Below are 56,702 nucleotides of genomic sequence, written 5' to 3' on the forward strand. Positions count from 1 at the left end.
TGCTCGTTCCAGATCGCCGTGGTGTTGAGTACCGCGTCGTTGTAGATGTCGCAGATCGCTGGCAGGTCGGCATGCACGGCATCGCGGATGTGGTAAGTCATGGCGCGGCCTCAGGCGATGGGTTGGTGGACGGTGACCAGTTTGGTGCCGTCGGGGAAGGTGGCCTCGACCTGGACTTCCGGGATCATTTCCGGGATTCCTTCCATCACTTGTTCGCGGGTCAGCAGGGTGGTTCCCAAGTGCATCAGCTCGGCCACCGTCTGCCCGTCGCGTGCGCCTTCAAGCAGCGCGGCGCAGATGTAGGCCATGGCTTCCGGGTAATTGAGTTTCACGCCGCGAGCCAAACGCCGCTCGGCCACCAGGCCGGCGGTGAAGATCAGCAGCTTGTCTTTTTCGCGTGGGGTCAGGTCCATCGTAGACATCCATCAGGGCAGATTAAAAAAGTGTTGGATCTGCTTGCACAGAAAAGCATGATTCAGGTGTTCCATATTCTGGGTGGCAAGGCTTCACGGCCAAGCAAGGCTGGGCGTAACAACTTCCAGAGTTCAATCAACCACCCCCGCGCCAACAGCGCCTCACTGGCCAGGCATCGGGCAACCAGCAACCCCGGCAATTGGGTCAAATCCCCGCGCACATCGTTGGGCAGCGAACGGCAGGTCTCCAGAAGTTCGCTGTCGATCTCACCCGTCACCAACAAGGTCGCAAACACCGGTTGTCCGTCCAGCCCGATGGGCGAATCCAGCAAATCGTCCGCCCCGACAATGCGCTGGCGTTCATGCCAGAGCAACCGGCCGTCGCGGCGGATATCCAGATGTGCCTGGAAGTGCCCAAGGTCGAAGCGCTCGCCACTGGCCGGCCGGCCCAGGGCCACGACGTCCCAATAGAACAGTCGTGCATCGCCTTCAAGGTCGATGCAGGTGCTGAGTTCAGCCTGGGCCGCGCTGAAAATGATCGTCTCCTGGGGCAGCCATTCCAGTGTCGCACCGGCTGCCACCTTCAACTTCAGCTGCTGATAGGCGGGGCCGGCGGCGCGATACCACTTGGCCGCGCCGGGGCTGGTGATCTGCGCCCAGGCATCGCGCTCGATGCGGGCTGAAATATCCAGCCGATCACCGCCGGCAATCCCGCCCGGCGGGTGGACGATGATGTGTTGGCAGACTTCAGGCCCTTCGGCATACAGATGCTTCTGTACCCGCAGCGGACCCAAGTGGCGGCGCTGGACCGGACGTGTGCTATCGCCGAAGCGGGCGTAACCCAGCTCCAGTTCGGCGTGCCAGCTCGGGGTGAACAGCGTTGTTTGGGCAGGTAAATTCATGATCTTTAATTATCGTTAGGACGCTACAGATTAGATCGTAACCAGACCGCGCACACCCTCGGCTTCCATATTTTCTCCGCGCCCCTGTTGCACGATCTCGCCTCGGGACATCACCAGGTACTGGTCAGCCAGTTCGGCGGCGAAATCGTAGAACTGCTCCACCAGCAGAATGGCCATGTCGCCCCGGGCTGCGAGTTTTTTGATCACGGCACCGATCTCCTTGATTACCGACGGCTGGATGCCTTCGGTAGGCTCGTCGAGGATCAGCAGACGAGGGCGGCTGGCCAGCGCCCGGCCAATGGCCAGTTGCTGTTGTTGTCCACCGGACAGGTCGCCGCCGCGCCGTTGTTTCATTTGCAGCAGCACCGGGAACAGTTCGTAGATGAAGGCAGGGACTTCCCTGGCTTCGCTGCCGGGAAAGCGCGACAGCCCCATCAGCAGGTTTTCTTCCACGGTCAGGCGGCCGAAGATTTCCCGGCCCTGTGGTACGTAAGCGATGCCGGCATGCACACGCTGGTGCGGCTTGAACGCAGTGATCGGTTTACCTTCCCAGTTCACCGCGCCTTCCTTGGCCGGCAGCAAACCCATCAGGCATTTGAGCAGGGTGGTCTTGCCTACGCCGTTACGCCCGAGCAGGCAGGTGACTTCGCCGACCTTCACGTCAAATGTCAGGCCGCGCAGGATGTGGCTTCCGCCGTAGTACTGGTGCAGTTTTTCGACTTGCAGCATTTCCAGATTCTCCTCAAATCCCCTGTAGGAGCTGCCGAAGGCTGCGATCTTTTGATCTTGATCTTCAAAAGCAAGATCAAAGATCGCAGCCTCGTTTCACTCGTCAGCTCCTACAGGTTTTGTCTTCGCAGGTCAGCGACCGAGATAAACCTCGATCACCCGCTCGTTGTCCTGCACCTGCTCCAGCGACCCTTCGGCCAGCACGCTGCCCTGATGCAGCACAGTAACGTGGTCGGCAATCGAACCGACGAAGCCCATATCGTGTTCGACTACCATCAGCGAGTGCTTGCCGGCCAGGCTCTTGAACAGCTCTGCGGTGAATTCGGTTTCGGCGTCGGTCATGCCCGCGACCGGTTCGTCGAGCAGCAGCAGTTGCGGGTCCTGCATCAACAACATGCCGATCTCCAGGAACTGCTTCTGGCCGTGGGACAACAGGCCCGCCGGGCGATTGACCGAGGAGGTCAGGCGAATGGTCTCCAGCACTTCGGCGATGCGGTCTTTCTGCTCGCCGTTCAAGCGCGCCCCCAGGCTGGCCCAAACGGATTTGTCGGTTTTCTGCGCCAGTTCCAGGTTCTCGAACACCGTCAGGGCTTCGAACACCGTCGGCTTCTGGAACTTGCGGCCGATACCAGCCTGGGCGATCTGCACTTCGCTCATTTGCGTCAGGTCCAGGGTTTCGCCGAACCAGGCCTTGCCCTGGCTGGGACGGGTCTTGCCGGTGATCACGTCCATCAGGGTGGTCTTACCCGCACCGTTGGGGCCGATGATGCAACGCAGTTCGCCGACGCCGATGTACAGGTTCAGGCTGTTCAATGCACGGAAGCCGTCGAAGCTGACGCTGATGTCTTCCAGGGTCAGGATGGTGCCGTGACGCGTGTTCAGGCCTGGCCCAATCCGTTGGCCGAGGCCGATGGCATCGCGGCTGCTGCCGGCGTCCTTGTTGGGCTCCACAGGAAAAAACGCCGGTTCGAGCATGAATTCAGCGGTTGCAGTGATTCTCATTGCTCACCTCTTTTCTTCAACAGACCGATCACGCCCTTGGGCAGGTACAGGGTCACGACGATGAACAACGCGCCAAGGAAGAACAGCCAGTACTCGGGGAACGCCACGGTGAACCAGCTCTTCATGCCGTTGACTACACCGGCGCCGAGCAACGGACCGATCAACGTGCCGCGCCCGCCGAGGGCTACCCAGACTGCCGCTTCGATGGAGTTGGTCGGCGACATCTCACTCGGGTTGATGATCCCCACTTGCGGCACGTACAACGCACCGGCCAGACCACACAACACCGCGCTCAACACCCACACGAACAACTTGAATCCGCGTGGGTCGTAGCCGCAGAACATCAGGCGGTTTTCCGCATCGCGCAGCGCGGTCAGCACCCGTCCGAACTTGCTTTGCGCCAGGCGCCAGCCGATGTACAGGCTCGCCACCAGCAACAGCACCGTGGCGAAAAACAGTACGGCGCGGGTACCTGGTTCGGTGATGCCAAAGCCAAGAATGGTGCGGAAGTTGGTGAAGCCGTTGTTACCGCCGAAGCCGGTTTCGTTGCGGAAAAACAGCAGCATCCCGGCGAAGGTCAGGGCCTGGGTCATGATCGAGAAATACACGCCCTTGATCCGTGAGCGGAAGGCGAAGAAACCGAACACCAACGCCAGAAACCCCGGCGCCAATACCACCAGGCACAGGGTCCAGAGGAAACTGCTGGTGCCGGTCCAGAACCACGGCATTTCGGTCCACGACAGGAACGTCATGAACGCCGGCAAGCCATCACCCGAGGCCTGGCGCATCAGGTACATGCCCATGGCATAACCACCGAGGGCGAAGAACAGGCCGTGGCCGAGGGACAGCAGGCCGGCGTAGCCCCAGACCAGATCGAGCGCCAGTGCGACGATGGCGTAGCAAAGAATCTTGCCCACCAGCGTCAGCGTATAGGCTGAAACATGCAGTGTGCTGTCGACCGGTAACAACGACAGTAGCGGTAGCGCCAACAGCAGAACGAGGATCACTGCACCGACGGCAATCGAGACTTTAGGGCCGGCTTTTTTGGTCGCGGTAACGAGCAGGGGCTGGTTCATCAGTCGATCACCCGTCCTTTGAGTGCGAAGAGACCTTGCGGACGTTTCTGGATGAACAGAATGATCAACGCGAGGATGAGAATCTTGCCGAGCACGGCACCGATCTGCGGTTCGAGAATCTTGTTGGCGATCCCCAGGCCGAACGCCGCCAGCACGCTACCGGCCAACTGACCGACACCGCCGAGCACCACCACCAGGAACGAGTCGATGATGTAGCTCTGGCCGAGGTCCGGGCCGACGTTGCCGATCTGGCTCAGGGCCACGCCACCGAGGCCGGCGATGCCCGAGCCGAGGCCGAAGGCGAGCATGTCCACGCGCCCGGTGGGTACGCCGCAGCAGGCGGCCATGTTGCGGTTCTGGGTGACTGCCCGCACGTTGAGACCCAGGCGCGTCTTGTTCAGCAGCAACCACGTCAGCACCACCACAAACAGCGCAAAGGCAATGATGACAATGCGGTTGTACGGCAGCACCAGGTTCGGCAGCACTTGAATGCCGCCCGACAGCCAGGCCGGGTTGGCCACTTCGACGTTCTGCGCACCGAACACCAGGCGAACCAGTTGAATCAGCATGAGGCTGATGCCCCAGGTGGCGAGGAGGGTTTCCAGCGGACGGCCGTAGAGGTGGCGAATCACCGTGCGCTCCAGTGCCATGCCGATGGCCGCGGTGACGAAAAACGCCACGGGCAGCGCGATCAGCGGATAGAACTCGATGGCCTGCGGGGCGAAGCGCTGGAACATCAGTTGCACCACATAGGTCGAGTAGGCGCCGAGCATCAGCATCTCGCCGTGGGCCATGTTGATCACGCCGAGCAGGCCGAAAGTGATCGCAAGTCCCAGGGCGGCGAGCAGCAGAATCGAGCCAAGCGACATACCGCTGAATGCCTGGCCGAGCATCTCGCCGACCAGCAGTTTGCGTTTGACTTGAGCGAGGCTGGTTTCAGCGGCGGTATGCACATTCGCGTCGGTTTCAACGCCCGGCTCCAGCAGGTTTTCGAGGCGTGTGCGGGCCAGCGGGTCGCCGGTTTCGCCGAGCAGACGCACAGCGGCGAGGCGCACGGCCGGGTCGGCATCCACCAGTTGCAGGTTGGCCAGGGCGAGGCCCAATGCTGCGTAAACGCCTTCGTCTTGTTCGCCAGCGAGTTGCTGATCAAGGAATTTCAACTGCGCCGGTTTGGCGCTTTTCTGCAATTGCTGCGCGGCGGCCAGACGGAGTTTGGCGTCGGCGGCGAGCAACTGGTGACTGGCCAGGGCCGTATCGATCAGACCCCGCAGGCGGTTGTTCAGGCGCAGGGTTTTCGGTTGGCCGTCGAGGGTCAACTCGCCTTGTTGCAGGGCGTTGATCAACTCGCTACGGGCAGGATCGGGCTGCGCGGCCCAGGTTTCCAGCAACTTGGCCTGCTGCACGGGATTGGCGGCGACGAACTCTTCGGCATCACCGGCGTGGGTGGCCATCGGCAACAGCATTGCAATGGTCAAGATGAAGCGATAAAGGGCGGTGGGCATAAATAGTCGCCTTGACGCGGACATTGTGGGAGCGAGCTTGCTCGCGATAGTGGTCGTACAGTCACAGTGATGTTGAATGTACCGCCGTCATCGCGAGCAAGCTCGCTCCCACAGGGATTTGTGTCGGCCTCAGGCTTCGTGCCTGGCGCCGACACCCAGTGGCTCAGTTGCTCTTCACCGCATACTCCGGCTTCTTGTCGTTGCCCGGGATGAATGGGCTCCACGGCTGGGCGCGGATCGGCCCTTCGGTCTGCCACACCACGTTGAACTGACCGTCAGACTGGATCTCGCCGATCATCACCGGCTTGTGCAGGTGGTGGTTGGTCTTGTCCATGGTCAGGGTGTAACCGGACGGCGCGGCAAAGGTCTGGCCGGCCAAGGCTTCGCGGACTTTGTCGACGTCGGTGGACTTGGCTTTTTCCGCCGCTTGCGCCCACATGTGGATGCCGACATAAGTGGCCTCCATCGGGTCGTTGGTCACCGCCTTGTCGGCGCCCGGCAGGTTGTGTTTCTTCGCGTAGGCTTTCCAGTCATCGACGAACTTCTTGTTCACCGGGTTCTCGACCGATTCGAAGTAGTTCCACGCCGCCAGGTTACCCACCAGTGGCTTGGTGTCGATGCCGCGCAGTTCTTCTTCGCCGACCGAAAACGCCACGACCGGAACGTCGGTGGCTTTCAGGCCCTGGTTGGCCAGTTCTTTATAGAACGGCACGTTGGAGTCGCCGTTGACGGTGGAGATAACCGCTGTCTTGCCGCCCGCCGAGAATTTTTTGATGTTGGCGACGATGGTCTGGTAATCGCTATGACCGAACGGGGTGTAGACCTCTTCGATGTCTTTGTCGGCCACGCCCTTGGAGTGCAGGAACGAACGCAGGATCTTGTTGGTGGTGCGCGGGTAGACGTAGTCGGTGCCGAGCAGGAAGTAGCGCTTGGCGCTACCGCCTTCCTCGCTCATCAGGTATTCAACGGCAGGGATCGCTTGCTGGTTCGGCGCGGCGCCGGTGTAGAACACGTTCGGCGACATTTCTTCGCCTTCATATTGCACCGGGTAGAACAGCAAGCCGTTGAGTTCTTCGAACACTGGCAGTACCGATTTGCGCGACACGGAAGTCCAGCAACCGAACACCACCGCTACCTTGTCCTGAGTCAGCAACTGCCGGCCCTTTTCGGCAAATAGCGGCCAGTTCGATGCTGGGTCGACGACTACCGGTTCCAGCATCTTGCCGTTCACGCCGCCCTTGGCGTTGATTTCATCGATGGTCATCAACGCCATGTCTTTAAGCGAGGTTTCGGAGATCGCCATGGTGCCGGACAACGAATGCAGAATACCGACCTTGATGGTCTCGGCGGCCTGGACAGTCCAGGTCATGCCCATCGCGGCGATGCTTGCCGAGAGTGTGAAAGCCTTGATCAAACTGCGACGCTTCATTGTGCGATCTCCATGAACTTATGAGTTTTCTTGGTTGGCAGATGCGGACTACTGAAGGTGTGTTTTGCAAGGGCTGTGCCCGGTCGGCAAAAGGCAGGGAAATGTCGTTTTAGAGCGATTGAAGGGTTTGGTGGCGCACCATGAAGGATCGTGTCTGGCGCGTTGGTGCGAAGAGGTGCGCCAGATTGGGGCGGGTAGCATCGATCAATTGTGGGAGCGAGCCTGCTCGCGATAGCGCTGGGTCAGACAACATCGGCATTAACTGAAATACCGCCATCGCGAGCAGGCTCGCTCCCACAGGATTCAACAATGGGTATCAGCTTTGTGAACGACGAATGTCAGCTTTTAATGCAGGTTTCAAAACCATGTCCGCCACCTTCGTACTCCGGGCCGTAGTAGTACTTGGTGAATGAAGTTTTCCCGTCAGGGGTTGTAGCAATTTTCGCAATCCCGACGCCGTAATCCTTGAGTGACGGATCCGTATGGGCAAAGTAAATCGCCAGAGAACTCAAATTGGCGGCAGCAAATCCGTCATGCCGGGAGTTGTCGAGCAACGTTAGCGTAAAGCCGTAGGCACCGTGTTCGCCGGTACTTTGTTCGATATTGAGCTTCATGTCGACAACACCTTCAAATGCACCGATATGGCTGTCCATTCCGGTACATTGATACCGGCCACTGTAGTCAACGCCAGTAAAGGGGGGCTGCACTGCCCATGCGGGGGCTGAAACAAGTGCGATGGATGCGATGAGCTTCTTGAACATGTTTACCTCTTTTCGCTCTTGTAGGAGTTGTGGCGATTGATTTGTAGGAATAATCGTCGTTGAAGTACGCGAGCGTTTTACAGTTGAACTCGCGAGAGCGGAGTATGAACATGATGGTGAACTTGTTAAGCGTTAACTCAATACGAGGTTTTTCCAGGCGTAAATGCAATTTTGAAACTTTTTAATTAAAGATGACGTTAACGACGTCGCATCAAGCCGATGAAGAACAACCCGCCAATCGCCGCAGTGGCAACGCCGATGGGCAAGTCTTCGGGGGCGATCAGTGTCCGGGCGGCGACGTCGACCCAGACCAGAAACACGCTGCCGAGCAATACGCACACCGGCAGCAATCTTCGGTGTTCAGCGCCGACCAGACGCCGCGCAATGTGCGGCACCATCAGCCCGACAAAACCGATCGAGCCGCTGATCGACACCAGCACCCCGGTCATCAATGAGGCAATCAAAAACACCCGCAGGCGCACGGTGCGAGCATTCAGGCCCAGGGTCACCGCCGTCTGTTCGCCGGCCATCAGCGCATTCAGCGGTCGCGCCATGCCCAGCAGCAAAATCAGCCCGAGCAACACACAGGCTGTCGGCACCGCCAGCAGCTCCCAGCGTGCCAACCCGAGCCCGCCGAGCATCCAGAACATCACCGCCGAACTGGCACGATGGTCGCCCAGGAACAGCAGCAAATTGGCAATCGCCATCATCACGAACGACACCGCCACACCGCATAACAACAAACGATCACTGTCGAGGCGACCGTGGCGGCTGGCGATCATCAGCACCACCAGCATGCTCAGCAATGCACCAATGAACGCGGCGATGGGCAAGGTCAACAGGCCAACGATCTCACCGACATGCAGCACCACGATCACCGCGCCCAAGGTCGCGCCGGACGTGACGCCGAGTAAATGCGGGTCAGCCAACGGGTTGCGCGTGACCGCTTGCAGCACCGCGCCGATCAATGCCAGCCCGGCGCCCACTAGCGCGCCGAGCAGCATGCGCGGGACGCGGATCAGCCAGACGATATGTTCCTGTCCGGGGCTCCAGTCCGGCACACCGAAACCGAACAGCTTGTGCAACAGGATGCGCCACACCACATCCTGCGGCACCCGCGCCGGGCCGAAACCCAGGGACACCACGCACGACACCAGCAACAGCGCACCAAGGGCGATCAGCAACAGAGCGTAGCGACGGTTGATCATTCGCCGTGGAAACCCTTGGCCAGGGTGGCGACCGCCAGCACGTTATCGATCCCCGGCGTGGCCTGCACGTAAGGGATGACGATGAAGCGCTGGTGCTTGATCGCATCCACCGATTGCAGGGCCTTGTTGCCCAGCAGGAATTGAATCTTCTGTTCGGCGGTGATTTCGCTGTAGTCGACGATCACGATCACCTGTGGATTGTGATCGACCACGCTCTCCCAGTTGACCCGGGTCCAGCTCGCGTCGACATCTTCCAGAATATTGCGTCCGCCAGCGGCGTCGATCAGCGCTTGCGGCATGCCCAGTCGCCCTGAGGTCATGGCCCGGTCTTCGCCGCTGTCGTACAGGAAAACCCGCGGTTTCTCTGCGGGCAGGTCTTTGCGTATATCCACCACTTGCGCCTGCATGCTGGCGATCAGGGCATTGGCGCGGTCCTGCACGTCGAAGATTCTGCCGAGGTTGCGCAGGTCGTTGTAGGTGTCTTCGAGGCTGGCCGGTGGGCGCTTCATTACGAAGGCGCAGGATTCGCTCAGCTCATACACATTGATGCCCAGCGGTTGCAGGGTTTGTGGCGTGAGGTCGCCGCCGATACGCATGCCGTAGTCCCAGCCGGCGAAGAAGAAATCGACGTTGGCATTGAGCAGGGTTTCCACCGACGGGTACTTGGCCGCCAGCTCCGGCAGGCCTTCGAGAGTGCCCTGCATCTCCGGCGTCACGGCCTTCCAGCCACTGATACCGCTGTAACCGGCCATCCGTGGCTTGAGGCCGAGGGCGAGCATCATCTGGGTCATGTTGATGTCGTGGCTGAGGGCGTGTTTTGGTGCCTGCGTGAAGGTCACCTCGCGGTTGCAGCTTTTGATTGTCAGCGGGTAACGGGTGGCTTCGGCCAACGCCTGGACGCTGCCCAGCAGCATCACGAGAGAGAGGCCGCAGCGCAGCAGGGAACGCAAAGTCATGGTTGGGTTATCCAGGTGATTCGTGGGTAGCCGTGCAGTGGATGCTCATCGATCAGGGCTTCGACGCCGAACACATTGCGCAGCAGCGCAGCCGTCAGGACTTCTTTCGGTGTGCCGCTGGCGACGATACGACCATGGTTGATCACGTACAGCCGATCACAAAAAGCCGCCGCCAGATTGAGGTCGTGGATGCTCGCCAGGGTGCCGATGTTCAAGCGCTTGACCAACCTTAAAAGCTCAAGCTGATAACGCGGGTCGAGGTGGTTGGTCGGCTCGTCGAGGATCAGCAACTGTGGTTGCTGGGCCAGGGCGCGGGCGAGGATGACCCGCTGTTTTTCACCTCCGGAGAGGGTGGCGAACCCATGGTCTTCGAAGCCCTTGAGGCCGACGGATTCCAGAGCCTGATTGATCAGGTCGCGGTCTTCGAGGGTGTCGCCATCGAACAAGCTTTTGTGCGGCGTGCGCGCCATGGCGACCACTTCCTCGACGGTCAGGCCGAAGGCATCAGGGAACTCCTGCAGCACCACGGCGATGCGTTGCGCGCACCAGCGCGAGGATTGCTTCCAGATATTCTGATGATCGAGTCTGACTTCACCGCTTTCCGGTTTGCTGAAGCGCCAGGCACACTGCAACAGGCTGGTCTTGCCGCTGCCGTTGGGGCCGATCAGCCCGACGAACTCACCGGCGGCCACGTGTAGCGAGGCGTCACGCAGCTGGAACTGGTGGTGGCAATGGCCGTGACCCAGTGGGGACCAGGTGAGGTTTGTGAGGTTCAGCGAGGTCATGCAGTGGCTCTTGAGGTGATGCCAAGGGCCCCATCGCGAGCAAGCYCGCTCCCACAGGTTTTACGCAATCCCTGTGGGAGCGAGCTTGCTCGCGATGGGGCTGAGATGATTCGCGGGGAGTTTACAGTGCCTTTCGCCCCGCGCATCTCGCCTGTTTCAAGATGAAGATGAGGCCGATTCAGTTTGCCGGGTGAAACGCGACAGCAGCACACGATCCAGCACCCACACCACCACCAGCGACGCGCCCACCAACGGGAAGGCCACCGCCAGGGCGAACATGATCACCGTCGCAGTTTTCCATTTCGGCAGGTCGTGACGAAGTGGCGGCACGCCGAGTTTTCCTTGGGGGCGACGCTTCCACCAGATCACCACGCCACTGACCGCGCTGAGCAAAATCATCAGGCAGATCAGCAACACGATGATCTGGTTGAACGTGCCGAACATCTTGCCTTCGTGCAGCATCACGCCGATTTCCGTGGCGCGGGCGACGGTACCGTACTGCTCGAAACGTACATCGGCCAGGACCTTGCCGGTGTACTGATCGATGTGCAGGGTGGCGTCATTGCGTGGGTCGTCGGCGAACACGGCGATGGTGAACACGCCAGTCGCGGTGGTCGGCAGGGTGATGCTGTAACCCGCTTCGACCTTGCGCTCTCTGGCGATGTTTTGTACGTCCTGCAGGCGTATGGTCGGCGATGCCGGACCGGCCGCTGCGCCGTCGTGGGCCATGTGCTCGGCATGATCGCCGGACATTGGCATCGGCGTATTTTCCATGGCCCACGGCACGGTCTGGCGGGTGGTGGTGTTGAGGCTGCGCGCCTCGACATCGGACTTCGGTACGTCATCCCACATGGCCGCCGGGAACACGTTCCACACTTCAGCGTACTGCTTGCCCCAGAAGCCGGTCCAGGTCATGCCGCTGAGCAGCATCACCAGCAGCAGGGACGCGCCCCAGAACCCGGTGACCGCGTGCAGGTCACGCCACAAGATTCGACCGCGACTGTTCAGGCGCGGCCACAAGATGCCTGCTGCCTGACCGCGCGGCCACCACAGGAAAATCCCGGACACCACCAGCACCACGCCCCAACCGGCGGCCAGTTCGATCAGCCGATCGCCAACGGTGCCGATCATCAGCTCGCCGTGAATCGACCGGGCAATGGCTTGCAGGTTCTTCTTGGCGTCTTGCTCGCCGAGGATGTCGCCGTGGTATGGATCGACAAAAACGTTCAGTTCGTTGCCGCCATTGAGGACGACAAACTGGGCGCTGCGCTCGGCATTGACCGGTGGCAGGTATTGCTTGACGGTCCCTTGCGGGTACGCCGCTTTCACCCGGTTGAGCAGGTCGTCGGCCGGGACGGTGTGATGACCGGCCGGGACGTTGAGCAGGCTGCTGTACATCAGTGAATCGAGTTGCGGTTTGAACAGGTAAATAGTACCGGTCAAGGCCAGCATCACCATGAACGGCGCAACGAACAATCCGGCATAGAAATGCCAGCGCCACGCCAGGTTGTAGAAATTCACTTTGGGCTGTTTCATCACGTGTGCTCCGCTTGGCTGGATCTTTTAGTTGTTTGTTTTTGCGGTTGCTGCGCAACCGATCGCGAGCAGGCTCGCTCCCACAAAAGAGCGGCCTGCCTGGGCTGTTCTCAGAAGCTCATGTCCACCTTGGTCCAGAGCGTGCGCCCCGGTTCCTTGATGGCTTGCGGGTCATTGGCCGGGTAGCCGAAACCGGCATTACCGGCCAGGTTCAAGTGCTCGGCGTAAGCCTTGCCGAACAGGTTGTCGACGCCGCTGCTGACCTTCCAGTTGCTGTTGATCCGATAGGCACCGTTGAGAGAGAACACGCCGAACCCCGGCGTCTTGCCGAAGTCCTTGCCGACCACGTTGCCCTTGTTCTGGTCGATACGGTTTTGCGCGGCGACCACTCTCCACAGTGCGCCGGCGCTCCAGTTATCTTCGCTGTAGGTCAGGCCGAAACGGGCATCCAGCGGCGGCATCTGCGGCAATGCACTGCCATTGCTGCTGTTCTTGCCCCAGGCATAGGCCAGGGTCGCGTCGGCGTTCCAGTTCTCGGTGAAGTTGTAGGCGGCGCCCAGTTCACCGCCCATGATTCGCGCGTCGATGTTTTCGGCTTGCGAGGTCGTACCCATCATTGTCGGGGTGTAGTTGAACAGGATGTAATCGCGCACCTGCCCGACGTAAGCCGAGGCCCATGCTTCGAGGTCTTCGGTCTTGTATTGCAGGCCGAAATCGAGCTGGGTGGTTTTTTCCGGTTTGATCGAATCGAAAGCATTGACCGAACCGGCGGGGCCGGACTTGGGTGAAAACAGCTCCCAGTAATCCGGGAATCGCTGGATGTGACCGAGGCCGGCATACAAGGTGGTCGGGCTGTCGGCCAGGTCGTGCTCGTAGCGGATGAAACCGCTGGGCAGGGTGTCGGCGCGGGTATCGTCGGCGGTCGGATTCGGGCGGGTCATCGTGCCCGAGCCGATGGTCTTCCGATAATCCTTGGCCGAGGCGCGGTCCAGGCGTGCGCCGCTGATCAGGCGGTCACGGTCGGCGGCGTACCAGGTCATTTCACCGAACACACCGTAGTTATGGAAGTCGGCATCCTTGGTGTACGGCAGGTCCTTGTAGGCGTCGACACCCATGGCGCTGCGCTGGCGATGTTCGTTGGTCTGCGCGTCGATGCCGCTGATCAGTTGCACATCGGCCCAGCGCCAGGTGGCCTTGACCCGGGCGCCGAGGGTGCGGCGGTCGACGTTGGAGGCCATGGGCCCGGCCATCATCCCGCTGCCGGACGGCGTGCGCAGGGTGTAGTTGTCCATCACGTGGTCGGCGTAGTTGTAGTAGACCTGCGCCTCGATATTATCCAGTACGTCGCCGATGTTGGACTGCTCGAAGCGCAGGCCGAGGCTCTCGCGCAGGAACTGCGAACCGTCCATGCCGCGCCCGGCGTACCGGGCTTCACCATCGCCACGGCCGGCGGTCAGCTCCAGCAAGGTGTCGGCATTCGGCGTCCAGCCGACGGCCACGTCGCCGTTCCATTTTTCATAGCGCGACGGCACGGTGTCGTTGTTGCCATCCTGGTAGTCGTCGGAGTGCGCGGTGTTGCCGATGACCCGCACGTAACCCGACTGGCCACCGGCGGCAGCGTCCACCAGTTTGTCGAAGCGACCGTAGGAGCCAGCCAGTACGCTGGCGTTGACCCGTGTGCCGAGTTCGCCGAAGTGCTCCGGCTCGCGGTCGAACAGGATGGTCCCGGCCGAAGAACCCGGTCCCCACAGCACGGTTTGCGGGCCTTTGATCACGGTGAGCTTGTCGTAGGTTTCCGGCGAAATGTAGGAAGTTGGAGCGTCCATCCGGCCAGGGCAGGCGCCGAGCATCATGCCGCCGTTGGTGAGAATGTTCAGCCGCGAGCCGAACATGCCGCGCAGCACCGGATCACCATTGGTGCCGCCATTGCGCACCATGGCGAAGCCGGGGATGGTTTTCAGGTAATCGGCACCGTCGCTGGCCGGCACCGGTTGGCGCGGGTCCTTGGGGTTGGTGACGATGGTCAAAGGTGAACTGGGGGCAACGGCGGTAATCACTGTCGGGCTCAGTTCTTCACTGTGACCGGCATGCTCATCGGCAAGCGCAGAAGGCGCCAGCAAGGCACCGCACAGGATCGCGGTGGCGTGCCTGAAACGAACGGCGGATTCGTTCAGGGCATAAGAGGTTTGGGCAGGACTCAAGCACGGGACAGCAGAAAACCTGGACATGACAATTTCCATCGAACAGTCGTAAACGACACGGCCGGCAGCCTGCACAATCCCTGTGGGAATGAGCGTGGCTGTCTTGCGGACCGTGTGAAATCAGAAGTGAGTGATTACGCGACGACGGGCGGGGCGCGGGGGCGGGCGCCGGGGAAGAAGGTTTGCCGGGCATGGCCCAGGCGTGGGGAGGGGGGGGTGAAGGTGTTGACGGGCGGGATGACGAAGTTGGCGAAAGACACGCCACCGGTCAGCGCCGGGCAATTGAACAGCAGGCTGCAATAGCCGCACTTTTCCCACAGCACATGGTGCCCCGGGGCAGGCGGGCAATGCTCGGCGGTGGCTTGCGTGGCATGGTCGGCATGCTCCATCGCCGACATGTCCATGCTCATACCTACAGGCATGGTCATCGACATGGCGCGCGAATCCATCGGCATCGACTGAGAGATCAGCGGGCCGATAAAGATCATCAGCATGGCGAACAGGCTGATCCAGCTGCCGCGTGTCAGGCTCAATGCCTGATCGCGTGACCTGGATGACCTGGCGCTAAGCGGGCGCATGGGCGTTTTCAGTTCAGGTGATTACGGCTTGTGCACGTGCGCTTGCATGGCGTCCGGCGCCTGCTTCTGCACCGCAACTTCGACCGTCACGTCACCGGACTTCTCGAAGTGCAACGTCATGGGGAAACGCTTGCCGTCAACCAGCAGGCTGCGGTCCTTGAGGTCCAGCAACATCACGTGATAGGCCATCGGCGCGAAAGTAACCTCGCCTCCGGCGGGCACTTCCACGCTCGGTACGTGCTGCATTTTCATCATGTTGCCTTGCATCACGTGCTCATGCAATTGCGCTTCGCCGGCAATGGGGGTGTCGACGCTGAGCAGGCGGTCGGCGGTCTTGCCTTCGTTGTTGATCACGAAATACGCCGCAACGGTCGGCGCATTGGGTGGCAACTCCTGGGACCACGGATGCGCGATTTCCAGTTCGCCGACTTTGTATTCGTGGGCATTGGCAAAGCAGGCAGGCAGCAGCAACGCGGCCAGAACGATGAGTTTGTTCAACATGACAGTTCTCCGGAACGATTTAAAACGCAGTCAATTGCGAGAAAAAATCACACCAGAGGGGACGCGCGGGGGTTGAGGCTCGGCCATTGCTGGCGCGGTGACGGGCTTTCGAGGGAGGTGGCAGGCACGCTTCGGTTGGACTCGAAGCGGGCGAAATTCAGCTGTGGCGAATGCCCCGGCAACGCCACCAATGGCGCAGAACCGGAGCAGCACCAGCAATGCTGCATGTTGGAATGATCGTCGCTTTGCGGGGCTTTCTGTTCAAGGTCCCCGATGGAAATCGCCACCATCCTGGTGCCGCTGGAACTGCAGAAACTGCCCCACAACAACTGTTCGGCAGGTGACTTCGTCGTTTGCGCCATCGCTCCGGACATCGGCATGGCGAGCATGTTGAACAGCACTGCGAAGCAGGCTATCCAGGCAATTGCGAGCCGTTGTCGGGACATGGGACAAATCCGTTTGGGTAGGTGATCAGGCGCGGGCTATTTAGCCTGATCAGGGCCGATAAGTAAAAAGGCGGCGTGCGGTTTGGTGTCGCAGCGTAATCAGACAGCGATGGCATGCAAGCGCAGACCCAAGGCTTTCATAACTTTCATGATAGTCGCGAATTCCGGATTGCCACTACTGCTCAGCGCTTTGTAAAGACTCTCGCGCCCCAGACCGGCATCACGGGCGATTTGTGTCATGCCCTTTGCTCGGGCGATATCGTTGAGCGCTGCACGTATCAGCACGCCGTCTCCGGCATCTTCTTCAAAGCAGGCATCCAGATAAGCCGCCATTTCCTCCGGAGTTTTGAGAAACTCGACGGCATCAAAACGGGTAAATTGTTCGGCCATGATTTACTCCTCATTACCGATATTGTGTGCCATTTGAATAGCACGTTTGATATCTCGTTTTTGAGTCGACTTGTCACCCCCGATCAACAGCAAGTAAATCACCTCATCTCTGCGAGTGAAGTACATCCTGTAGCCCGGGCCGTAGTGAACGCGCATCTCATAAACCGCAGCACCTACAGATTCACAATCACCAAAATTTCCATACTCGGCTGCCCGGAGTCTGGCAATTATTCGAGCTTTGCCGATGGTGTCCCTCAGCGAGTTGAGCCAGTCAGCAAATACTTGGGATCGCTCAAATTCGATCATGTTGAATCGTATTCCTTGGGATACAGAGTGGCAAGCGGCACTTTCTTTTGGGCGAGACCATTCATCCCTGTGGATGTTGGGTGCGCTTGATTGGTTCAGGGGGAGGCGAACTATAGGATTGAGGCCGTAGAGTCGATAGCCAGTTTCGTCTGAGAATACTGCCAGCGGAATCGCAAGGTTCAGCAGGTCTAAGGAATAGTCCTACACTGGTAGGGCATCCAGCATATCTGCCACCGAGCCAAATTCCCGTTCCACACTTGGCAATTCGGGGCGCTTCAAGACAATCACCGGCACCCCACACTCACGTGCGACTTCCAGCTTCGGCTCGGTGGCCGTGCTGCCGCTGTTCTTGCTGATCAGCACGTCGATGTTTCGCCGTTCGAACAACTCACGTTCATCGTCGATCAGGAATGGCCCACGTGCGCCGATCACTTCACAGCGCTCGTTGCCCGGATACAGGTCCAGTGCGCGCAGGGTCCAGAATTGCTCCGCAGGAATTTCATCCAGGTGTTGCAGAGGTTCGCGACCGAGGGTGAACAGCGGTCGGCGGAAGGGCTTCAGGGCTTCGATCAGTTCGGCCCAATCGCTGACTTCCCGCCAGTCATCCCCCGCCTGGGCTTCCCAGGCCGGACGCCGTAGCGCCCAGCAGGGAATGCCGCTCAAGCGCGCGGCGGTCGCGGCGTTCTGGCTGATTTGGGCCGCGTAGGGGTGAGTGGCATCGAGCAGCAGATCGATGCCTTCATCGCTAATGAATTGCGCCAGGCCCTCGGCACCGCCAAAGCCACCGACACGAACCTGGCATTGCAGGTCCGTCGGCACCCGACCGACACCGGCCAGGCTGTAGATGTGCAGCGGTCCCAGCGTGCGGGCAATGGCCATGGCTTCAGTCACGCCGCCGAGCAACAGGATGCGCTTCATTGAAAGGCCCCTGCATGGCCAACAATCCCGCCCTGGCGATCGATGGCAAAGACTTCCACCTGAACCTGCGCCGGCACCACGCTGCGGGCAAAGTCCAAGGCGTGCCGGCAGACTGCATCACCCAGGGCGACCCCGGCTGCGGCGGCCATGGCCAGTGCCTGCTGGCTGGTGTTGGCTTCGCGGATGCTCTGCTGCAACGCCGCATCGGCGCCGACCTGTGCCGCCCATAGCGCCAGTTGCGGCAGGTCGATGCTCGAATGGCGACTGTGCAAATCCATGTGCCCGGCCGCCAGCTTGCTGATCTTGCCGAATCCACCGCACAGGCTGAGTTTTTCCACCGGTACTTTGCGCAGGTGCTTGAGCACGGCGCCAACGAAGTCGCCCATTTCGATCAGGGCGATTTCCGGCAGGTTGTAGACCCGGCGCATGGTGTCTTCGCTGGCGTTGCCGGTGCAGGCGGCGATGTGCAGGTAACCGTTGGTTTTCGCCACGTCGATGCCCTGGTGGATCGAGGCGATGTAGGCCGCACAGGAAAACGGTCGGACGATGCCGCTGGTTCCGAGTATCGACAAGCCGCCAAGAATGCCCAGGCGCGGGTTCATGGTTTTCAATGCCAGCGCCTCGCCGTTCTCGACATTGACCGTGACCTCGAAGCCGCCGCTGTAGCCGAGTTCGTCGGCCAGCCGGGCCAGGTGTTCGCTGATCATTTTGCGCGGCACCGGGTTGATCGCGGGCTCGCCGACACCCAGCACCAGCCCGGGTCGGGTCACTGTGCCGACGCCGCGACCGGCCTTGAAGCGAGTCCCGGGTTCGCTATTCAGGCGCACCTGGGAGTAGAGCAGGGCACCATGGGTCACGTCCGGATCATCACCGGCGTCCTTGAGGGTTCCCGCTTCGGCGCCGTCCTCGGTGAGGCGGCAGAACTCCAGGCGCATCTGCACCTGTTTGCCCTTGGGCAACACGATTTCCACCGCATCGGCCGATGTGCCATCCAGCAGCAGACGCGCGGCGGCGAGGCTGGTGGCCGTGGCGCAACTGCCGGTGGTCAGGCCGCTGCGCAGTGGTGCGGGTTGTTCGGCGGTTTCGTCACGCATCGAAGGGTTTCGTCACGTCCAGCAAAGTAATCGGCAAGGCCTGGCGCCAGGTGTCAAAGTCGCCCAGCGGTTGTGCTTGTGCGATATGAATGCGTGTCAGCTCCCCACCGTGTTGCTCGCGCCAGGCCATCAGGGTCATTTCACTTTGCAGGGTGACAGCGTTGGCGACCAACCGGCCCCCGGGTTTGAGTTCGGCCCAGCACGTATCGAGTACGCCTTCGCGGGTGACTCCGCCGCCGATGAAAATCGCATCCGGTCGCTCCAGCCCGGCCAAGGCCAGCGGCGCACTGCCGCGAACCAGATGCAGGCCGGGAACGCCGAGGGCATCGCGGTTGTGTTCGATCAACGTTTGTCGGCCCGCATCCGCCTCGATGGCCAGTGCGCGGCAACTGGGGTGAGCGCGCATCCATTCGATGCCGATCGAGCCACTGCCGGCGCCGACGTCCCACAACAGTTCGCCAGGGACCGGGCTCAGGCGCGCGAGGGTGATGGCGCGCACATCGCGTTTGGTCAATTGGCCGTCGTGCCGGAAGGCCGAGTCGGGCAGGCCGGCCAGTCGCGACAGGCGCAGCGTGTTCGGCTCGGCGACGCACTCGATGGCGATCAGGTTCAGGTCGGCGATCCGCGGATCGTTCCAGTCGCTGGCGATACCGTCGATACGCCGCTCGGTTTCACCGCCCAGGTGTTCCAGCACGGTGAGACGGCTAGGGCCGAAGCCACGTTCGCGCAACAGGGCCGCGATGGCTGCGGGGCTGCGGCCGTCGTTGCTCAATACCAGCAAGCGCACGCCGCTGGACAGGTGGGCGTTGAGTGCGGCGACAGGCCGGGCCACCACCGAAAGGGTGACCACTTCCTGCAAGGGCCAACCCATTCGTGCTGCGGCCAGTGAGCAGGAGGACGGCGCGGGAAGCGTCAGCATCTCGGCTGCGGGGAGTTGCCGGGCGAGGCTGGCGCCGACGCCGAAGAACATCGGGTCGCCACTGGCCAGGACGCAGACGGGTTCGCCACGGCGCGACAGTAGCGACTCCAGGCAGAAGGGGGTCGGCCACGGCTGGCGCTCGCCGCGTATGCACGGCGGGAGCAAATCCAGATGCCGCTGGCCGCCGAAGATTTTCGAGGCGCGCAACAGCGCATGCCGGGCATTCTTGCCCAGGCCCTTGAAACCGTCTTCGCCGATGCCTACTACCGTCAGCCAGGGTGTCATGCCATTCCTCAATCACGCGTTAAACGTTGTTGGGCGGCATGATAGCGCGGGTTCCTTGAGCTGACTGCCTTCTCTTCCCGACCGGAGTCTTTTCATGCAGCGAAGTAAAGCAGGCATAATACCGCGCACTTTCGCCGTGAATCGCCTCGCCACCTGAACGGGTCCGCCTTGAACCAACGTCCGCTGTCCACTGCCTTACGCCCCTCGGCTTGCCCGGGGTTGCTGCGTATCGTGCCGGCACTGGATGGCGGCATCTGCCGGATCAAGTTGAACGGTGGTTCGATCAGCAGCGACCAGGCCGAGGCCGTAGCGTCTGCGGCCGAGCGTTACGCCAGCGGGGCGATCGAGGCGACCAACCGGGCCAATCTGCAGATCCGCGGCATCGGCAACGAGCAATCGGCGTTGATCGACAGCCTGTTGGCCGCCGATCTGGGGCCGCGCACGGCGGCTGGCGACGATGTACGCAACCTGATGCTCAGCCCCGGCGCCGGGATCGATCGGCGCATGCTGTTCGACACTCGCCCGCTGGCCGGGCAGATCCTTGCCACACTGCAAAGCCAGGAAGCGTTCCACGACCTCAGTGCCAAGTTCGCCGTGCAACTCGATGGTGGCGAAGACCTGACGATGCTCGAACATCCCCATGACCTGTGGCTCTCGGCGTTTGAGCAATACGGTGAGCGACGGTTCGCGTTCGGTCTGGCGGGATGCCCGACGGACAGCCCCGCCGGTTCGGTTGCACTCGATGACGGGCACGCGCTGGTGGTCGCGGTCCTTGAGTTGTTCCTGGAACTGGCGCGCCCCGAGCAGACGCGTATGCGTCATTTGCTGGCCGAATACTCGGTCGAGTTCGTACTGCTTCGGCTGGCTGAGCGAGTATCGATGCAAGCGGTTGTCGGTTGGCAGCGGGTTTCGGGCTCCAGTGATGTGCACATCGGCGCACATCCCCAGGCCGAGCCCGGTGTTGTCTATGTGGGGGCTGTCCCGCCGCTGGGTCGGCTCGATCCGACGATGCTGCGAGGTGTGGCGCAACTGGCACGCGAGTTCGGTGATTCCAGTCTGCGCTTCACACCTTGGCAAAGCCTGCTGCTGCCCAATGTCCGCGTGAACAACGCCGCCGAGGTCATTCGGCAATTGCAATGTCTGGGCTTGCAGTGCGAAGCCGATCAGCCATTGTCCCGGTTGATCGCCTGCACCGGTTCCATCGGTTGCGCCAAGGGGTTGGCCGAGACCAAGGGTGATGCCCTGAAATTGGCCGAAGTGCTGCAGCGTCACGGACAAGCACCGAACGTACATTTGAGCGGTTGCCCGCGTTCCTGCGCCGCCGCGCATACGGCGCCCGTCACTTTGCTGGCCGTGGCCCCCGGTCACTACGATCTCTATTTACGCGATGCAGCGCAGCCGGGTTTCGGCGCGCTGCACGCACGCAACCTTACTATTGAAGCGGTCGCGGCCTTGCTCGACGCCCGCTCACGGAGCCCCCTTGATGCTTGATTACATCCGCGACGGTCAGGAGATCTATCGCAACTCCTTCGCGATCATTCGCGCCGAGGCCAACCTCGACCGCATCCCGGCCGATCTGGAGAAACTCGCGGTGCGTGTGATCCACGCCTGCGGCATGGTCGAGGCCATCGACGGTTTGCAGTTTTCCGAAGGTGCGGGCAAGGCGGGGCGCGATGCGCTGGCGGCCGGTGCGCCGATCCTGTGCGATGCGCGGATGGTCTCCGAGGGCGTGACCCGCGCACGCTTGCCGGCGAACAACCAGGTGATCTGCACCCTGCGCGATGACAGTGTTCCAGCACTGGCTCGCGAGCTGGGCAACACCCGCTCCGCCGCCGCGCTGGAACTGTGGCGCCCGCATCTGGAAGGCAGTGTGGTGGTCATCGGCAATGCGCCGACGGCGCTGTTTTACTTGCTGGAAATGCTCGACGCCGGTGCGCCGAAACCGGCGTTGATCCTCGGTTTTCCGGTGGGTTTCGTCGGCGCAGCCGAATCCAAGGCAGCACTGGCGGCTGACAGCCGTGGCGTGCCTTTTGTCATCATGCAGGGTCGCCTGGGCGGTAGCGCCATGGCCGCCGCCGCTGTCAATGCCCTCGCCACGGAGATCGAATGATGCAGCAACCTGGACGTTTGATCGGCCTCGGCGTCGGCCCCGGTGATCCGGAACTGATCACCATCAAGGCCCTGCGTTTGCTGCGCGAATCCCCGGTGGTGGCGTACTTCGTCGCCAAGGGCAAGAAGGGCAATGCCTTCGGCATCATCGAAGCACACCTGCAAGACGCACAGAATTTGTTGCCACTGGTGTACCCGGTGACCACCGAAGCCTTGCCGGCACCGTTGTCCTATGAACAAGTGATCAGCGACTTCTACGATGACGCTGCGCAAGAACTGGCCGAGCATCTCGACGCGGGCCGTGATGTGGCGGTGATCTGCGAAGGCGATCCGTTTTTCTACGGCTCCTACATGTACCTGCACGACCGGCTCGCCGAGCGCTATCAGGCTGAGGTCGTGCCCGGTGTGTGTTCGATGCTTGGTGGCGCCTCGGTGCTCGGTGCACCGCTGGTATATCGCAATCAGAGTCTGTCGGTGTTGTCCGGTGTGCTGCCGCACGACGAACTCAAGCGTCGCCTGGCCGATGCCGATGCGGCGGTGATCATGAAACTGGGGCGCAACTTTCCCAAGGTCCGCCAGGTGCTGGAAGAGCTCGGCCTGGCCGAACGTGCGCTGTACGTCGAACGCGCGACCATGGCCAATCAGAAGATCGTGCCGCTGGATCAGGTCGAGCCGATGTCCTCGCCGTATTTCTCGTTGATCATCGTTCCCGGCGAAAGGTGGCAAGGCTGATGACCCGTCCAGTTCCGGCGATTGTCATTCTCGGCAATGGCAGCCTCGCTACCGCGCGCAGCATTCAACAGGTGTACCCCGAAGCCCTGATCCATGGTCTGGCCGAACGGGTCGAAGGCGCGGACCGGGTCTATCACGAATTCGGTGCGACCCTGCGCGAGCTCTATCAACAGGGCACGCCGATCATTGCCCTGTGCGCGGCCGGGATCGTGATCCGCACGCTGGCGCCCTTGTTGCTGGAAAAGGGCGCCGAGCCACCAGTATTGGCGGTGGCTGAAGACGGCAGCGCCGTAGTGCCGCTGCTGGGCGGTCTCGGCGGGGTGAATGTGATGGCGCGGGAGATTGCCACCGCACTTGAAGTCGCTGCGGCGATCACTACCAGCGGCGAGTTGCGTTTCGGCACCTGCCTGCTCAACCCGCCCAGCGGTTATGCCCTTGGTGATCTGGAACTGGGCAAGCGTTTTGTCTCCGATCTGCTGGCCGGCGAAACGGTGCGCATTGAGGGTGAAGCCCCATGGCTGGCGCAGGCGCAGTTGCCCGAAGATGCTCAGGCCCGACTGGCGGTGCATGTCGGTCATGCCGAACGGGCACCCGCGGCCAACGAATTGTTGATCTACCCGCGCAATGTGATGGTCGCTGTGGATGCTGGTCTGGTGAACGTCGCAGTGGCGGTTCGCGAGGCATTGCATCAGGCAAAAATCGCTGTGCAGTCGCTGGCCTGCCTGTTAGCCGCCGACACCGAAATGGCCAGTCCCGGGCTGCGGGAAGCGGCGCTTGAATTGGGCGTGCCGCTGCGTTTTGCCAGCGTCGAGGGTGATCTCGGTGAGCGCCTGCGCTTGGCTATCGGCGAGCCCGTCACCCTCCATGGCGACGATACGCTGGCTATTGCGGTGACCGGTCAGCCGCTGGATCCGTTGCAGATTGGCCGGCCTCGCGGACGCCTGGCTGTGATCGGTCTGGGGCCAGGTGCCGCGGAACTGATGGTACCGGCAGTGAAGGCTGAACTGGCCCGTGCCAACGATGTATTGGGCTACGAAACTTACGTGCGCATGGCCGGGCCGTTTCGCGCCGATCAGGTGCTGCATTGCACTGACAACCGCGAAGAGATGCAACGCGCCCGTCACGCCTTTGAACTGGCGGCCCAGGGGCGTTCGGTGGTGGTGGTTTCTTCAGGGGATCCGGGGGTTTTCGCCATGGCTGCGGCTGTGCTGGAGGCGCTGCACGAATCCACCGACGTCCATTGGCACAATGTCGAACTCGAGATTTTGCCGGGGGTTTCCGCCTCGCTGGCGACAGCCGCCCAGGCCGGTGCACCGCTGGGGCATGATTTCTGTGTGCTGTCGCTGTCGGATAACCTCAAGCCCTGGGCAATCATCGAAAAACGCCTGGACCTGGCCGCTCAAGCCGATCTGGCCCTGGCCTTCTACAACCCGATCTCACGTTCACGGCCGTGGCAATTGGGCCAGGCGCTGGACATCGTCGCTCGGCACCGCGTGCCTGAGACTCCTGTGGTGTTGGGCCGGGACATCGGGCGTCCGGGGCAAGCGCTGCGCGTCACTACTCTTGGCCAATTGACTCCCGACCAGGTCGATATGCGCACGATGGTCTTGATCGGCTCATCCCTGACCTGTGTTTTTCCGCGGGTCGGCGGCGGTGATTGGGTTTACACGCCACGCTGGTACCCAAGCAAGCCAGTCACCTGAGTGAAAGCGGCTTTGCTCAAAGGTCGCTGATGTTCAAGGCAACAACTAACGATAGGGCCTGCGATTGACGAAAGTTGTCGCGGGCCTTTTTATTTTCTAATAGTTCCTGAAATAAGTTCTGAGTGTTTTTACTTTGACCGATTCAACTCCGCGCTTTAGTTTTCAGCTGGTCGCATGAGGCGGCTTATTGATTAAATGGAGATTTAAATGGTCGATATAAATGATTACTCAGTGGCTCAAGTCGCATTTGATGATGCCATGCAGGATAAGTATTTCGAAGGCATTGCGGCAGAACTGAAAAACGTCGCGCCACGGGCGCGGACCAAGCGTTCCACCTCGATCCTGGGCGCAGCACCGAGTGATTCGTCGGCGCAAGGTGTGGGGGATTCGGTAGTAGGGCCCTCGCTGGTGGTGTTCGACCAGGCACTTTCTGAGGACGACCGGCAGGATGCGCTGGACTGCCAGCAGTTTGCCGAAGCGCAGGTCCGGAGCCTGCCCAAGGAAGCCAGCAACGAAGAACGCTACCTGAAGTACAACGAGGCATTGTTGGCGGTGGGCTGGGTGACGGGAGGCTTCACCTACAAGAAATACGTCAGCAAACAGCTCACCATCACGATGAATGAAGCGATTTTGCAAGTGCTTGAGACCGTTATCTCCGGTGGAGCAAGCAGCGTCCTGAACCTGGTGGCGTCGGGTTTCAGCAAATTGAGGGGCGATAAGGACGCGTTGAAAATTGTCGATGTCGGCAGCAGGAAAAACGATGTCGTCAGCTTCAAGGCTGTTCCTTGCATTGCGACGCCAGGCGGCGGCATGTCCATGTTGTTGGGCGGTCTTGACTTGGTGGACAAGGAATACAACGGCGACTTTTTATTCGTGACCTACAAGACTCAGGGGTTGCAAATTTTCCAGGGGGCCGGTGTGCGCAAGTTTAATCGACGTGCATTCGAGCGAAAGAAAAACATGGTGTATGCCTATAACGACCAATTTGCCGATGGCCTTTTCAAACAATTGACAGATCAATAAGGCGGGCGGGCTTTGATCGATGTAATCGATTAAAGCACTGGCTGTATGGGGTAAATATGCTTGAGTCTGTTAATGCTGTCGTAGTGGGTGGTTGTCTGCTGTCCTTTACCCCGCGGGTAAATTTGCAAGACCAGGAGGATATACAGGACTGCCTGTTGTACGCGGAACTGGCGGCCAACGAGAAATACCCGGGCCAAGTGTCGAGGAAGGCCTGGTTCGATTATTTTCAAGGGCGATTGCTCAAGGCGGGATACAGGCTCAAGGCCATCATTCCGGCTGATCCGATCCGGGTCACCAGTGTCCATCAATTGCTCAGCGTCAGTTACAGCGTGATGGGCCGCTTGGGCGTGGAGCGCTTGGGCCAGCTCCTCGAGAGCACCTATAAGGCTTTGCGGCTGGATGAGTTTGCCTGGGATTTCTTTCGCGGCAATGTTGCCAATGGCGGCTCGGGTATCCTCAAGTGCGCGCCTTGTGAGCGGCTCGCCTCGGGTGAAGTGGTCGTCTGCCTGCTTGGCTTGCGCTACAGCGCGGCCGTGATTGAAAGCGACTTTTTCCTGTGGAGCGAGTTCGATCGAGAGCTGGCGATCATTCCCGGTGGCGGGGTGTTTGTGTTCGACCGACGGGTCTTTGAAAACTACCGTAGACGGGTCCACGAGAAAATCGAAGCTTATTCAAACAAGGTGTTCGTGCGCAAACTCCAGCCCTGACTCAAAGGCTTCGCACGCAATCAAAGACAAGGCCCTGTGATTAATGCACAGGGCTTTGTTTTCAGGTTTTGGACAAGCTGTCGCTTCAAGGCACCAGGTAGCCCTTGACCCCGGTGAAGATGATCTGTGCCGCCAGTGCACACACGAACAACCCCATCAACCGGCTGACAATCTGCAAGCCCTGATCGCCGAGTATGCGTTCGATGCGGCTGGACAGATAAAGCACTACCCCCACGGTGAAGCTGGCCAAGGCAATACTGACAATCGCGGTGAGCTTGTCGTCCCAGTGCGGCTGGCTCACACCCATCACCAGCAAGGCACCGATGGTGCCGGGGCCGACGGTCAGCGGAATGGTCAGCGGGACAATGGTCACATCCTGCTGCACGTTGTCGGTCTGTACCGCCGATTTGCCTTGCGCCATGCCCAGCGCCGAGATGAACAGGACGCTGCCTGCGCCGATGCGGAATGCGTCCACGGTAATGCCAAACACACTGAAAATCACTCGGCCGAACAAGTACAGCAGAACACTGGAGACCAGGGTAGCGACCGCTACTTTCCAGGCCAGCCGACGCTGTTCCTTGCGCGAATAACCACGGGTCAGGCTGATGAAGCAGGACAACACGAAGAATGGGCTGTAGAGCACCAGCATCTTCAGGTAAACGCTGAACAACACATGGAGCATGGTGCCGGGCTCACTGGCGAGGGAAGTCGAGGGGGAGTCTATCAGGGGTTGCGCCGTCTGTCGGCTCAGGACGGTTGGGTCGTTGCGCGATTGTGCTGGTCACGCTGGGCGACCCAGTGTTCGATCAGCTCGCGCAACTGTGACAGTTCGACCGGTTTGGCCATGTGTCCGTCCATGCCGGCCTGTCGCGCACGCTCTTTGTGTTCGGCAAGGATATGGGCGGTCAACGCCACCACAGGGGTACGGACCCGCTGGTTGCCGACTTCCCAGGCACGCAACTGCTGGGTGGCCGAGAAGCCGTCGAGGATTGGCATTTCGCAGTCCATCAGCACCAGGTCGTAACGCTGGGCTTTCATCGCTTGCAAGGCTTCTTCGCCGTTGCAGGCTGTATCCGGTTGCAGGTTGAGCTTGCTCAGCATGCCGCGGATCACCTTGGTCGAGATGCTGTTGTCTTCGGCCACCAGAATGCGGAAGTCGCAGGGGACCTTGACCGGCAGGACCTGGCCGCTTGGCACGGGCTGCGTAGCGACGAGACCTTTGTTGCGTTGGGTCAGTTCGTCGGCCAGGGTGGTCTTGAGGGTGTAGCCGGCTACCGGTTTGGCGAGGATGCGCTTGATCCCGGAGTTGCGCGCGATGATCTTGCTCGGTGCGTTGCTGATGCCGGTGAGCATGATCAGCAGGATGTCATGGTTCAGGCTCGGGTCTTCCTTGATCTTGGCCGCCAGTTGCATGCCGGTCATGCCGGGCATGTTCTGGTCCAGCAGGACCACATCGAAGTAATCACGCAAATGAGCCTTGGTGCGCAGCAGTGCAAGCGCTTCCTTGCCGGAAGGCGCGGCGCTGACGTTCAGGCCCCAGGCACTGCATTGCTGCACCAGCACCTTGCGACAGGTGTCATTGTCGTCCACCACCAATACCCGCGCACCTTGCAGCGGACCGTCGAGGTCGGAGGTCGGGTGTTCGAGGTGATCCGGGTCCAGCGGCAGGGTCAGCCACAGGGTGCTGCCCTGGTTGCTGCCTATCTTGATCCCGAACTCCCCTTGCATCAAGCGGATCAACTGACGAGCAATCACCAGCCCCAGGTTGCCGCCCAGGTGGGTGGCCGAAAGGAAATGCCGGCTGTGCAGTTCGGCGTGCATCAGGGCGTCGCGTTCTTCGGCGTCCATGGGCTCGCCGCTGTCCTGCACGGCAATACGCAGGCGCGGTTTGTTGTTGCGCTCGTCGAGCGCCACGACGATCAGGATTTCGCCTTCATCGGTTTTTTTCAGGGCGTTTTCCAGCAGGCTCAACAGGGTCTGGCGCAAGCGTGTCGGGTCGCCGCTGATCACCCGCGGCACTTGCGGCTGGATGAAGCTGATCAACTCGACGTTTTGCTGCTCGGCCTTGGCGCGGAAGATGCTCAGGCAGTCTTCGATCAGCGCGTTGAGGTCGAACTGCACATCGTCCAGCTCGATCTGCCCGGACTCGAGTTTTGAGATGTCGAGAATTTCGTTGATCAGTGTCAGCAGCTCGTTGCCGGCGCTGTGGATCGTCTGCACATAGTCGCGTTGCTTGACCGAAAGCGGCGTGCCCAGCAGCAGCTCGGTCATGCCGAGGACGCCGTTCATCGGGGTGCGGATATCATGGCTGATCTTCGCCAGGAACTCGGTCTTGGCGTTGATCTCGGCGTTGCTGGCCGCCAGGTCGCGGCTGATGCTGAAACGGTCTTCGGTGATGCGGCGCTGGCGCTCGCTCAATGCAATGCTCATCAGCAGGCCGCTGATGCAGATGAACACCAGCAAGGTGGTGAGCAGGCCATGGGGTTCGATCAGGGTCAGCCCCAACAGGGCAGGCAGGATGATCAGTGTCCCGAGGTTGAACACCACCATGGCCACCACGAAGAGGCGAGCCGGGCGATAACCTTTTTGCCAGTGATGGGCGCTGATGAACAGCATGGTCAGGCCTGCCAGGGCTACCAGGCCGTAGGTAATGAAGTTCAGCGGCAAGGTATTGACGAACAGCAGCACCAAGCCGCAGGCGGTGATGAGCAGGATCTCGCCGAGCAGCAACCGGTTCAGCGGGTGCGGCCCGAGCGGGGAGAAGAAGCGATAGGCAAGCATCAGGCCGCAGGGCGCAGTCATTAACAATGCCAGGTAAGCCCCCGGCGTTTGCAGTGCATGCCAGTCCGGCAGCCAGGGACCGGCGAGGTTCAGCAACAGCAGCAGGCTGAGCATCAACAACCCTTCGCACGTCGCCAACCAGAGGGCGCTGTGCGAGCGGGTGTAGGCGTAGCGGATGAGATTGTGCAGGATCAGCATGGCGATGCAACCGAACAGCAGGCCATAGATCAGCGTCTGGTTCTGGTTGGCAGCCGCGAGGATCGCCGATTGCAGGGTGATATAGGGGCGTAACTGGTGGTCGGAGGCCAGTCGCAGGTAAACGTCGAGGGGGGTGTCGCTTTGCGGCAGGGCCAGCATGAAGTCGCTGCTGGGCAGTGGTCGCTCGGATTGCGGCTGTTCGTTGCCCGTGCTGGATTGATCGATCAGCTTGTCGCCGTCCAGCACGTACATGTTGAACTGGCGCAGGTCAGGCGCGAACACTCGCAGCAATTGCTCGTGGTTACCCGGCGCAAGCCTGAATCGCAACCATAACGCGCCATCGGGCTCGGCCGCGGTAATGCGGTCGAGTTCGATAGGGCTGAATTGATTGGTATAGCGTGCGGAACGGATGTCGCTCAGTTGCAGGGCGCCCTGTTCGTCGAGCAATACCGCCCAGCCACTGCCTTGCGCGGCCTGGGCCGGTAGCATGCAGAGCAAGGTCAGCAAAGTGACGGTCAAGCTTATGGCAATCCTGAGCCAGCGCACGGCGAAATCCCTTCGTTAGGTTGATGCCAGAATATAACGATGCGCGGTGCCGGAATAGCCAGGCAATGAACCGTGTTCATTGCCTGGCGCGGTGTTTACCTTATTCCTGATTCTCGCCGCGCTCGCGGGCAATGGCGCGGTAGCCAATGTCCTTGCGATAGAAACAGCCTTCCCAGTCAATCGTAGCCGCCAACTTGTAGGCCTGCTGCTGCGCAGCGTCGACGCTGGCCCCCATGGCTGTGGCGCACAACACACGACCACCGGCCGTCACCACCTGACTATCCATGAGTGCAGTACCGGCGTGGAAAATCTTGCCTTCCAGTGCGGCGGCTGCATCCAGCCCCTTGATGGCTGCGCCTTTGGCGTAGTCACCAGGATAGCCGCCAGCGGCCAGGACGATGCCGACGCTCGGACGTGGATCCCATTGCGCTTCTACTTTATCCAGCGCCTGCGCCAGGGCGGCTTCGACCAGCAGCACCAGGCTCGACTGCAGACGCAGCATCACCGGTTGGGTCTCAGGGTCGCCGAAACGGCAGTTGAATTCGATGACTTTTGGGTTACCAGCCTTGTCGATCATCAGGCCGGCGTACAGGAAGCCAGTGTAGACATTGCCTTCTTCGGCCATGCCGCGCACGGTCGGCCAGATCACCAGGTCCATGACGCGCTTGTGCACGTCGGCGGTGACCACGGGTGCCGGGGAGTAAGCACCCATGCCGCCGGTGTTTGGACCGGTGTCGCCGTCACCGACGCGTTTGTGGTCCTGGCTGGTGGCCATCGGCAGCACGTTCTTGCCGTCGACCATGACGATGAAGCTGGCTTCTTCGCCGTCCAGGAATTCTTCGATGACCACGCGCGAACCCGCATCGCCAAAGGCATTGCCCGCCAGCATGTCGCGCACGGCGTCTTCGGCTTCAGGCAGGGTCATGGCGACGATCACGCCTTTGCCGGCGGCCAGGCCGTCGGCCTTGATCACGATCGGAGCGCCTTTTTCACGCAGGTAGGCCAGGGCTGGCTCGATTTCGGTGAAGTTCTGGTAGTCGGCAGTCGGGATCTTGTGGCGAGCCAGGAAGTCCTTGGTGAAGGCTTTCGAACCTTCCAGCTGTGCAGCGCCGGCGGTCGGACCGAAGCAATCGAGGCCGCGGCTGCGGAACAGATCCACAACACCGGCAACCAGCGGCACTTCAGGGCCAACGATGGTCAGCGAAACGTTTTTCTCGGCAAAGTCTGCCAGTTGCTCAAGCGCCAGTACGTCAATGGCGACGTTCTCGCACTTGGCTTCGATGGCGGTACCGGCGTTGCCCGGAGCCACGAACACCTTCTGCACGCGCGGATCCTGAGCCACTTTCCAGGCCAGGGCGTGTTCACGGCCACCGCTGCCAATGATCAAAACATTCATTTCAAAAACCTCGGATGACGCAAATTCTGTTGAGCACCGCAAAGATGCTTTACCTGTGGGAGCGAGCTTGCTCGCGATGACGGCGGCAAATCCAGCATCAATGTGTCTGAACGGACGCTATCGCGAGCAAGCTCGCTCCCACAGTTGATCGGTGTATCAGTGACGGAAGTGGCGCATGCCGGTGAAAACCATCGCGATGCCGGCTTCGTCGGCAGCAGCAATCACTTCGGCATCACGCATCGAGCCGCCTGGTTGGATCACGGCAGTCACGCCCGCCTTGGCCGCATTGTCCAGACCGTCGCGGAACGGGAAGAATGCGTCGGAAGCCATCACCGAACCGGCTACCTGCAAGCCAGCATGTTCCGCCTTGATGGCAGCAATGCGCGCGGAGTTTACGCGGCTCATCTGGCCGGCGCCGACACCGATGGTCTGTCGGTTCTTGGCGTAGACGATGGCGTTGGACTTCACGTACTTGGCGACTTTCCAGGCAAAGATCAGGTCATGGATTTCCTGCTCGCTCGGTGCGCGTTTGGTGACCACTTTCAGGTCGTTGGCGCCGATCATGCCGATGTCGCGGCTCTGTACCAGCAGGCCACCATTGACGCGCTTGTAGTCCCATGCGGCGGCGCGGTCAGTCGACCACTCGCCGCAGGCCAGCAGGCGTACGTTGGCTTTGGCGGCAACGATGGCGCGGGCTTCTTCGCTGACGCTTGGGGCAATGATCACTTCGACGAACTGACGCTCGACGATCGCCTTGGCGGTTTCGGCATCCAGTTCGCGGTTGAAGGCGATGATGCCGCCGAACGCGGATTCGGTGTCGGTGGCGTAGGCCAGGTCGTAGGCCTTGCGGATGCCGCCTTCGGCATCAGGACTGACAGCCACGCCGCACGGGTTGGCGTGCTTGACGATCACGCAAGCCGGCTTGACGAAGCTCTTCACGCATTCCAGCGCGGCGTCGGTGTCGGCCACGTTGTTGTACGACAGTTCCTTGCCTTGCAGTTGGGTCGCGGTGGCGATACCGACTTCGGCAGGCTTGGCCTCCACGTAGAACGCCGCGCTCTGGTGCGGGTTCTCGCCGTAGCGCATTTCCTGGGCCTTGATGAACTGGCTGTTGAAGGTGCGCGGGAATTCGCTGCGACCTTCGGTGCTCAGGGTCTCGGCAGCCTGGTTTACGGTGCCCATGTAGTTGGCGATCATGCCGTCATAGGCCGCGGTGTGTTCGAAGGCCTTGAGCATCAGGTCGAAACGCTGAGCGTAGGTCAGGCCACCGGCCTTGAGGTTTTCCAGGACACTGGCGTAATCGCTGGCGTTGACCACGATGGCCACGTCTTTGTGGTTCTTGGCTGCCGAGCGGACCATGGTCGGGCCGCCGATGTCGATATTCTCGATGGCGGTCGGCAGGTCGCAGCCAGGCTTGTTGATGGTGGCTTCGAACGGGTACAGGTTGACCGCTACCAGGTCGATCGGCTTGATGCCGTGCTCGTTCATGATGGCGTCGTCGATGCCGCGACGACCGAGGATCCCGCCGTGGATTTTCGGGTGCAGGGTCTTCACCCGGCCGTMCATCATTTCCGCAAAACCTGTGTAATCCGCGACTTCCACTGCGGCAACGCCGTTGTCCTGCAGCAGCTTGAACGTCCCGCCGGTGGAGAGGATCTCGACGCCCAGGGCTTCAAGCTCCTTGGCGAATTCGAGGATCCCGGTCTTGTCGGAAACGCTGATCAAGGCGCGGCGGATCGGCAGGCGGGTGGTCTGGTCGGTCATCTCAATTTCCATCAAAAGCAAAGGAAGTCAGCAAAAAAGGCGACCGGTTTACGCGGGCGCCTTTCTGGTTTGATTGAATGCTTACAGCAAGTCGTACTGCTTGAGTTTCTTGCGCAGCGTGCCCCGGTTCAGTCCGAGCATCTCGCTGGCCTTGGTCTGGTTGCCCTTGACGTAATTCATCACGCACTCGAGCAGGGGAGCCTCGACTTCGGAGAGCACCAGGTTGTACACATCCGTGACGGCAGCGCCCTCAAGGTGGGCGAAATAATTGTGCAGCGCCTTCTCGACACTCCCGCGAAGGGTCTGGCCTTCTTCGCTCGGCGTATTGAGGTGCTGTTTCAAATTTACGTTGTCGCTCACGGGTGTTGTTCCACTCACTAAAGTCTCGGTCATCATCGTCATGCGGCCACCCACTCTCCGTCCCCTGTCAGGCTCTTGTAACGCTCGGCGAAAAACGCCCGAACGTTGGCGCATTGTGTATCCGTACCATCCAAACGATTGAAGTGGGCGCGAAACTCCCTGGCGCCCGGCAGGGTTGCGAGATACCAGCCCACATGCTTTCGAGCAATGCGCACACCCATGACATCGCCATAGAAGGCGTGCAGGGCGGCCAGATGCTCTAGCAGAATGCGTTCCACCTCGATCAGTTCCAGCGCCGGGAGCTTCTCGCCGGTACGCAGGAAATGGTCGATCTCGCGAAAAATCCATGGCCGCCCCTGGGCAGCCCGACCAATCAACAAACCATCGGCACCGGTCGCGTCGAGCACGTACCGGGCTTTTTCCGGCGAATCGATATCGCCATTGGCGAAGACCGGAATCGACACCGCCTGCTTGATCGCGGCAATGGTGTCGTACTCGGCTTCACCGGTGTACAGGTCGGCACGGGTGCGGCCATGCACCGCCAGCGCCGTAATGCCTGCCTGTTCGGCGATCTTCGCCACCGTCAGGCCGTTCTTGTTGTCCCGGTCCCAACCGGTCCGGATCTTCAGGGTAACCGGCACATCGACCGCAGCCACGACGGCCTGCAGGATCTCGGTTACCAGGGATTCATCCTTCAACAGTGCGGAACCGGCAGCCTTGTTGCAGACTTTTTTTGCCGGACAGCCCATGTTGATATCAATAATCTGCGCGCCCATTTCAACGTTGGCACGGGCGGCGTCCGCCAGCATCTGCGCGTCCCCACCGGCGATCTGTACCGAGCGTGGCTCGGGATCACCTTCGTGGATCATGCGCATGCGCGACTTTCGGGTGTTCCACAAGCTCATGTCGCTGGTGACCATTTCCGAGACGACCAGTCCCGCGCCCAAGCGCTTGCACAGCTGACGAAAGGGCTGGTCGGTGACGCCCGCCATGGGGGCGAGGATCAAGCTGTTGTGTAATGTGTATGGGCCGATGCGTACCGCCGACATAGGACTTCCCTGTTGTGGGGCCGGATCATGAGAGTTCGAAAAAGGGTTGGCATGATACCCGCTCTCGATGACTGGATAAAGGCTGAATTGAACAAAATCTGAACAGTTATTCTGTTATTACCCATGGTTTGGTTGGCCAGGGGGAGTCAGAGCGCCAATGTCAATCCGGGTGCAAAGAAGCGTTTCACTCCGGAGAGTGGAAGCTCAGACTGTAGTTCACGGCCTTGGCGCCGGGGTCGAGAATGTCCAGGGCGATGTGGATCGGCGTTTGCGGGGGCATTTCCGCCATGCCTTCGAGGTCGCCATTGAGGTACTCGCCGGGTTTGAAGCGGCGACTGGCGATCAGGTGGCCATTGAGGTCGGCGAAGCGCAGTTCCAACAGCGGGAAGGGCTGGGAGAAGGGCGCGCGGTTATAGATGATCGCATCGACCACCAGGGCGCCATTGAACTCGGGATGGCTGCGCACCACCAGGTTGCTGCTCTTGATTTTCGCGATGTCGACCTTGGAAGGCACGGTGCAGCCGATTTGCGGGCACAGTTGCTGGAACCACGGGCGATACTGATCCTGTCGCGCCAGTTCGTCGAAATGGTAGGCGATGTACTGGCCGGCGAGGGCGCCAGCAGCAATCAGCACCAGCAGCAACCATAACAACCGTCGGCCCCAGGGCGAGCGGCGTTTTTGCCAGTCCAGTTGCAGTGGGTCGTCGGTCAGGTCTTGCAGCACTTCGGCACGCACGCCCGGCTCGCTACGTTCGCGTCGCTTGCGCAGCGGTTCGATCGAGGGCAGGTTGTCGTCGGTTTCGTTCTCGTCGGCGGCTGACAGGCGTTCGTGGTTCAGCGGCGCATCGAGAGGGTCGTTCAGGCGCAGCTGGGGTGGTTGCGGCTCGTCGTCGAGATCAACCGGTTCCAGGGACAGCGAAGGTTCGGTGCGCGAGGTTTTGCCCGGTTCGATCGTCGGCTCTGGCGTTTCAAGGCTGTCGAGCGGTTCGTCGAGAAGCGCACGGTCGGCCGCCGACTCACTGAACAGGCTGTCGGACCACGGCTCCTCGTCATCCTGCCCGGAGCTGTCGCGGCGGGCGCTCAGCGAGTCGTCGCGATGGCGGCCGAGCTCGGTGGCCGGCTGGATTTCTCGCTGTTCGAGCCGGGCGAGTTCTTCGTCGAGGTCGAGACTGTCCAGATCCAGCTCGGTGGCGCTCCACTGCTTTTGGCTAATGGCGCGCGGCGGCGATGCTTCGAGGGGCTGCGCAGGCTGCTCAGGCGGAAGCGGCTGCGTTGCCGGTGGTTCCTTGCCGGCCTGCTCAAGCAGCTGCCTGGCGGCATTGAACACCTGTAGGCAGGAGCCGCAGCGAACCACGCCACGCGCCACGCTCAACTGAGCATGGCTGACGCGGAAGCTGGTTTGGCAATGCGGGCACTGGGTGACGAAGCTATCGGTCATGCGGCTTTCCGGATTATGCAGACGGCCATTCTAGCGCCGACGGCCAGTGATGCGTACCCAGCCATCGCGATTGGCGATCGGATCCAGATCGAAGTCCCTGGCGTAGGCGGCAGCGACTTCATCGCCCTGTTCGGCGAGGATGCCCGACAGCGCCAGGCGACCGCCGGACTTGACCAGGCCGGACAACTGCGGTGCCAGGGACACTAGCGGGCCGGCGAGAATGTTGGCCACCAGCACATCGGCCTGAACCTGCGGCAAGTCTTCGGGCAAATACAGCGGGAAGAGCTCGTCAGCAATATGGTTGCGCCCGGCATTGTCGCGGGAAGCTTCCAGCGCCTGCACGTCGATGTCGGTGCCGACCGCGTTCTTGGCGCCCAGCAGCAGGGCGGCAATCGCCAGGATCCCCGAGCCGCAACCGAAGTCCAGGACGTTGCAGTCCTTCAGGTCCTGACCGTCGAGCCATTCCAGGCACAGTGCGGTGGTCGGGTGGGTGCCGGTACCGAATGCCAGGCCCGGGTCCAGCAGCAGATTCACTGCGTCAGGCTCTGGCGCGGCGTGCCAGCTCGGCACGATCCACAGGCGCTGGCCGAACCGCATTGGCTGGAAACCGTCCATCCAGCTGCGTTCCCAGTCCTGGTCTTCGATCACTTCGCTGTGGTGTTCAGGTAACGGGCTGCCGGTCAGCAACTCCAGATGGGCCAGTACCGGGCCGGGCTCGGTGCCACCTTCGAACAGGGCCAGCAGGTGCGTGTGCGACCACAGCGGCGTGGTATTGAGTTCCGGCTCGAAGATCGGCTGATCTTCGGCGTCCATGAAGGTCACCGACACGGCGCCCACTTCAAGGAAAGCGTCTTCATAGGTTTCGGCTTGTTCTGGGCTGATGGCGAGACGTACTTGCAGCCAAGGCATGGCGGGCACCTTTGAAAAATATTGATTGCAGCCTAGCGGGCTGCGAGAAGCGCGCAAGTTTACGCGAGAGTGCGGGTTTTGTGGGAGTGGGTTGACCTGGGGTTGTCGCCCCCCCCCGGTTAACCCCGGAACTCTGTGGGAGCGAGCTTGCTCGCGATGAGGTCGGTACATCCAGCATGGATGTTGACTGATACACCACTATCGCGAGCAAGCTCGCTCCCATAGGGAATGTGCGAAACCTTTAGATACAACAAAGCCGCCCGAAGGCGGCTTTGTTGATCGGGTCGAAGCTTAGTGCTTCTCGCCAGCCAGCTTGTGCTCGAGGTAGTGAATGTTCACGCCCCCTTTGCAGAAGCCTTCATCGCGGGTCAGGTCGCGGTGCAGCGGGATGTTGGTCTTGATCCCGTCGACCACGATTTCGTCCAGCGCATTGCGCATGCGCGCCATGGCTTCGTCACGGGTTGCGCCGTAGGTGATCAGCTTGCCGATCAACGAGTCGTAGTTCGGCGGAACGGCATAACCACTGTACAGGTGCGAGTCGACACGAACGCCGTTGCCGCCTGGAGCGTGGAAATGCTTGACCGTGCCCGGGCTCGGCATGAAGGTTTTCGGGTCTTCGGCGTTGATCCGGCATTCCAGCGCGTGACCGCGGATGACCACGTCATCCTGGGTGAACGACAGCTTGTTGCCGGCGGCGATGCTGAGCATCTCCTTGACGATGTCGATGCCGGTGACCATTTCCGAAACCGGGTGCTCTACCTGGACACGAGTGTTCATCTCGATGAAGTAGAAGCGACCGTTTTCGTACAGGAACTCGAAAGTGCCTGCGCCACGGTAGCCGATATCGATGCAGGCCCTGACGCAGCGTGCGAGGACTTCCTCACGTGCGTTCTCGTCGATGCCCGGTGCCGGCGCTTCTTCAAGCACCTTCTGGTGACGACGTTGCAGCGAGCAGTCGCGGTCGCCCAGATGGATAGCGTGGCCCTGGCCATCGGAAAGTACCTGGACTTCCACGTGACGTGGATTGGTCAGGAATTTTTCCAGATAGACCATCGGGTTGCCGAACGCCGCGCCTGCTTCGGAGCGGGTCAGTTTCGCCGAGGAAATCAGGTCTTCTTCTTTGTGCACAACGCGCATGCCGCGACCACCGCCGCCGCCAGCGGCCTTGATGATCACCGGGTAACCGACTTCGCGACCGATGCGCAGAGCGGTTTCTTCATCTTCCGGCAGCGGGCCGTCAGAACCCGGAACGGTCGGTACGCCGGCAGCGATCATGGCGTGCTTGGCCGATACCTTGTCGCCCATCAGGCGAATGGTTTCGGCTTTCGGGCCAATGAACGCGAAGCCGGATTTCTCGACCTGTTCGGCGAAGTCGGCGTTTTCCGCAAGGAAACCGTAGCCTGGGTGAATGGCGGTGGCGCCAGTCACTTCGGCCGCGGCGATGATTGCCGGAATGTGCAGGTAGGAGTGGGCGGCCGATGCCGGACCGATGCAGACGGATTCGTCTGCCAGGCCCAGGTGCATCAGTTCCTTGTCAGCCTTGGAGTAAACGGCGACGGTCTTGATGCCCATTTCTTTGCAGGCGCGCAGGATCCGCAGGGCGATCTCACCGCGGTTGGCGATCAGAACTTTTTCCAACTTCGCAGTCATCAAAGGCTCTCCGCGGTTCAAACGATGGTGAACAGCGGTTGGTCGTACTCAACCGGCTGGCCGTCTTCGACGAGGATGGATTCGATCACACCGCTGGTTTCAGCTTCGATGTGGTTCATCATCTTCATGGCTTCAACGATGCACAGGGTGTCGCCTTTCTTCACGGTCTGGCCGACTTCCACGAAGGATGGCGAGGATGGCGAAGACTTGCGATAGAACGTACCGACCATCGGCGAACGGGCAACGGCGCCGTTCAATGCTGGAGCGGCGGCGGCAGCAGGTGCAGCAGCGGCAGCCGGAGCAGCGGCAGCGACAGGCGCGGCAGCCGGAGCATGCATTGGAGCCGGCGCGTAGTACTGCTGAGCCGGGGTCTTGCTATGACGGCTGATGCGTACGGACTCTTCGCCTTCCTTGATCTCGAGCTCGTCGATGCCGGACTCTTCCAGCAATTCGATCAGTTTCTTAACTTTACGGATATCCATGAATCATCAACTCCCAAGGGTCGGTCAGGGGCGTTTAACGCTTGTTGTTCAAGCTGTTGCCTGTCTTTCAAGCTGCTCTAAGGCGGCCTCCAGGGCCAGTCGATAACCGCTGGCGCCAAGGCCGCAGATCACTCCCACCGCTACGTCGGAGAAGTAAGAGTGATGGCGGAAAGGTTCGCGTTTGTGCACGTTAGACAAATGCACTTCGATGAATGGGATGCTCACCGCCAGCAGCGCGTCACGTAATGCGACACTTGTATGTGTAAAAGCTGCTGGGTTGATCAGAATGAAGTCCACGCCTTCGCTGCGGGCAGCGTGAATGCGGTCGATCAATTCGTACTCGGCATTGCTTTGCAGGTGCAGCAAATGGTGACCGGCTTCGCGGGCACGGCGTTCCAGGTCCTGGTTGATCTGCGCCAGCGTCGTGGCGCCGTAGGTGCCCGGTTCACGGGTGCCGAGCAAGTTCAGGTTGGGTCCGTGCAGAACGAGTAACGTCGCCATCGGCGGTTCCTATGTTATCTGTGAGCAATTGTCAGAACCCGGCGACTATGCCGCAAAGCCTTTGTGACTGTCCAGTTCTCTGCAATAGCCAGCACGATGACCGATGTTTGCGCGAAGTATATGACTGCTTGATTAAATTTGGTCATTCGCCCTGGCAACACGTTCGGCGAAGTCTTTGGCATTGATCTCGCCGATCACCCGCACATCGGTGCGTTCGACGCCGTCCTTGCCGAAAAACATCAGGGCCGGTGGGCCGAACAATTGATAACGGTCGAGCAGGCTGCGTTGCTCGGCGTTGCTGGCGGTGATGTCGAAGCGGATCAGCCGGTAACCCTTGAGGCGTTCGATGACGACTGGGTCGTCCAGCACCTCATGCTCGATGACTTTGCAGCTGATGCACCAGTCGGCGTACCAGTCGAGCAGCAGCGGCGTGCCGGATGATCGTGCGTCGGCGAGTGCGCGGTCCAGATCGGCCGGCGTGCTGACGGTTTGCCAGGCGCTGGAGTTTTGCACAGGTCCGCTGTTGTCAACGATACGAGGCTGGCCAATCGGGTTGAGCGGGTCGGTCTGGCCGCTGAAGGCTCCGTACCAGCAGGCCAGCGCGTAAAACAGCAAGAACATGCCGAGCAATTGGCCCAGACGCTCGCGCGGTGGTTTATAGACGAACTCCAGCGCCCCCAGGAACAAGCCCACGCCGCCGGCCAGCAAACCGATCAGCAGCAAGGTGATCTCACCCGGCAGGACGCGGCTGAGCAGCCCGACGGCCAACCCGAGCAACAACACGCCTATCGCGTTTTTCACGTAGACCAGCCACGGGCCGCTTTTCGGCAGCCAGGCTGCGCCACCGGTGGCCACCAGCAACAGCGGAGCGCCCATGCCGAGTCCGAGCGTGAACAGTTTCAGGCCGCCGCCCAGGGCATCGCCACTGGCGCTGATGTACAGCAGCGCACCGGCCAGTGGCGCCGAAACACAGGGTGAAACCAGCAAGCTGGAGACCACGCCCAACACCGCGGCGCCCCACAGTGACCCGCCTTCGGTGCGGCCGGCGATACGGTCCAGGCGGCTGCTGATGGCGTGCGGCAACTTGAGTTCGAAGACGCCGAACATCGCCAACGCGAACAGCGCAAAGAACATCGCGAACGGCACCAGCACCCAGGCCGATTGCAGCCGCGCCTGCAGATTTAGCTGGGCACCGAACAGGCCCATCAGCGCACCGAGCAGGGCAAAGCAGGCGGCCATCGGCAGCACATAGGCCAATGAAAGATTGAAACCGCGCCAGCCACCGACCTGGCCGCGTAGCACCACGCCGGACAGGATCGGCAGCATGGGCAGCACGCATGGCGTGAACGTCAGGCCCAGGCCGGCCAGGAAAAACAATGCCAGTTCGCGCCAGCTCCATGGATAAACCGTCGCCGGAGCGCCGCTGCCGTCGATGCTCAGGCGCTCGGTTTCCGGCGGATAGCACAGGCCTTTGTCGGCGCAACCCTGATAGGTCACGGCCAGGGTGAAGGCGCGTTGATCGGTGCGCGGTAGCTCGACGTCGAGAATGCCGTGGTAGACCTCGACGTCGCCGAAGTATTGATCATGCTTTTTCTGGCCGTCGGGCAGTTTCGCCGCGCCGAGGACGACGTCGGCCGGATCGGCGCGAAATTGAAAGCGGTGTCGGTAGAGGTAATAACCTTCGGTGGCGACGAACCGTAGCTTGATCGATTGCGGCGTGCTGTCCACCAGACTCAGCTGGAACGCTTCGCGCACCGGCAGGAAGTCGGCGCTGTTGTTGATCGAGCCCAGGGTCGAACTGGGTCGGTTCTCCAGCAAGCCAGTGGCGCTGGCCGGCAGGGCGAACACTAAAAACAGCAGGCAAAGCAAACGGCGCATGACAATCTCGCGTATCGGAATTGGGGGGATGATAGCGGACGGCGGCGTGGTATGCAGGAGGGGAGTCTGAGGTGTTTGTTCTGACGCCATCGTCGGAACGCCGCCCGGACCAAGCTCGCTCCCACAGGGGATTTGCGTCGTGCACAAATCAAATGTGGGAGTGAGCTTGCTCACGATGGCGGTCTGTCAGACGCGAAAGGCTTGAACGGCGGTATGCAGTCGCCCACCCAGCACCAGCAAATTCTCTCCTTGCTCACGTCCTTCGCCAATGCGCAGCAAGTTATCCCCACCCAACTGGTGAATTCGCTCGCTGTGGTCACGGATCTCACTGACAGCACCGCTCTGCTGGGCGGTGACATCGGCGATGCGTATCGCCGTGTCGGAAATGGTCTGGATCGCCCCGACGATTTTATCCAGCGCGCCATCGGCGGCCTGGGCCTGGTTGGCCGTGGCTTCGGCGTGTTCGACCTGGGCGCGCATGCCATCCACCGATTGCCGTGCGGCGGTTTGCAGCCCTGCGATCAGCGCCTGGATTTCTGCCGTGGCCCCGGCGGTACGTTGCGCCAGTGAGCGCACCTCTTCGGCCACCACGGCAAAGCCTCGGCCCATTTCCCCGGCCCGGGCCGCCTCGATGGCGGCGTTCAAGGCCAGCAGGTTGGTCTGGTCGGCAATCGAGCGGATCACCGTCAACACGCCGCCGATGGTGGCCGATTCTTCGGCCAGGTGTTCGATCATTTGTGCATTGCCTTGCACTTCATCCACCAACGCATGCAGGCCGGTGAGGCTCAGGCCGATGACTTTCTGTCCATGCTCCACGGCCAGGCCGGCGTGGCGGCTGGCGTCGGCGGCCTGGCTGGCATCGCCGGCGACTTGTTGAATGGTCGCCTCCAGTTCGCTGAGGGAGTCGCGGATCAGTGCTGTGTCGCCGGCCTGATGCTCGGCGCCGCTGTGCAGGTCGTTGCTCAGGTCGGCCAGGGTGCGGCTGCTACCGGCCACCTGTTCGGCGTTGCGACGAATGGTCCCCACCAGATCCACCAGATAGGCGCGCAAGCGGTTGAGCGAGGCTTCAATGTCATGCAATTCGCGGTTGGTGTTGCCCAGTTGAATGTCGCGGCTGAAGTCGCCTTCGGCCCAGGTCGACAGGGCTGGGGCGAGGTTGGTCAGGGTCCGGGCCAGTTTGCGCTGCAGGGTGTCGATCAGCAGCGCGATCAACAGAATCAAACCGATCATCACACCTTGCATCAGCCGCACTTCGCCCTGGATCTGCCCGTGCTGGGCGCGCACCACCGGTTCCAGCCCGGCAATGGCCTGTTGCACGTCGGCGATTTTCACGTGAGTCGCGGCGCTGAGGTCGGCGCGTTTCTGGATTTGATCGCGAGTGCGCGTGAGCTCGGCCGGGTAGCGGGTGAGCAGGCTGTTCAGTTCGCGCTTGAGGCCGACGCCAGCATCTTCGGCGACGGTTTTTTCCTTGTTCTCAAGGCCCATCATCGAGGCGAAATCATCGGTGTTCGACTCGTTGCTGGTAGTCACGCCCAGCAAGGGCAGGGCGTCCAGTTTTTCGGCCTGGGTACGGATGTTGGCGACTTCGCGCTCAACATCGACGGCCAGTTCACTGCGGCCGCTGCTGACCAGTTTGTCCCGGGCCAGCGACAATTTGCCCAAGTGCTGCGACGCGGTAAGCAGCGGCGTCAGGTAGGCTGCGTTGCCGCTGGCGTACTGGCTGAGCTGATCGAGACTGGCACCCAGTTCGCGCTCGGCCTGCAGCAGCAAGGCCTGCGGATCGCCGGCCAGTTTGCCGGCGGCCAGCAGGTCGGTTTTGCTGAATTCTTCAAGGGTCGACAGGCTGGGGCGCAACGTCTCGACCAAGGCCGGTGGCAATTCGCCGAGTTCTTTTTGCAGGCTGTCGATGCCTTGGGCGGCACTGCTCAGGCGCAGTGCATCGCCGCTGCCAAGGTAGTCCTCGACGCTGCGGGCCACTTCATTCTGAAATTGCTGCGACAAGCCCAGGTAGCGCTCCATTAATAGATACGGACGCTCAAGGGCTTTTTGCGACCACCACAGCGTAGCGCCGAGGGCCACGCACACGGCCACCAGAAGGAGGGTATTGAGATTGGTCAGCAGCTTCAGGCGCATTACGGACTACCAACGACAGAAATGGTAAGTGCCTGAAGTTATTGCGTTTCTGTTACAGGGTTATGACCGTATCGGTCGATTCCGATAAAAAAGTGGCACTTTGCTTTGATGTGCGTGCGGCCTGTACGCGATTGCGTCCGCCGTGTTTGGCGCGATACAGCGCTTCGTCAGCCTGGCTGGCCATTATCAGGCTGTCGGAGCTTTCGCAAAGCTCAACCACTCCGGCGCTGAAGGTGCACCACAGATCCTCGGGTTGAGCGGGGTAGTGAATCTCGGCAAAACGCTGGCGGATTTCATCGAGCACGTTGTAGGCCGCTTCGATATCGGTGTCCGGCATAACGATGGCGAACTCTTCGCCACCGTAGCGGCCGATGAAGTCGCTTTTGCGCAGGCGTTGCTTGAGAAACAGCGCCAGGCTCTTGATCACCCGGTCGCCCATGGGGTGGCCGTGGCTGTCGTTGACCCGTTTGAAGTGATCGATGTCGAGCATGGCAAAGCTCAGCGGCTTGCTTTCGCGGCGGGCGCGGAACGAGCAGTCTTCGAGCAATTGCAGGATATGCGTGTGGTTGTACAGGCCGGTGAGACTGTCGCGGACCATTCGTGCCTTGAGGTTGCGTGCCCGTGCCGCGCGATTACGCACGGTGGTGATCAGGTGCCGGGGCTTGATCGGTTTGGTCAGGAAGTCATCGCCGCCTTCGCTCATGGCGTCGAGCTGTTTGTCCAGGTCGTCTTCGGCCGACAGGTAAATGATCGGCACACTGACGTAACGGTCGTTATGGCGGATCACCTTGGCCAGTTCCGTGCCGGTGCAGGCTGGCATGTACATGTCGAGGATGATCAGGTCCGGCTGGAAATCCGCCAGTTCGGCCATGGCCTGGATCGGCTCGATCAACGTCCGGGTGACGATTCCTGCACTGTTGAGCAGGCGCTCGGTGTGCAGGGCCTGGGCGCGGGAGTCGTCGATGATCAGCACTTTATATGGTTCGTACTGGGCAACGCAGGTCAGGACTTCGATCTTCTCCAGCAGGCTCGACGCTTCGAGGGTGCCGGTGAGAAACTCCTGGCCACCGGCGCGCACGGCGGCGAGTCGGGTCGGGGTGTCGGTTTCGTGCAGGCTGAAGAACAGCAGCGGCAAGCGGTGGTCCAGGCCTTCCTGGGCTTCGGCGGCCAGTTTCAGGCCGACGCCGGGGCCGCTGAAATCCACGTCCATGACCATCGCCGCCGGCAAGCGCTCGACCATCGATGAGCGAAACGTGTCTACGCTGTCCAGGGACTGGGCGCTGAGCCCGAAGAATTCCAGTTGTTTGGCCAGGCGCTCGGCGCGGCCGTGATCCTGCAGCATCACATAGACGGGCTTGCGCAGCGGTGGCAGGAAGGTCTGATCGAGTTGGTCGCCGTGGCGCAGGCCGGTACGTGACAGGCGCTGCATCAAGCGATTGAGGTCGGTGATCAGGCCGCTGCTCAGGCGTCCGCGATTGGCGTCGACCGCCTCCAGGGACTGACCGATGTGGCGTGCCAATTGCGTGTGTTCCGGTTGTTCGAAACGCTCGGCGAAACGCAGCAGGCGCAGATTGGCCTCGCTCAATTCCGAAAGGTCGGCGGTGGACCACTCACTGCGTTGCAGGCGCTGCCATATCTCAAGAATCTGACGAGCCTGATGAATTACCCGCTGGGCAAAATGGTGCTTGAGGCGCTCGCGGCTGGGGTCTTCTGGCTCGGTCATATCCTGACTACTAGTTAGGGTGCACGCTGAGGTCGACTGGTGGCTCTATGCTAGCACCACTTTTCCATTACATGAGTGCTGTACGTCAATAATCTGCAATGTGGCTTCATTCAATTTGTGACCGATCGGTCTGACTCTGGGCTGTTTAGTCGCCGTGTGCGCAGGCGAAGTGCCGTGAATCAGGGCGCTTGACGGGCGCAGGGCGGCAATTGGCGGGTAACAGACCATTGGCCATTTACGGCTGTCTGAGCGGTGTGGATCGGCCAGTTTTTATTGGCCTCAGGGGGCAGGGATTCCCTTGGGGCGTGTCATCCAAACCATTAGGAGGATTTCGACGGCAACACAGTCATCTGGTGGGCGGGAACTCTTTTCATCCGCAAGACCGGTAATTTTCCGCATCGGTGCGATGGCGGGTGCCGGGCCAAGGCACGTTGTTGTATGGTTGTGGTCGAACCGTTGACCTCAAGAGCTTGAAAGGATATCGCTATGCTGGACTGGAAGAACCGCACAGGCAGTGCGCCTGAACGTGCCGCTGAACCGAAGTCGGAGACCCGCAGTTATCTGGGCGGTCTGCTGTTCAGCCGGGCGCTGGCCACTTTGCTGGGCATCTACCTGTTGGTGGCGAGTGTCCTGGGCTGGTACTGGAGCCAGGAGCCGGCGCTGTTCCCGGTCCAGCAGACCGCTCAACTGGCGGCCGAGAAAGAAGGCAAGCAGATGGTCGTTGGCTACACCACAGTGGAAACCCTGAAGACCGTCGCCGGCACCTTGCTGACCAAGCCGGGCGGCTATATTTCCAACGACCGATTCCCGCCAGGCCTGTGGATGGACAACATGCCGAGCTGGGAATACGGCGTGCTGGTGCAGGTCCGCGACCTGAGCCGGGCAATGCGTAAAGACTTCGCCCGTTCGCAGTCGCAGTCCGCCGAAGACGCCGACCTGGCCAAGGCCGAGCCGCGTTTCAACTTCGACAACAAGAGCTGGGTGCTGCCGTCCAGCGAGTCCGAATATCAGGAAGGCATCAACTCCCTGAGCCGCTATCAGGCGCGCCTGTCCGATCCGAACCAGAAGAGCGCGCTGTTCTATGCCCGCGCCGATAACCTGAACAACTGGCTGGGTGATGTCGGCACCCGTCTGGGTTCGCTGTCGCAACGACTGTCGGCCAGTGTGGGCCGGGTCAAGCTCAACACCGCGTTGAAAACCGAGGTGGTGGCACCGGGCGTCGCGCCGCAGGTCGACGAAGAAATCGTTGAAACCCCATGGCTGCAGATCGACAACGTGTTCTACGAAGCCCGCGGCCAGGCCTGGGCGTTGTCGCATTTGCTGCGCGCCATCGAAGTCGACTTCGCCGATGTGCTGGCCAAGAAGAACGCCACCGTCAGCGTGCGCCAGATCATTCGTGAACTGGAGGCGTCGCAGGAGCCGGTATGGAGCCCGATGATCCTCAACGGCAGCGGCTTCGGCGTACTGGCCAACCACTCGCTGGTCATGGCCAATTACATTTCCCGGGCCAACGCCGCGGTGATCGATTTGCGTCAATTGCTCAATCAGGGCTGAGTCATGGTCGATAACGCCAGAGAAGCCGCGCACCGCGCGGCGTCCGATGCCGAACAGATCGCCTGGGTCGACGAACAGGACAACCTGCTCGGCGCCCTGGTCCGTTCCGACTTGCGCGAGCGCGGGCTGATCGGGCGCGGCACCTACATCATGTTGTTCAATTCCGCTGGCGAGTTGTGCGTGCATCGCCGCACCCTGAGCAAGGCGATCTATCCCGGTTACTGGGACGTTGCGGCGGGCGGCATGGTGCTCGCCAGTGAAACCTACGCCGAGTCGGCGGCCCGGGAGCTGGAGGAAGAATTGGGCGTGAGTGGCGTGGAACTGATCGCCCATGACCACTTTTTCTTCGAGGACACCGGCAATCGCCTGTGGTGTTCGGCGTTCTCGGCGGTGTGGGATGGTCCGTTGATCCTGCAACCGGAAGAGGTGCTCGAAGCGCGCTTTATCCCCATTGATCAGGTCATGCTGGAAATCGGGCAAAAGCCTTATTGCCCGGACTCTCTGGCTGCGTTGAAGCGCTATTTGCGCTCACGCCGGAACGACGTCGCAAAACAGCTATAAATTGGCGCCGATTGGCTCTTAGCAATCGGCGTTTTTGCCGTTACACTGCGCGACCTTTTCAAACTGAACCGGTATTGCTTGTTGTTGTAGGAGCGAGCTTGCTCACGATGGACGTCAACGATAACGCAGGCATCCAGAATGAACGCATCGTCTTTGAGTTCATCGCGAGCGAGCTCGCTCCTACAGTGAAGTGAATGTTGTACCGATTCAGTAGCGCTGCCCCTGCCTGAGTGGGGCTTCGCGGTCGATAGCACTTCCCAAGTGCTGCGACCAGTCTTTGTCCTCCGAAGAGGATTGCCGGTGGCCAAAAAAGCCGCATCCTTCGCCGCCTTGGGCGGCCTGGTATTTTCCACCGACGCAGGTCGTCATTGCCCGGAATGCAGTAAACCGGTGGACGCCTGCATCTGCAAACAGACCGTTATCCCTGCCGGCGACGGCATCGCACGCGTGCGTCGCGAAAGCAAGGGCCGTGGCGGCAAGACGGTGACCACCATCACCGGCGTGCCATTGGCTGAAGACGCGCTCAAGGAACTGGCCACGACGTTGAAGAAACGTTGCGGTACCGGTGGGGCGTTGAAAGACGGTGTCATCGAAATCCAGGGCGATCATGTCGAGCTACTCTTGGCAGAACTGATCAAGCTCGGTTTCAAAGCGAAGAAGTCCGGCGGCTAGCAGCCTCTGTGAAAACCACCCTCGGTTTGATCCGGTCCTGATGGCATTCAGGCCTGGCGTCAGCCACATGGTTTTCACAGAGCCTGTTCATGACCGGTTTCTAAACTCGTTGCGGTCGGCGGGGTCTATTGCCTCGTTGACGAACCGTCATTTTCATTCTTTAGACTGCGCCGGCCTGAACCCAGGCGACGCACTATGACTTCTTTATAGGGGACTTCGATGTCCGTACGACGCACACGCAAAGACGATGGCAGCCAATGGACAGTTGCGGACAGCCGCAGTGTTTACGGGATTCGCCATTGGGGGGCCGGGTATTTCGCGATCAATGACGCCGGTCGCGTCGAAGTTCGTCCGAACGGTCCGAGCAGCTCGCCTATCGACCTGTTCGAGCAAGTCGACCAGCTGCGCAAAAGCGGCCTGTCCTTGCCGTTGCTGGTCCGTTTCCCGGACATTCTGCAAGACCGCGTGCGTCAGCTGACCGGCGCGTTCGACGCCAACATCGAGCGCCTGGAATACCAGAGCAAGTACACCGCGCTGTACCCGATCAAGGTGAACCAGCAGGAAGCGGTGATCGAGAACATCATCGCCACCCAGAACGTTTCCATCGGCCTGGAAGCCGGGTCCAAACCCGAACTGCTGGCGGTGCTGGCACTGGCGCCGAAGGGCGGCACCATCGTCTGCAACGGTTACAAGGACCGCGAGTTCATCCGTCTGGCGCTGATGGGCCAGAAGCTCGGCCACAACGTGTTCATCGTGATCGAGAAAGAATCCGAAGTTGGTCTGGTGATCGAAGAAGCGGCCTCGCTCAAGGTCAAGCCTCAGGTCGGCCTGCGCGTGCGCCTCTCGTCCCTGGCCTCGAGCAAGTGGGCGGACACCGGCGGCGAGAAATCCAAGTTCGGCCTGTCGGCCGCGCAACTGCTGTCGGTGGTCGAGCGTTTCCGCGCGGCCGGCCTGGACCAGGGCATTCGCCTGCTGCACTTCCACATGGGCTCGCAGATTGCCAACCTCGCGGACTACCAGCACGGCTTCAAGGAAGCGATCCGTTACTACGGCGAGTTGCGCAACCTTGGCCTGCCGGTGGACCACATCGACGTCGGCGGTGGCTTGGGCGTGGACTACGACGGCACGCACTCGCGTAACGCCAGTTCGATCAACTACGACATGGACGATTACGCCGGCGTCGTGGTCGGGATGCTCAAGGAATTCTGCGACGCGCAGAGCCTGCCGCACCCGAACATCTTCTCCGAAAGCGGCCGCTCCCTGACCGCCCACCACGCCATGCTGGTGGTGCAGGTGACCGACGTCGAGAAACACAACGACGATGTGCCGAAGATCGATAACAAGGAAGAGCTGCCGGAAACCGTTCAGTGGCTGGTTGACCTGCTAGGCCCGACCGACATCGAAATGGTCACCGAGACCTACTGGCGCGCCACGCACTACATGAGCGACGTGGCCACTCAATACGCCGATGGCAAGCTGACCCTGGCGCAAAAAGCCCTGGCCGAGCAATGCTACTTCGCCGTTTGCCGCCGCCTGCACAACTCGTTGAAGGCCCGTCAGCGTTCCCACCGTCAGGTGCTCGACGAACTCAACGACAAGCTGGCCGACAAGTACATCTGCAACTTCTCGGTGTTCCAGAGCCTGCCGGACACCTGGGCTATTGGCCAGGTCCTGCCGATCCTGCCGCTGCACCGTCTCGACGAAGAGCCGCTGCGCCGTGCAGTGCTGCAAGACCTGACCTGCGATTCCGACGGCAAGATCAAGCAGTACGTCGACGAGCAGAGCATCGAGACCAGCTTGCCGGTGCACGGTCTGAACGAAGGTGAAGACTATCTGCTGGGGATTTTCCTGGTGGGTGCCTACCAGGAAATTCTCGGCGACATGCACAACCTGTTCGGTGACACCGACTCGGTGAACATCTACCAGAACGCCGACGGCAGCGTGTACCACGCCGGTATCGAAACCCACGACACCATCGAAGACATGCTGCGTTACGTGCACTTGTCGCCGGAAGAGCTGATGACCCACTACCGCGACAAGTGCGCCAGTGCCCGCATCAGCGCCACCGAGCGCACGCAGTTCCTCGATGCCTTGCGTCTGGGGCTGACCCGTTCGTCTTACCTGTCGTCCTGAGGTAAGCGTCACGCTTATCAGGTTGTCTGAAAATTTTCCGTTTGCTGCGGAAATTTCAGATGACCTGGTGGGCCGATTCTTTTTTTTCAAGCGAAACTGCCCACGTCCTTGGCAATCCATGCCATTTGGTCTTCTTTTCGCGTAGGTCATTTCCTAAGTTGTACTTCGGCACTCTACTCGGCCATGTCTCTCAGCGAGAATCCCCGGCCGCCCCTCCTGTAGAGAAACGCCGATGTTCAATCCAGTCAGCGAACCGTCATTTCGTCTGGATGTAGCAGGTCTGCCCGACTCCTTTGAGGTCCTGGCCTTTACCGGTAAAGAGGCCATCAGCGAGCCGTTCGTGTTCGACCTGGAACTGCTGATCGATGACCCGGTGCTTGACCTTGCCAGTTTGCTGTACCGCCCGGCCTCGTTGCATTTCGGACCAGACGGAAGCCACGTGCATGGACAATTGCATGAACTCGTCCAGCGTGATCATGCCTCGGGACCCCGGCTCTGCCAGGTGCGTCTGGGGCCAAAACTGGCTTGCCTGGCCCAGCGCTTCAGCCAACGAATTTTCAGCGCCCTTTCAGTGCCGCAAATCCTCGACCGGGTGCTCAAGGAGCACGGTATTACCGGCAAAGATCGACGCCTGGCGCTGAGCTGCGAATACCCGCCCCGGGATTTCTGCACGCAATATCGAGAGTCGGATCTGCAGTTTCTCCAGCGACTGTGCGCCCAGGAACGACTTCACTACCACTTCGAACACCGGGCCCGCGGGCACTGTGTGGTGTTTGGGGATGATCATCGGCATTTTCCAACCGGCGAACCTGCGGTATTGCGCAGCGAGGGCGATCGGCCGGCGGTGCGGCAGTTCGAACGTCAGCACTGTGGTGGGACAGCGGTGCAGAGTGCCGAATGCCGGACAGACCTGGCGACCTTGCGCAGCGGTCGGCTGATGCCGCTGTCCGGTCATCCGGTTGCCGAATGCAATCGCCTCTGGTTGCTGACCCACGTTGAGCATTGGGGCAGTCAGGATACGGCGAGGCCTTACCACAATCAGGCCCGTGCTCTGCAGTGGCCGACACCCTTCGCGCCGCCCTGTGTGACGGTCAAACCACAAATGCATAGCCTGCAACGGGCGTGGGTCGTCGAGGTCGATGAACCAGGCCCCGACCCGGCAAGGCCGGTACCGGTGCAGTTCGACTGGCTTTATCAGGGCGAAGGGGCTGCGCCCAGCCATTGCTGGTTACCCCTGGCCAGGCAACTGCAGGCATCGACGTTCTTGCCATTGCGGGAAGGGACTGAGCTGGTCGTGGGTTTTGTCGAGGGCGATCCCGATCAACCGCAGATAACCGGGCTGCTGCATGCGCCGGCAAAGGTCGAAGTGACGGACGCTGACACCCCCCAGCCCGGCTGCACCCATGATGAGGGCCTGGAGCAATGGTTGCGGTCGGGGGAGCCATTGCTGGTGTTGTGCCTGCTGCCCGGCGGTGGCAGCTTCAACCATTGCGCACAGGCGTTGTGTACCTGTCGTCTGGCGACGCAGCTTGGCCAGAGCTCTGGAGCATGATCGCCACACGCAAGCCCGAGGCACCCCCGCAGTGGCTGTTGCTGGATGTACCGGGCACGCCGCAGGCGGGTGTCACACTTCGGCAAATGTTTGCGCAAGCCCGGTGGTCAGGGTTGTTCGAAGGTACGGAGTGGCATGCGCTGCATGAGCAGGGACCGGTCCTGGTCGATCTGCGTACCTGCCCGGCACTGGCCGACTTATGCATCGTCGACGGACAACGCTGGCCCGGATTGCTGATGGTCAGCGAGGCCAGCGCTGCGTCGTTGCTGGCGCATTTGCAGCGCATGCTCACGGTCACGCTTGGCCTGCACCGGGCCCTTTTGAGCTACTACAACCCGATCACGGCGAGCTATTTCTTCGATGCCTGCGATGCCGTTGAGCTGAGTCGCTGGCTCGGGCCCATCAACCAGTTGCGCTGGTTCGGTGGCAGCTGGGCCGACCGCGCGACGGGATGTGAGGGCTGGCAGCGCTTGTCCAACCCGGGGCTGGCGGTCAGTCCGTTGGCAGTCGAGGAGAACCTCAGTGCCGGGCAACAGGAAAAACTGCAAACCTGCCTGCTCGAGCAGCAGGCCTGGCGCTGGAACCAATCCACCGGTGCCGATTTCTCCCGCCTGAGGGCCCATGTGCAAGAAGGGGTGGCGCTGGGTTTCAGCGAGCGCCCGGTGCTTGATGGCTGGATATGGCTGCGCTTGCAGTATCCCGACGCCGTGCCCGTGCAGCCGCTGCCGGGGCGGACTCAACAGGAGCGCCTCGATAGCCTGCGTCACTTGTGGCAGAGCGATCCACCCTGGTCATGAGGTTGCCCCGTTCAGTGAGTGCTGCCGGCGAACCAGCCATCGTGACGGCGCAGACGCCAGGCAATCACGCCAAGGGTCAGACTGCGCAGGAGCATGAACAACAAAAAGGTTATCCACAGGCCATGGTTGCCCCCGCCTTGCAGTACCCAGCCGATAGGCAGCACCAGCGCCACGGTCAGCAGCATGCCGTTGCGCATTTCCCTGGCGCGGGTGGCGCCGATGAACAGGCCGTCGAGCAGGTAACTCCAGACGGCAATCAGCGGTAGTACGGCGAGGTAGGGCAAGTAGATGAACGCGGTGTCGCGTACGCTCTGAATGTTGGTCTGCATCTCGATGAATAGATGCCCGGCGCACAGAAACAGCGCAGCAAAGCCCAGGCTTGCCAGCAACGACCAGCCGCCGGCCACCACCAATGAGCGGCGCAGGGCATCGCGATTGCGGGCGCCAAGCGCATGCCCGCACAGGGCTTCCACGGCGTGGGCCAGGCCATCGAGGGCATGGGCGGTCAGCAGCAAGCCATTGAGCAGCAGGGCATTGGCCGCGACCGTGGCGTCGCCCAACCGCGCACCTTGCACCGTGATCAGGAAAAACACCGATTGCAGCGCCAGGCTACGGATGAAGATGTCGCGGTTGACCGCCAGCAATGGCCGCCAACTCTGCCACAGCGCCAATGCCGCCCAGGCGATATGCCCGGGGTAGGCGCGCAGGGCTTTGCGGGTCATCAGCAAACCGATCAGTGCCCCTGTCCACTCGGCAATCACCGAGGCCCGGGCGGCACCGACCACGCCCCACTCCAGTCCGAGGACGAACCACAGGTTCAGGGCAATGTTGACCAGGTTGGTGCTCAGCAAAATCGCCAGCGGCGCCCGGGCATTCTGGGTGCCGAGAAACCAGCCGACCAAGGCATAGCTGGCCAGCGCTGCGGGGAGTCCGAACAGACGGGTGTGGAAAAACTCGCGGGTCAGCTGATCGAGCTCAGCCGACGGTTGCATGAAGTGCAACGCCACCCCGCTCAATGGTACGCCCACCGCACCCAGGACCACGGCCAGGCCGATGGCGAGCAACAGGCCTTGCAACAGAATCTGCCGCAAGGCCGCACCATCCCCGCGCCCCGCCGCCTGGGCGGCGAACCCGGTGGAGCCCATGCGCAGAAAGCCCATGGCCCAGGCAAGGAAGGTGTACAGACTGGCCCCGACCGCGACGGCGCCGAGTTGATGGGCGTGGGGCAGGTGACCGATGACGGTGCTGTCGACCAGTGCCACCAGCGGTACTGAAATGTTCGAAAGAATCATCGGCGCGGCGAGTGCCCAGACCCGGCGATGGGTAGGGCGGTCGCGCCAGTCGGCGGTCAGGTTGGACATGCAGGCTCCTTGGGAGCAGGCATTGTAGCGGCACATTCCGGATATGCCGCGCTCCAATGTAGGAGCTGGCAAGCCGGCTCCTATAGGAATTGATGGTGTCAGTGGATGATCCAGCTGAGCAACCAAAGCCCCAACATCAACCAGATGATCCCCATGATGAACGACGCATTGAGAAAGGCGCGGATCGCCGACCACAGCAGTATCAGCCCGAGGATCAAGGTCACGATGCTGATGACCGAGGTATCCATGCCCAGCGCCTGGGACAGGCCTTCGACAAAATTACTGCTGGCGTTGCTCAACAGATTGAACAGCCCACTGAGGCCATCAATGATGAAGCGGATGATCGAGCCGAGTACCTGGCCGAGCCATTCGGAAAATCCTTCTACCTGCATGGAGTGAACGTCCTGATTAAAGAGAATTGAGTCTTGGGCTGTCGATCATGCTGCCGAGTTCCCACAAGCATAGAGGGTTGCGCAGGTGAGCATGCAACTTCTGCCCCTTGCCTTCACCTGTGATCCCCCCGAAGCTATACGCCTTCAGGAGAGCCCGATGAACCTTGTTGAACTGACCGAACGCCTGCACGCCATCCGTGACCGCAATGACTGGCGACAATTTCACAGCCCGAAAAACCTGGCCATGGCCGCGAGCGTGGAAATGTCCGAGCTGGTGGAGATTTTCCAGTGGCTTACCGAAGACCAGTCACGCCAGTTGCCGGCGGACAAACTCGCCCACGCCGGGCAGGAAGTCGGTGACATTGTGCTTTATCTGTTGCTGTTGTGCAGTGAGCTGGGCCTGGACATGGATGCCGTGGTGCGCAGCAAGCTGGCGGACAGCGAACGGAGGTTCAGCTGATGAGCGACCGTCATTTCGATCAACTGGCGACCCGTTTCGCCGAAAAAATCTACGGCGGTGCCAAAGGTGCGATCCGTCTGGCGGTGTTGCAGGCCGATCTGGCCGAAACCTTGCCCGACCGTCCGCTGCGCGTTCTGGACATCGGTGCCGGCCTTGGTCACATGTCGTTGTGGCTGGCCCAGCGCGGCCATCAGGTGACCCTCGCCGAGCCTGCCGAACCGATGCTCGAAGGCGCCCGCCAGCGTTTTGCCGAAGCCGGGCAGAGCGCCACATTCATTCAGGCACCCTGGCAGGAACTGCTCGGGCAGCTCACCGAACCCTACGATCTGGTGCTGTGCCACGCCGTGCTGGAATGGCTGGCCGAACCCCACGCCATCCTGCCGGTGCTGCATCAACTGACCAAGGCGGATGGCTGGCTGTCCCTGGCGTTCTACAACCGCGACGCGCTGATTTATCGCAACTTGCTCAAGGGCCATTTCCGCAAGATGCGCAAGAACGACATGGCCGGCGAAAAGCAGAGCCTGACCCCGCAGCAGCCCCTTGATCCGCGCGAGCTGGCGACGCAACTTGAAGGCCTGTGGAAGGTCGAAATACAGAGTGGCGTGCGAGTTTTTCACGATTACATGCCGGTGGAATTCCAGGCCCGTGCCGAACTGGTGGACCTGCTCGAAATGGAACTGGCCCACCGTCGCCATCCAAGCTTTGCCGGACTTGGGCGTTACTTGCACTGGATCTGTCGGCCTGTCTGATCGGAGCACGAAATGAAAAATCATTCAGGTGTACTGGTGTTCTGCCTGGGGCTGGCTGCCTGTCAGGGCAGCAACCCCTATGTGGCCACTTCCAACCCTTTGCCACCGGCGCCACCCCAGGCCGCCAATACTTTTGACCGCAGCGCTTACCCGGCAGCGCCGCGTGACTATGGACGTTATCGCAGTTGGGCCTGGCTCAACGGCCATCTGCCACCGGGCACTGCGTGGGCGGACTCGGCGCAGGTCGCCGAAGCGGTCAGCAATGCGCTGGATCAGCGGGGTTTGCGTCCGCTGCATGACAATCGTCCGGCGGACCTGTTTGTCAGCGCCGACCTGCGGATGGAAACCCGCCTGCGTCAGGTTCGGGACGACTATTACGGCGGCGGTTATGGCGGCTACAACGGCTACGGTCCTGGATATGGCGGATACGCCACCGTGCCGATCATCCGTACCTATCAGGAACAGGTCGTGGTCGTGCAGGTGGACATGTTTGACGCCAAAAGTGGTCAACCGATTTGGAGCTCCAGCGCTGAAACCGGCAACCGGGGCCGCGAAAGCGAGCGCGCCGATGCGATACGGGAGGCTGTGGAAAAGGCGATGTCGGCGTATCCTCCTAGTTAGCTTCTTGTAGATAAGAAGCATTCCACAGGATCATGTCTTCAACCGGAGAATCATCATGTTCCGCCGTTTAGTTTTACTGGTAGTGGCCGCGCTGCTCAGTGCCTGCGCCGCCAACCAGGTCAATCATGACTTCGACGCCAGCCGCGACTTTGCTGCCTATCGCAGCTGGACCTGGAAAGAACCCGCCCTGCAATACCGTCCCGATGATCCACGGATCAAGAGCGACCTGACCGAACAGCGCGTCCGTCAGGCGGTTGCCGATCAACTGGATCAGCGCGGTCTGCGTCCGGCCGCCGCGGGTGCCAAGGGCGATTTGAATGTGCAGGCCTACCTGATTGTCGAAGAGCGGCAGCAACAGGTGACCACCAATTACGGCGGCGGCTGGGGTTACCCGTGGCATGGCTACTACGGCGCACCGATGTACAACGAAACCCGCAATGTCAGCTACAAAGTGGCGACCATCCAGATCGACCTGCTCGATGGCAAGGACGGCAAACTGGTGTGGCGCGGCAGTGACGAGCAGATGCTCAGCCGCACGCCGAACCCGACGGATCGTCGCGATGCCATCTGGCAAACGGTCACGCGGATATTGGCCAACTATCCACCGCACGCGTCCTAGAATCAGCCGGCCTCTCAACCCCTGTGCTCCCACAGGGGTTTTTTTGGATGGTGTACATATCCATTGCTGCGGTAACGGCGGCTTCCTTCTCTCGATGTGTTCGGCTGCGCCGAACGGCGCTGCGCGCCCACCCCCGGATGAACGCCTCCACTCAGCCTGCCGAGGGGGCGGGTGGATCAAGATCAAGAGCTGCAGGCGAGCTAACGCTCGGC

The 56,702-nt window shown here is 61.1% G+C and carries 54 protein-coding genes (1 of these 54 only partly in view); 16 read left to right on the forward strand and 38 right to left on the reverse strand.

Going from position 1 to position 56,702, the window contains the following annotated elements:
* The 22 genes from AC1DU9_RS09325 to cbiE form a co-directional block, all read right to left on the reverse strand.
* On the reverse strand, window positions 1-101 hold the start of the coding sequence (locus AC1DU9_RS09325) for an N-acetyltransferase family protein (protein WP_477810039.1). It extends 433 nt beyond the left edge of the window; the window shows 101 of its 534 coding nt (coding positions 1-101); the start codon lies at window positions 99-101; its stop codon lies beyond the left edge, outside the window.
* A gap of 9 nt (window positions 102-110) precedes the next feature.
* Window positions 111-413, reverse strand: a complete 303-nt coding sequence (gene ureA, locus AC1DU9_RS09330; RefSeq protein ID WP_108218467.1) for an urease subunit gamma — start codon at window positions 411-413, stop codon at window positions 111-113.
* Window positions 414-475: 62 nt separating this feature from the next.
* The gene (locus tag AC1DU9_RS09335) at window positions 476-1,315 is read right to left on the reverse strand and encodes an urease accessory protein UreD (RefSeq protein WP_477810040.1); all 840 of its coding nucleotides are present in this window, start codon (window positions 1,313-1,315) and stop codon (window positions 476-478) included.
* A 30-nt stretch (window positions 1,316-1,345) separates the two neighbouring features.
* Entirely contained in the window at window positions 1,346-2,044 is a 699-nt protein-coding gene (gene urtE, locus AC1DU9_RS09340) for an urea ABC transporter ATP-binding subunit UrtE (protein ID WP_477810041.1), read from the reverse strand.
* A 132-nt stretch (window positions 2,045-2,176) separates the two neighbouring features.
* Window positions 2,177-3,046 carry an urea ABC transporter ATP-binding protein UrtD gene (urtD, locus tag AC1DU9_RS09345; protein ID WP_477810042.1) on the reverse strand — a complete coding sequence of 290 codons (870 nt, stop codon included), beginning with the start codon at window positions 3,044-3,046 and terminating at the stop codon, window positions 2,177-2,179.
* Window positions 3,043-4,122 (reverse strand): urea ABC transporter permease subunit UrtC, encoded by a 1,080-nt coding sequence (gene urtC / locus AC1DU9_RS09350; protein WP_223463620.1) that lies wholly within the window; start codon window positions 4,120-4,122, stop codon window positions 3,043-3,045. The genes urtD and urtC overlap by 4 nt, the downstream gene beginning before the upstream one ends.
* Window positions 4,122-5,624 (reverse strand): urea ABC transporter permease subunit UrtB, encoded by a 1,503-nt coding sequence (gene urtB / locus AC1DU9_RS09355; protein WP_477810043.1) that lies wholly within the window; start codon window positions 5,622-5,624, stop codon window positions 4,122-4,124. Before urtB ends, urtC begins: the two co-directional genes overlap by 1 nt.
* Window positions 5,625-5,787: 163 nt before the next feature.
* A complete protein-coding gene (urtA, locus tag AC1DU9_RS09360; RefSeq protein WP_007996683.1) occupies window positions 5,788-7,053 on the reverse strand; it encodes an urea ABC transporter substrate-binding protein in 1,266 nt (421 codons plus the stop codon).
* Window positions 7,054-7,391: 338 nt separating this feature from the next.
* Entirely contained in the window at window positions 7,392-7,814 is a 423-nt protein-coding gene (locus AC1DU9_RS09365) for a hypothetical protein (protein WP_477810044.1), read from the reverse strand.
* A gap of 197 nt (window positions 7,815-8,011) precedes the next feature.
* The gene (locus tag AC1DU9_RS09370; protein WP_223463617.1) at window positions 8,012-9,022 is read right to left on the reverse strand and encodes a FecCD family ABC transporter permease; all 1,011 of its coding nucleotides are present in this window, start codon (window positions 9,020-9,022) and stop codon (window positions 8,012-8,014) included.
* Window positions 9,019-9,978: an ABC transporter substrate-binding protein gene (locus AC1DU9_RS09375; protein WP_477810045.1), complete on the reverse strand. Its 960-nt coding sequence runs from the start codon at window positions 9,976-9,978 to the stop codon at window positions 9,019-9,021. The genes AC1DU9_RS09370 and AC1DU9_RS09375 overlap by 4 nt, the downstream gene beginning before the upstream one ends.
* Window positions 9,975-10,763 (reverse strand): ABC transporter ATP-binding protein, encoded by a 789-nt coding sequence (locus tag AC1DU9_RS09380; RefSeq protein WP_477810046.1) that lies wholly within the window; start codon window positions 10,761-10,763, stop codon window positions 9,975-9,977. Before AC1DU9_RS09380 ends, AC1DU9_RS09375 begins: the two co-directional genes overlap by 4 nt.
* A gap of 156 nt (window positions 10,764-10,919) precedes the next feature.
* Window positions 10,920-12,299 (reverse strand): PepSY-associated TM helix domain-containing protein, encoded by a 1,380-nt coding sequence (locus tag AC1DU9_RS09385; RefSeq protein WP_477810047.1) that lies wholly within the window; start codon window positions 12,297-12,299, stop codon window positions 10,920-10,922.
* A gap of 110 nt (window positions 12,300-12,409) precedes the next feature.
* Window positions 12,410-14,527, reverse strand: coding sequence for a TonB-dependent copper receptor (locus AC1DU9_RS09390; RefSeq protein ID WP_477810048.1), 2,118 nt, complete (start codon window positions 14,525-14,527; stop codon window positions 12,410-12,412).
* A 107-nt stretch (window positions 14,528-14,634) separates the two neighbouring features.
* Window positions 14,635-15,078, reverse strand: a complete 444-nt coding sequence (locus AC1DU9_RS09395) for a DUF2946 domain-containing protein (RefSeq protein ID WP_457266116.1) — start codon at window positions 15,076-15,078, stop codon at window positions 14,635-14,637.
* A gap of 21 nt (window positions 15,079-15,099) precedes the next feature.
* Window positions 15,100-15,579, reverse strand: coding sequence for a copper chaperone PCu(A)C (locus AC1DU9_RS09400; RefSeq protein ID WP_477810049.1), 480 nt, complete (start codon window positions 15,577-15,579; stop codon window positions 15,100-15,102).
* Between the two features lie 47 nt (window positions 15,580-15,626).
* On the reverse strand, window positions 15,627-16,025 hold the full coding sequence (locus AC1DU9_RS09405; protein ID WP_477810050.1) for a DUF2946 domain-containing protein: 399 nt from the start codon (window positions 16,023-16,025) through the stop codon (window positions 15,627-15,629).
* Window positions 16,026-16,124: 99 nt separating this feature from the next.
* Window positions 16,125-16,415 (reverse strand): addiction module antidote protein, encoded by a 291-nt coding sequence (locus AC1DU9_RS09410; RefSeq protein WP_007994260.1) that lies wholly within the window; start codon window positions 16,413-16,415, stop codon window positions 16,125-16,127.
* Between the two features lie 3 nt (window positions 16,416-16,418).
* Window positions 16,419-16,721, reverse strand: coding sequence for a type II toxin-antitoxin system RelE/ParE family toxin (locus AC1DU9_RS09415; RefSeq protein ID WP_477753253.1), 303 nt, complete (start codon window positions 16,719-16,721; stop codon window positions 16,419-16,421).
* Window positions 16,722-16,922: 201 nt separating this feature from the next.
* Entirely contained in the window at window positions 16,923-17,639 is a 717-nt protein-coding gene (locus tag AC1DU9_RS09420; RefSeq protein ID WP_223462756.1) for a cobalt-precorrin-6A reductase, read from the reverse strand.
* Entirely contained in the window at window positions 17,636-18,733 is a 1,098-nt protein-coding gene (locus AC1DU9_RS09425) for a cobalt-precorrin-5B (C(1))-methyltransferase (RefSeq protein ID WP_223462757.1), read from the reverse strand. The genes AC1DU9_RS09420 and AC1DU9_RS09425 overlap by 4 nt, the downstream gene beginning before the upstream one ends.
* A complete protein-coding gene (gene cbiE / locus AC1DU9_RS09430) occupies window positions 18,726-19,937 on the reverse strand; it encodes a precorrin-6y C5,15-methyltransferase (decarboxylating) subunit CbiE (protein ID WP_223462758.1) in 1,212 nt (403 codons plus the stop codon). Before cbiE ends, AC1DU9_RS09425 begins: the two co-directional genes overlap by 8 nt.
* A gap of 168 nt (window positions 19,938-20,105) precedes the next feature.
* Between cbiE and cobG the strand changes: the two genes are divergently transcribed.
* The 6 genes from cobG (at window position 20,106) to AC1DU9_RS09460 (ending at window position 26,211) form a co-directional block, all read left to right on the forward strand.
* On the forward strand, window positions 20,106-21,428 hold the full coding sequence (gene cobG / locus AC1DU9_RS09435) for a precorrin-3B synthase (protein WP_477810051.1): 1,323 nt from the start codon (window positions 20,106-20,108) through the stop codon (window positions 21,426-21,428).
* A complete protein-coding gene (locus AC1DU9_RS09440) occupies window positions 21,421-22,047 on the forward strand; it encodes a precorrin-8X methylmutase (protein WP_108218487.1) in 627 nt (208 codons plus the stop codon). The genes cobG and AC1DU9_RS09440 overlap by 8 nt, the downstream gene beginning before the upstream one ends.
* Entirely contained in the window at window positions 22,047-22,778 is a 732-nt protein-coding gene (locus AC1DU9_RS09445; protein WP_223462807.1) for a precorrin-2 C(20)-methyltransferase, read from the forward strand. Before AC1DU9_RS09440 ends, AC1DU9_RS09445 begins: the two co-directional genes overlap by 1 nt.
* A complete protein-coding gene (cobJ, locus tag AC1DU9_RS09450) occupies window positions 22,778-24,481 on the forward strand; it encodes a precorrin-3B C(17)-methyltransferase (protein WP_223462760.1) in 1,704 nt (567 codons plus the stop codon). Before AC1DU9_RS09445 ends, cobJ begins: the two co-directional genes overlap by 1 nt.
* 207 nt (window positions 24,482-24,688) lie before the next feature.
* Window positions 24,689-25,504: a hypothetical protein gene (locus AC1DU9_RS09455; RefSeq protein WP_223462761.1), complete on the forward strand. Its 816-nt coding sequence runs from the start codon at window positions 24,689-24,691 to the stop codon at window positions 25,502-25,504.
* 155 nt (window positions 25,505-25,659) lie between these two features.
* A complete protein-coding gene (locus AC1DU9_RS09460) occupies window positions 25,660-26,211 on the forward strand; it encodes a hypothetical protein (protein ID WP_477810052.1) in 552 nt (183 codons plus the stop codon).
* An 85-nt stretch (window positions 26,212-26,296) separates the two neighbouring features.
* Here AC1DU9_RS09460 and AC1DU9_RS09465 read toward each other — a convergent pair whose 3' ends face one another.
* The 14 genes from AC1DU9_RS09465 to gcbA form a co-directional block, all read right to left on the reverse strand.
* A complete protein-coding gene (locus AC1DU9_RS09465; RefSeq protein WP_111284385.1) occupies window positions 26,297-26,893 on the reverse strand; it encodes a MarC family protein in 597 nt (198 codons plus the stop codon).
* A 65-nt stretch (window positions 26,894-26,958) separates the two neighbouring features.
* Window positions 26,959-29,736: a hybrid sensor histidine kinase/response regulator gene (locus AC1DU9_RS09470; protein ID WP_223462763.1), complete on the reverse strand. Its 2,778-nt coding sequence runs from the start codon at window positions 29,734-29,736 to the stop codon at window positions 26,959-26,961.
* Window positions 29,737-29,836: 100 nt separating this feature from the next.
* Window positions 29,837-31,132 carry a phosphoribosylamine--glycine ligase gene (gene purD / locus AC1DU9_RS09475; protein ID WP_223462764.1) on the reverse strand — a complete coding sequence of 432 codons (1,296 nt, stop codon included), beginning with the start codon at window positions 31,130-31,132 and terminating at the stop codon, window positions 29,837-29,839.
* Window positions 31,133-31,288: 156 nt separating this feature from the next.
* Window positions 31,289-32,896, reverse strand: coding sequence for a bifunctional phosphoribosylaminoimidazolecarboxamide formyltransferase/IMP cyclohydrolase (gene purH / locus AC1DU9_RS09480; protein WP_477810053.1), 1,608 nt, complete (start codon window positions 32,894-32,896; stop codon window positions 31,289-31,291).
* An 81-nt stretch (window positions 32,897-32,977) separates the two neighbouring features.
* Window positions 32,978-33,298, reverse strand: coding sequence for a DNA-binding transcriptional regulator Fis (gene fis, locus AC1DU9_RS09485; protein WP_015093301.1), 321 nt, complete (start codon window positions 33,296-33,298; stop codon window positions 32,978-32,980).
* Complete coding sequence (dusB, locus tag AC1DU9_RS09490; protein WP_223462766.1) at window positions 33,295-34,305, reverse strand: tRNA dihydrouridine synthase DusB; 1,011 nt, start codon at window positions 34,303-34,305, stop codon at window positions 33,295-33,297. Before dusB ends, fis begins: the two co-directional genes overlap by 4 nt.
* A gap of 184 nt (window positions 34,306-34,489) precedes the next feature.
* Window positions 34,490-35,743, reverse strand: a complete 1,254-nt coding sequence (locus AC1DU9_RS09495; RefSeq protein WP_223462767.1) for a DUF3426 domain-containing protein — start codon at window positions 35,741-35,743, stop codon at window positions 34,490-34,492.
* Window positions 35,744-35,773: 30 nt separating this feature from the next.
* Complete coding sequence (prmA, locus tag AC1DU9_RS09500; RefSeq protein WP_223462768.1) at window positions 35,774-36,652, reverse strand: 50S ribosomal protein L11 methyltransferase; 879 nt, start codon at window positions 36,650-36,652, stop codon at window positions 35,774-35,776.
* A gap of 291 nt (window positions 36,653-36,943) precedes the next feature.
* Window positions 36,944-38,302: an acetyl-CoA carboxylase biotin carboxylase subunit gene (gene accC, locus AC1DU9_RS09505; RefSeq protein ID WP_223462769.1), complete on the reverse strand. Its 1,359-nt coding sequence runs from the start codon at window positions 38,300-38,302 to the stop codon at window positions 36,944-36,946.
* A gap of 17 nt (window positions 38,303-38,319) precedes the next feature.
* Window positions 38,320-38,784: an acetyl-CoA carboxylase biotin carboxyl carrier protein gene (gene accB / locus AC1DU9_RS09510; RefSeq protein WP_223462770.1), complete on the reverse strand. Its 465-nt coding sequence runs from the start codon at window positions 38,782-38,784 to the stop codon at window positions 38,320-38,322.
* Window positions 38,785-38,832: 48 nt separating this feature from the next.
* Entirely contained in the window at window positions 38,833-39,285 is a 453-nt protein-coding gene (gene aroQ / locus AC1DU9_RS09515) for a type II 3-dehydroquinate dehydratase (RefSeq protein ID WP_085717493.1), read from the reverse strand.
* 132 nt (window positions 39,286-39,417) lie between these two features.
* Complete coding sequence (locus AC1DU9_RS09520) at window positions 39,418-41,163, reverse strand: protein-disulfide reductase DsbD (RefSeq protein ID WP_223462771.1); 1,746 nt, start codon at window positions 41,161-41,163, stop codon at window positions 39,418-39,420.
* A 186-nt stretch (window positions 41,164-41,349) separates the two neighbouring features.
* The gene (locus AC1DU9_RS09525; protein WP_477810054.1) at window positions 41,350-43,296 is read right to left on the reverse strand and encodes a methyl-accepting chemotaxis protein; all 1,947 of its coding nucleotides are present in this window, start codon (window positions 43,294-43,296) and stop codon (window positions 41,350-41,352) included.
* 52 nt (window positions 43,297-43,348) lie between these two features.
* Complete coding sequence (gene gcbA / locus AC1DU9_RS09530) at window positions 43,349-45,019, reverse strand: diguanylate cyclase GcbA (RefSeq protein ID WP_477810055.1); 1,671 nt, start codon at window positions 45,017-45,019, stop codon at window positions 43,349-43,351.
* A 486-nt stretch (window positions 45,020-45,505) separates the two neighbouring features.
* Between gcbA and AC1DU9_RS09535 the strand changes: the two genes are divergently transcribed.
* The 6 genes from AC1DU9_RS09535 to AC1DU9_RS09560 all read left to right on the forward strand — a co-directional run bounded on the left by AC1DU9_RS09535 (window position 45,506) and on the right by AC1DU9_RS09560 (window position 52,288).
* Entirely contained in the window at window positions 45,506-46,573 is a 1,068-nt protein-coding gene (locus tag AC1DU9_RS09535) for a DUF2333 family protein (protein ID WP_108219840.1), read from the forward strand.
* Window positions 46,574-46,576: 3 nt separating this feature from the next.
* Complete coding sequence (locus AC1DU9_RS09540; RefSeq protein ID WP_477810056.1) at window positions 46,577-47,134, forward strand: NUDIX hydrolase; 558 nt, start codon at window positions 46,577-46,579, stop codon at window positions 47,132-47,134.
* 300 nt (window positions 47,135-47,434) lie between these two features.
* Window positions 47,435-47,806, forward strand: a complete 372-nt coding sequence (locus tag AC1DU9_RS09545) for a translation initiation factor Sui1 (RefSeq protein WP_007991289.1) — start codon at window positions 47,435-47,437, stop codon at window positions 47,804-47,806.
* 219 nt (window positions 47,807-48,025) lie between these two features.
* Window positions 48,026-49,939: an arginine decarboxylase gene (gene speA / locus AC1DU9_RS09550; protein ID WP_223462775.1), complete on the forward strand. Its 1,914-nt coding sequence runs from the start codon at window positions 48,026-48,028 to the stop codon at window positions 49,937-49,939.
* A 232-nt stretch (window positions 49,940-50,171) separates the two neighbouring features.
* On the forward strand, window positions 50,172-51,491 hold the full coding sequence (locus tag AC1DU9_RS09555) for a contractile injection system protein, VgrG/Pvc8 family (protein WP_477810057.1): 1,320 nt from the start codon (window positions 50,172-50,174) through the stop codon (window positions 51,489-51,491).
* Window positions 51,488-52,288, forward strand: a complete 801-nt coding sequence (locus AC1DU9_RS09560; RefSeq protein WP_477810058.1) for a DUF4123 domain-containing protein — start codon at window positions 51,488-51,490, stop codon at window positions 52,286-52,288. Before AC1DU9_RS09555 ends, AC1DU9_RS09560 begins: the two co-directional genes overlap by 4 nt.
* Window positions 52,289-52,299: 11 nt before the next feature.
* Here the strand turns inward: AC1DU9_RS09560 and AC1DU9_RS09565 are convergent, their stop codons facing one another.
* Both AC1DU9_RS09565 and AC1DU9_RS09570 read right to left on the reverse strand, forming a co-directional pair.
* Entirely contained in the window at window positions 52,300-53,649 is a 1,350-nt protein-coding gene (locus tag AC1DU9_RS09565) for an MATE family efflux transporter (protein WP_477810059.1), read from the reverse strand.
* Between the two features lie 98 nt (window positions 53,650-53,747).
* Window positions 53,748-54,041 (reverse strand): hypothetical protein, encoded by a 294-nt coding sequence (locus AC1DU9_RS09570; RefSeq protein WP_223462779.1) that lies wholly within the window; start codon window positions 54,039-54,041, stop codon window positions 53,748-53,750.
* Between the two features lie 157 nt (window positions 54,042-54,198).
* Here AC1DU9_RS09570 and AC1DU9_RS09575 point away from each other — a divergent pair, with 157 nt between their 5' ends.
* From AC1DU9_RS09575 to AC1DU9_RS09590, 4 genes are read left to right on the forward strand one after another with little or no spacing between them, the layout of a single operon-like run.
* On the forward strand, window positions 54,199-54,501 hold the full coding sequence (locus AC1DU9_RS09575; RefSeq protein ID WP_085727452.1) for a MazG-like family protein: 303 nt from the start codon (window positions 54,199-54,201) through the stop codon (window positions 54,499-54,501).
* A complete protein-coding gene (locus AC1DU9_RS09580; RefSeq protein ID WP_108219847.1) occupies window positions 54,501-55,250 on the forward strand; it encodes a methyltransferase domain-containing protein in 750 nt (249 codons plus the stop codon). Before AC1DU9_RS09575 ends, AC1DU9_RS09580 begins: the two co-directional genes overlap by 1 nt.
* Before the next feature lie 12 nt (window positions 55,251-55,262).
* Entirely contained in the window at window positions 55,263-55,871 is a 609-nt protein-coding gene (locus AC1DU9_RS09585; RefSeq protein WP_223462780.1) for a DUF4136 domain-containing protein, read from the forward strand.
* Between the two features lie 55 nt (window positions 55,872-55,926).
* Window positions 55,927-56,490, forward strand: a complete 564-nt coding sequence (locus AC1DU9_RS09590; protein WP_223462781.1) for a DUF4136 domain-containing protein — start codon at window positions 55,927-55,929, stop codon at window positions 56,488-56,490.
* The last annotated feature ends 212 nt before the right edge of the window (window positions 56,491-56,702 follow it).

This window comes from Pseudomonas sp. P4_C1, from assembly GCF_056402155.1.

Coding starts and splice junctions, on each gene's coding strand:
- accC (WP_223462769.1), bottom strand. CDS start 38,302: ATGACTGCGAAGTTGGAAAAAGTTCTGATCGCCAACCGCGGTGAGATC.
- AC1DU9_RS09565 (WP_477810059.1), bottom strand. CDS start 53,649: ATGTCCAACCTGACCGCCGACTGGCGCGACCGCCCTACCCATCGCCGG.
- AC1DU9_RS09580 (WP_108219847.1), top strand. CDS start 54,501: ATGAGCGACCGTCATTTCGATCAACTGGCGACCCGTTTCGCCGAAAAA.
- AC1DU9_RS09575 (WP_085727452.1), top strand. CDS start 54,199: ATGAACCTTGTTGAACTGACCGAACGCCTGCACGCCATCCGTGACCGC.
- AC1DU9_RS09465 (WP_111284385.1), bottom strand. CDS start 26,893: ATGCTCCATGTGTTGTTCAGCGTTTACCTGAAGATGCTGGTGCTCTAC.
- AC1DU9_RS09540 (WP_477810056.1), top strand. CDS start 46,577: ATGGTCGATAACGCCAGAGAAGCCGCGCACCGCGCGGCGTCCGATGCC.
- AC1DU9_RS09535 (WP_108219840.1), top strand. CDS start 45,506: ATGCTGGACTGGAAGAACCGCACAGGCAGTGCGCCTGAACGTGCCGCT.
- urtE (WP_477810041.1), bottom strand. CDS start 2,044: ATGCTGCAAGTCGAAAAACTGCACCAGTACTACGGCGGAAGCCACATC.
- AC1DU9_RS09400 (WP_477810049.1), bottom strand. CDS start 15,579: ATGTTGAACAAACTCATCGTTCTGGCCGCGTTGCTGCTGCCTGCCTGC.
- gcbA (WP_477810055.1), bottom strand. CDS start 45,019: ATGACCGAGCCAGAAGACCCCAGCCGCGAGCGCCTCAAGCACCATTTT.
- AC1DU9_RS09390 (WP_477810048.1), bottom strand. CDS start 14,527: ATGTCCAGGTTTTCTGCTGTCCCGTGCTTGAGTCCTGCCCAAACCTCT.
- ureA (WP_108218467.1), bottom strand. CDS start 413: ATGGACCTGACCCCACGCGAAAAAGACAAGCTGCTGATCTTCACCGCC.
- dusB (WP_223462766.1), bottom strand. CDS start 34,305: ATGTCGGCGGTACGCATCGGCCCATACACATTACACAACAGCTTGATC.
- AC1DU9_RS09585 (WP_223462780.1), top strand. CDS start 55,263: ATGAAAAATCATTCAGGTGTACTGGTGTTCTGCCTGGGGCTGGCTGCC.
- cbiE (WP_223462758.1), bottom strand. CDS start 19,937: ATGACACCCTGGCTGACGGTAGTAGGCATCGGCGAAGACGGTTTCAAG.
- aroQ (WP_085717493.1), bottom strand. CDS start 39,285: ATGGCGACGTTACTCGTTCTGCACGGACCCAACCTGAACTTGCTCGGC.
- AC1DU9_RS09590 (WP_223462781.1), top strand. CDS start 55,927: ATGTTCCGCCGTTTAGTTTTACTGGTAGTGGCCGCGCTGCTCAGTGCC.
- urtC (WP_223463620.1), bottom strand. CDS start 4,122: ATGAACCAGCCCCTGCTCGTTACCGCGACCAAAAAAGCCGGCCCTAAA.
- AC1DU9_RS09370 (WP_223463617.1), bottom strand. CDS start 9,022: ATGATCAACCGTCGCTACGCTCTGTTGCTGATCGCCCTTGGTGCGCTG.
- urtD (WP_477810042.1), bottom strand. CDS start 3,046: ATGAGAATCACTGCAACCGCTGAATTCATGCTCGAACCGGCGTTTTTT.
- urtA (WP_007996683.1), bottom strand. CDS start 7,053: ATGAAGCGTCGCAGTTTGATCAAGGCTTTCACACTCTCGGCAAGCATC.
- fis (WP_015093301.1), bottom strand. CDS start 33,298: ATGACGATGATGACCGAGACTTTAGTGAGTGGAACAACACCCGTGAGC.
- AC1DU9_RS09520 (WP_223462771.1), bottom strand. CDS start 41,163: ATGCGCCGTTTGCTTTGCCTGCTGTTTTTAGTGTTCGCCCTGCCGGCC.
- AC1DU9_RS09495 (WP_223462767.1), bottom strand. CDS start 35,743: ATGACCGATAGCTTCGTCACCCAGTGCCCGCATTGCCAAACCAGCTTC.
- AC1DU9_RS09455 (WP_223462761.1), top strand. CDS start 24,689: ATGGTCGATATAAATGATTACTCAGTGGCTCAAGTCGCATTTGATGAT.
- AC1DU9_RS09415 (WP_477753253.1), bottom strand. CDS start 16,721: ATGATCGAATTTGAGCGATCCCAAGTATTTGCTGACTGGCTCAACTCG.
- AC1DU9_RS09555 (WP_477810057.1), top strand. CDS start 50,172: ATGTTCAATCCAGTCAGCGAACCGTCATTTCGTCTGGATGTAGCAGGT.
- AC1DU9_RS09395 (WP_457266116.1), bottom strand. CDS start 15,078: ATGCGCCCGCTTAGCGCCAGGTCATCCAGGTCACGCGATCAGGCATTG.
- prmA (WP_223462768.1), bottom strand. CDS start 36,652: ATGCCTTGGCTGCAAGTACGTCTCGCCATCAGCCCAGAACAAGCCGAA.
- AC1DU9_RS09420 (WP_223462756.1), bottom strand. CDS start 17,639: ATGAAGCGCATCCTGTTGCTCGGCGGCGTGACTGAAGCCATGGCCATT.
- speA (WP_223462775.1), top strand. CDS start 48,026: ATGTCCGTACGACGCACACGCAAAGACGATGGCAGCCAATGGACAGTT.
- AC1DU9_RS09335 (WP_477810040.1), bottom strand. CDS start 1,315: ATGAATTTACCTGCCCAAACAACGCTGTTCACCCCGAGCTGGCACGCC.
- cobJ (WP_223462760.1), top strand. CDS start 22,778: ATGACCCGTCCAGTTCCGGCGATTGTCATTCTCGGCAATGGCAGCCTC.
- AC1DU9_RS09375 (WP_477810045.1), bottom strand. CDS start 9,978: ATGACTTTGCGTTCCCTGCTGCGCTGCGGCCTCTCTCTCGTGATGCTG.
- purD (WP_223462764.1), bottom strand. CDS start 31,132: ATGAATGTTTTGATCATTGGCAGCGGTGGCCGTGAACACGCCCTGGCC.
- AC1DU9_RS09440 (WP_108218487.1), top strand. CDS start 21,421: ATGCTTGATTACATCCGCGACGGTCAGGAGATCTATCGCAACTCCTTC.
- AC1DU9_RS09560 (WP_477810058.1), top strand. CDS start 51,488: ATGATCGCCACACGCAAGCCCGAGGCACCCCCGCAGTGGCTGTTGCTG.
- AC1DU9_RS09525 (WP_477810054.1), bottom strand. CDS start 43,296: ATGCGCCTGAAGCTGCTGACCAATCTCAATACCCTCCTTCTGGTGGCC.
- AC1DU9_RS09570 (WP_223462779.1), bottom strand. CDS start 54,041: ATGCAGGTAGAAGGATTTTCCGAATGGCTCGGCCAGGTACTCGGCTCG.
- AC1DU9_RS09405 (WP_477810050.1), bottom strand. CDS start 16,025: ATGTCCCGACAACGGCTCGCAATTGCCTGGATAGCCTGCTTCGCAGTG.
- AC1DU9_RS09445 (WP_223462807.1), top strand. CDS start 22,047: ATGCAGCAACCTGGACGTTTGATCGGCCTCGGCGTCGGCCCCGGTGAT.
- AC1DU9_RS09410 (WP_007994260.1), bottom strand. CDS start 16,415: ATGGCCGAACAATTTACCCGTTTTGATGCCGTCGAGTTTCTCAAAACT.
- AC1DU9_RS09385 (WP_477810047.1), bottom strand. CDS start 12,299: ATGAAACAGCCCAAAGTGAATTTCTACAACCTGGCGTGGCGCTGGCAT.
- urtB (WP_477810043.1), bottom strand. CDS start 5,624: ATGCCCACCGCCCTTTATCGCTTCATCTTGACCATTGCAATGCTGTTG.
- AC1DU9_RS09425 (WP_223462757.1), bottom strand. CDS start 18,733: ATGCGTGACGAAACCGCCGAACAACCCGCACCACTGCGCAGCGGCCTG.
- AC1DU9_RS09365 (WP_477810044.1), bottom strand. CDS start 7,814: ATGTTCAAGAAGCTCATCGCATCCATCGCACTTGTTTCAGCCCCCGCA.
- accB (WP_223462770.1), bottom strand. CDS start 38,784: ATGGATATCCGTAAAGTTAAGAAACTGATCGAATTGCTGGAAGAGTCC.
- AC1DU9_RS09380 (WP_477810046.1), bottom strand. CDS start 10,763: ATGACCTCGCTGAACCTCACAAACCTCACCTGGTCCCCACTGGGTCAC.